Annotated in this window: 41 protein-coding genes and 3 pseudogenes; 39 read left to right on the plus strand and 5 right to left on the minus strand. The window is 70.2% G+C overall.

The features are described from left to right. Positions 1 to 96: 96 nt before the first annotated feature. On the minus strand, positions 97 to 1,575 hold the full coding sequence (locus tag ABZV34_RS28645) for a serine/threonine-protein kinase (RefSeq protein ID WP_356282644.1): 1,479 nt from the start codon (positions 1,573 to 1,575) through the stop codon (positions 97 to 99). Between the two features lie 224 nt (positions 1,576 to 1,799). Here ABZV34_RS28645 and ABZV34_RS28650 point away from each other — a divergent pair, with 224 nt between their 5' ends. From ABZV34_RS28650 to ABZV34_RS28665, 4 genes are all read left to right on the plus strand, one after another. Then, a complete protein-coding gene (locus tag ABZV34_RS28650) occupies positions 1,800 to 3,452 on the plus strand; it encodes a PD-(D/E)XK nuclease family protein (protein ID WP_356282647.1) in 1,653 nt (550 codons plus the stop codon). Beyond that, positions 3,449 to 4,672, plus strand: coding sequence for a hypothetical protein (locus ABZV34_RS28655; protein WP_356282650.1), 1,224 nt, complete (start codon positions 3,449 to 3,451; stop codon positions 4,670 to 4,672). Before ABZV34_RS28650 ends, ABZV34_RS28655 begins: the two co-directional genes overlap by 4 nt. Beyond that, entirely contained in the window at positions 4,665 to 8,339 is a 3,675-nt protein-coding gene (locus tag ABZV34_RS28660; RefSeq protein ID WP_356282653.1) for a hypothetical protein, read from the plus strand. Before ABZV34_RS28655 ends, ABZV34_RS28660 begins: the two co-directional genes overlap by 8 nt. Before the next feature lie 126 nt (positions 8,340 to 8,465). After that, positions 8,466 to 11,510: a DUF3962 domain-containing protein gene (locus ABZV34_RS28665; protein ID WP_356282656.1), complete on the plus strand. Its 3,045-nt coding sequence runs from the start codon at positions 8,466 to 8,468 to the stop codon at positions 11,508 to 11,510. Between the two features lie 78 nt (positions 11,511 to 11,588). On the opposite strand, the pseudogene ABZV34_RS28670 reads toward ABZV34_RS28665, so the two are convergent. Together ABZV34_RS28670 and ABZV34_RS28675 are read right to left on the minus strand one after the other, a co-directional pair. After that, positions 11,589 to 11,846 (minus strand): annotated as a pseudogene (locus tag ABZV34_RS28670) (transposase); the annotation flags it as partial. A gap of 324 nt (positions 11,847 to 12,170) precedes the next feature. Further along, positions 12,171 to 12,917, minus strand: coding sequence for a site-specific DNA-methyltransferase (locus tag ABZV34_RS28675; RefSeq protein WP_356282659.1), 747 nt, complete (start codon positions 12,915 to 12,917; stop codon positions 12,171 to 12,173). Positions 12,918 to 13,493: 576 nt separating this feature from the next. On the opposite strand from ABZV34_RS28675, the gene ABZV34_RS28680 reads away from it, so the two are divergent. From ABZV34_RS28680 to ABZV34_RS28750, 15 genes are all read left to right on the plus strand, one after another. Further along, positions 13,494 to 14,639, plus strand: coding sequence for a C40 family peptidase (locus ABZV34_RS28680; RefSeq protein WP_356282662.1), 1,146 nt, complete (start codon positions 13,494 to 13,496; stop codon positions 14,637 to 14,639). A gap of 88 nt (positions 14,640 to 14,727) precedes the next feature. Then, positions 14,728 to 15,036, plus strand: a complete 309-nt coding sequence (locus ABZV34_RS28685) for a DUF6112 family protein (protein WP_356282665.1) — start codon at positions 14,728 to 14,730, stop codon at positions 15,034 to 15,036. Further along, positions 15,036 to 15,725: a hypothetical protein gene (locus tag ABZV34_RS28690; RefSeq protein ID WP_356282668.1), complete on the plus strand. Its 690-nt coding sequence runs from the start codon at positions 15,036 to 15,038 to the stop codon at positions 15,723 to 15,725. The genes ABZV34_RS28685 and ABZV34_RS28690 overlap by 1 nt, the downstream gene beginning before the upstream one ends. A gap of 27 nt (positions 15,726 to 15,752) precedes the next feature. Further along, the gene (locus ABZV34_RS28695) at positions 15,753 to 17,147 is read left to right on the plus strand and encodes an ATP-binding protein (protein WP_356282671.1); all 1,395 of its coding nucleotides are present in this window, start codon (positions 15,753 to 15,755) and stop codon (positions 17,145 to 17,147) included. Between the two features lie 143 nt (positions 17,148 to 17,290). Further along, entirely contained in the window at positions 17,291 to 18,763 is a 1,473-nt protein-coding gene (locus ABZV34_RS28700) for an SCO6880 family protein (protein WP_356282674.1), read from the plus strand. Between the two features lie 34 nt (positions 18,764 to 18,797). Then, positions 18,798 to 19,250 (plus strand): DUF6238 family protein, encoded by a 453-nt coding sequence (locus ABZV34_RS28705; protein WP_356282677.1) that lies wholly within the window; start codon positions 18,798 to 18,800, stop codon positions 19,248 to 19,250. Between the two features lie 27 nt (positions 19,251 to 19,277). Next, positions 19,278 to 20,783, plus strand: a complete 1,506-nt coding sequence (locus tag ABZV34_RS28710) for an ATP-binding protein (RefSeq protein ID WP_356282680.1) — start codon at positions 19,278 to 19,280, stop codon at positions 20,781 to 20,783. 120 nt (positions 20,784 to 20,903) lie between these two features. Then, positions 20,904 to 21,287, plus strand: a complete 384-nt coding sequence (locus ABZV34_RS28715) for a hypothetical protein (protein ID WP_356282683.1) — start codon at positions 20,904 to 20,906, stop codon at positions 21,285 to 21,287. 27 nt (positions 21,288 to 21,314) lie between these two features. Beyond that, the gene (locus tag ABZV34_RS28720; protein WP_356282686.1) at positions 21,315 to 22,010 is read left to right on the plus strand and encodes a hypothetical protein; all 696 of its coding nucleotides are present in this window, start codon (positions 21,315 to 21,317) and stop codon (positions 22,008 to 22,010) included. 145 nt (positions 22,011 to 22,155) lie between these two features. Continuing rightward, positions 22,156 to 23,301 (plus strand): hypothetical protein, encoded by a 1,146-nt coding sequence (locus ABZV34_RS28725; protein WP_356282689.1) that lies wholly within the window; start codon positions 22,156 to 22,158, stop codon positions 23,299 to 23,301. Between the two features lie 97 nt (positions 23,302 to 23,398). After that, entirely contained in the window at positions 23,399 to 24,169 is a 771-nt protein-coding gene (locus ABZV34_RS28730; RefSeq protein WP_356282692.1) for a hypothetical protein, read from the plus strand. Between the two features lie 26 nt (positions 24,170 to 24,195). Further along, positions 24,196 to 24,543, plus strand: a complete 348-nt coding sequence (locus ABZV34_RS28735; RefSeq protein WP_356282695.1) for a hypothetical protein — start codon at positions 24,196 to 24,198, stop codon at positions 24,541 to 24,543. 50 nt (positions 24,544 to 24,593) lie between these two features. Beyond that, the gene (locus ABZV34_RS28740) at positions 24,594 to 24,812 is read left to right on the plus strand and encodes a hypothetical protein (protein ID WP_356282698.1); all 219 of its coding nucleotides are present in this window, start codon (positions 24,594 to 24,596) and stop codon (positions 24,810 to 24,812) included. Further along, positions 24,805 to 26,028 carry a helix-turn-helix transcriptional regulator gene (locus ABZV34_RS28745; RefSeq protein ID WP_356282700.1) on the plus strand — a complete coding sequence of 408 codons (1,224 nt, stop codon included), beginning with the start codon at positions 24,805 to 24,807 and terminating at the stop codon, positions 26,026 to 26,028. The genes ABZV34_RS28740 and ABZV34_RS28745 overlap by 8 nt, the downstream gene beginning before the upstream one ends. A gap of 86 nt (positions 26,029 to 26,114) precedes the next feature. Continuing rightward, a complete protein-coding gene (locus ABZV34_RS28750) occupies positions 26,115 to 27,395 on the plus strand; it encodes an IS701 family transposase (protein WP_356282703.1) in 1,281 nt (426 codons plus the stop codon). Between the two features lie 234 nt (positions 27,396 to 27,629). Here the strand turns inward: ABZV34_RS28750 and ABZV34_RS28755 are convergent, their stop codons facing one another. Further along, positions 27,630 to 28,613: a restriction endonuclease gene (locus tag ABZV34_RS28755; protein WP_356282706.1), complete on the minus strand. Its 984-nt coding sequence runs from the start codon at positions 28,611 to 28,613 to the stop codon at positions 27,630 to 27,632. 315 nt (positions 28,614 to 28,928) lie between these two features. Here ABZV34_RS28755 and ABZV34_RS28760 point away from each other — a divergent pair, with 315 nt between their 5' ends. The 19 genes and pseudogenes from ABZV34_RS28760 (at position 28,929) to ABZV34_RS28850 (ending at position 44,174) form a co-directional block, all read left to right on the plus strand. Next, positions 28,929 to 29,249, plus strand: coding sequence for a hypothetical protein (locus ABZV34_RS28760; protein WP_356282709.1), 321 nt, complete (start codon positions 28,929 to 28,931; stop codon positions 29,247 to 29,249). A 118-nt stretch (positions 29,250 to 29,367) separates the two neighbouring features. After that, a complete protein-coding gene (locus tag ABZV34_RS28765; protein ID WP_356282712.1) occupies positions 29,368 to 30,633 on the plus strand; it encodes a hypothetical protein in 1,266 nt (421 codons plus the stop codon). A gap of 531 nt (positions 30,634 to 31,164) precedes the next feature. Continuing rightward, the gene (locus tag ABZV34_RS28770; protein WP_356282715.1) at positions 31,165 to 31,479 is read left to right on the plus strand and encodes a hypothetical protein; all 315 of its coding nucleotides are present in this window, start codon (positions 31,165 to 31,167) and stop codon (positions 31,477 to 31,479) included. Between the two features lie 105 nt (positions 31,480 to 31,584). Beyond that, entirely contained in the window at positions 31,585 to 33,372 is a 1,788-nt protein-coding gene (locus ABZV34_RS28775) for a TraM recognition domain-containing protein (protein ID WP_356282718.1), read from the plus strand. Positions 33,373 to 33,614: 242 nt separating this feature from the next. Continuing rightward, positions 33,615 to 33,860, plus strand: a complete 246-nt coding sequence (locus ABZV34_RS28780; RefSeq protein WP_356282721.1) for a hypothetical protein — start codon at positions 33,615 to 33,617, stop codon at positions 33,858 to 33,860. After that, positions 33,857 to 35,029, plus strand: a complete 1,173-nt coding sequence (locus ABZV34_RS28785; protein ID WP_356282724.1) for a DnaB-like helicase N-terminal domain-containing protein — start codon at positions 33,857 to 33,859, stop codon at positions 35,027 to 35,029. The genes ABZV34_RS28780 and ABZV34_RS28785 overlap by 4 nt, the downstream gene beginning before the upstream one ends. Positions 35,030 to 35,085: 56 nt before the next feature. Beyond that, on the plus strand, positions 35,086 to 35,670 hold the full coding sequence (locus tag ABZV34_RS28790) for a hypothetical protein (protein ID WP_356282727.1): 585 nt from the start codon (positions 35,086 to 35,088) through the stop codon (positions 35,668 to 35,670). A gap of 1 nt (position 35,671) precedes the next feature. Then, positions 35,672 to 35,854 (plus strand): annotated as a pseudogene (locus ABZV34_RS28795) (DNA methyltransferase); the annotation flags it as partial. 121 nt (positions 35,855 to 35,975) lie between these two features. After that, a pseudogene (locus ABZV34_RS28800) lies at positions 35,976 to 36,248 on the plus strand (DNA cytosine methyltransferase); the annotation flags it as partial. Positions 36,249 to 36,707: 459 nt separating this feature from the next. Then, complete coding sequence (locus ABZV34_RS28805) at positions 36,708 to 36,869, plus strand: hypothetical protein (protein WP_356282730.1); 162 nt, start codon at positions 36,708 to 36,710, stop codon at positions 36,867 to 36,869. 153 nt (positions 36,870 to 37,022) lie between these two features. Beyond that, entirely contained in the window at positions 37,023 to 37,619 is a 597-nt protein-coding gene (locus tag ABZV34_RS28810) for a DUF4913 domain-containing protein (RefSeq protein ID WP_356282732.1), read from the plus strand. After that, entirely contained in the window at positions 37,616 to 38,383 is a 768-nt protein-coding gene (locus ABZV34_RS28815; RefSeq protein WP_356282734.1) for a glycosyl hydrolase, read from the plus strand. Before ABZV34_RS28810 ends, ABZV34_RS28815 begins: the two co-directional genes overlap by 4 nt. Continuing rightward, on the plus strand, positions 38,380 to 38,868 hold the full coding sequence (locus ABZV34_RS28820; protein ID WP_356282736.1) for a hypothetical protein: 489 nt from the start codon (positions 38,380 to 38,382) through the stop codon (positions 38,866 to 38,868). The genes ABZV34_RS28815 and ABZV34_RS28820 overlap by 4 nt, the downstream gene beginning before the upstream one ends. Next, positions 38,865 to 39,533 (plus strand): hypothetical protein, encoded by a 669-nt coding sequence (locus tag ABZV34_RS28825; RefSeq protein WP_356282739.1) that lies wholly within the window; start codon positions 38,865 to 38,867, stop codon positions 39,531 to 39,533. Before ABZV34_RS28820 ends, ABZV34_RS28825 begins: the two co-directional genes overlap by 4 nt. Beyond that, the gene (locus ABZV34_RS28830) at positions 39,530 to 40,360 is read left to right on the plus strand and encodes a large ATP-binding protein (protein WP_356282742.1); all 831 of its coding nucleotides are present in this window, start codon (positions 39,530 to 39,532) and stop codon (positions 40,358 to 40,360) included. Before ABZV34_RS28825 ends, ABZV34_RS28830 begins: the two co-directional genes overlap by 4 nt. A gap of 22 nt (positions 40,361 to 40,382) precedes the next feature. Next, the gene (locus ABZV34_RS28835) at positions 40,383 to 41,468 is read left to right on the plus strand and encodes a winged helix-turn-helix transcriptional regulator (protein WP_356282744.1); all 1,086 of its coding nucleotides are present in this window, start codon (positions 40,383 to 40,385) and stop codon (positions 41,466 to 41,468) included. 453 nt (positions 41,469 to 41,921) lie between these two features. Beyond that, positions 41,922 to 43,085 carry a DUF317 domain-containing protein gene (locus ABZV34_RS28840; RefSeq protein WP_356282746.1) on the plus strand — a complete coding sequence of 388 codons (1,164 nt, stop codon included), beginning with the start codon at positions 41,922 to 41,924 and terminating at the stop codon, positions 43,083 to 43,085. A gap of 17 nt (positions 43,086 to 43,102) precedes the next feature. Continuing rightward, the gene (locus ABZV34_RS28845) at positions 43,103 to 43,651 is read left to right on the plus strand and encodes a DUF317 domain-containing protein (protein WP_356282749.1); all 549 of its coding nucleotides are present in this window, start codon (positions 43,103 to 43,105) and stop codon (positions 43,649 to 43,651) included. A gap of 34 nt (positions 43,652 to 43,685) precedes the next feature. Then, on the plus strand, positions 43,686 to 44,174 hold the full coding sequence (locus ABZV34_RS28850) for a hypothetical protein (protein ID WP_356282752.1): 489 nt from the start codon (positions 43,686 to 43,688) through the stop codon (positions 44,172 to 44,174). A gap of 4 nt (positions 44,175 to 44,178) precedes the next feature. Here the strand turns inward: ABZV34_RS28850 and ABZV34_RS28855 are convergent, their stop codons facing one another. Beyond that, positions 44,179 to 44,445 carry a hypothetical protein gene (locus tag ABZV34_RS28855; RefSeq protein ID WP_356282755.1) on the minus strand — a complete coding sequence of 89 codons (267 nt, stop codon included), beginning with the start codon at positions 44,443 to 44,445 and terminating at the stop codon, positions 44,179 to 44,181. Between the two features lie 214 nt (positions 44,446 to 44,659). Here ABZV34_RS28855 and ABZV34_RS28860 point away from each other — a divergent pair, with 214 nt between their 5' ends. Beyond that, positions 44,660 to 45,001 carry a DUF317 domain-containing protein gene (locus ABZV34_RS28860; RefSeq protein WP_356282758.1) on the plus strand — a complete coding sequence of 114 codons (342 nt, stop codon included), beginning with the start codon at positions 44,660 to 44,662 and terminating at the stop codon, positions 44,999 to 45,001. The last annotated feature ends 270 nt before the right edge of the window (positions 45,002 to 45,271 follow it).

The raw sequence follows: 45,271 nt of genomic DNA on the forward strand, positions 1-45,271 counted from the left end.
CAGCGGATACTCCCTGCCCGAACCCGCAGATCAGCCGCCAGACCACTCGAATACACCCGAAGCGATCACTCCGAAATCAAGCCGGTGGATCCGGGCTCAGTCGTCACCGGCGCCCAGCAGGTCCGCCAGTACGGCGGCGGCCGTCGTCTGATGGTCGCAGTCGGAGTGGCCGCATTCGGCGATGTACTCGCCCACCTCGCAGACCAGGGTCGTCAGGTGGCGACGTCCCATCAGTGCGTCCACGGGAACATGCCGTACCTCCGCGGCGCACTCGGCCCAGTCGGAGAGCACGTCGTCGACGTGGTCTCCTCCGCCTGTCTCGGACAGGCGGCACTCCGCCAGCCCGATACGGGCCGCGAGAAACGCGGCGAACGTCGGTTCGCCAGGGCGAGCGATACCGGTCAAATCCCGAACGATGTCCCGGTACCGCTTGCGCGCGCCGACCCCGTGCTTGTAGAGCCTTTCCCGGTCGGCGACCAGAACGCGCGCGGTGAGCACGTCGCCGTCGAACGCGCCCCAGCGCCCCAGGGCAGCGGGAAGCAGTACCGCGAGACGGTCGGATGCGCTGCCCGGCCCCACGCCGGTGCGGTGGATCTCCTCGAACGCCGCGACGAGGGTGCGACGGAAGTCCTCCTGATCGACAGTGCACCCTCGGCGTCGGCCCCGGGAGCGGGGGCCGCGCCGTGAGGCGGGCGTCGGCCCGGGAGGAGTCCGGTCCACCGGGCGCCGGAAAGGCAGGGTCAGATCGGGGGCGATGGCGGGGTGCGGCGCAGGATCCTCGGGGCCCGGCAGGAATGGCCGGAGGATCCCTGCGACCTCACGTGCGGAGGGGCGCAGTCCGGGCTGCTTGGCAAGCATGCGGTCGGTCAGATCCGTGAGTGGGGACGGAAAGCCAGGCAGAATCTCATCGAGACGGGGCGGACGATCGTACAGATGGGCATGGCCCGTCTTGAGTTCGCCGCCCTGGCAGTCGAAAACGGGGCGGCCGGTCACCAGCTCGAAGAAGAGGCAGCCGACGGCGTAGATGTCTGCCGAGCTCGTGGGGTTCTCCTCGCCGTCCAGGACCTCGGGAGCCTTGTAACCCATGGTGCCCGGGGTTTGCCCCTCGGTGTATCTGGTCGCGTCGGGATCGGAGAGTAGGGCGATTCCGAAGTCACTCGTGTACGCCAGCCCCGTGGCGCTTTCGAGCAGGACGTTGTGAGGTTTGATGTCCCGGTGCACGATGCCGTCGTCGTGCACCAAGGCCAGGGTATCCAGGAGCTGAACGGCGAGCGAGACCGCTGCCGCGATGCTCGGCCGGTTCGTGTTCAGGAACGTCCGCAGGTTCGCTCCGTCGATGTACCGCATCGCGAAGTAAGGACGCCGCCGGAAGAGGCCGTGGTGGATCAGGGCGGGAATACCGCTGCCGCCCAGGCGCTCGTGCAGCCGGATCTCCTGTTCGAAGCGTCCCCGCTCAGCGGGGGTCGGTGAGACCTGCCAGCTGTCCAGTGCGGCCCGCACGGCGGCGGGGACGAGGAACTTGATGGCGACAACAGAGTTGTCGGTCAGGTCCACCGCGCGATACACCGCACCCATTCCACCCCCTATCCGGTCGCCGGCGATTCGGAAACGCTCTTCGATGGCCTCGCCTCGCTCCATACGGACGCCTCCCAGCTCTTCAGCGATCAGCCAAAGCACAGAGTAGCGGAAGCTGAGACACTTTCAGGAAGTCGCTTGACTTTGTTCACACCGCCACGTCATGGTTTCTGTCAGAGTCGACCGAGGGGAAGCCCGACACCCCACGCCGCGAGGAGGGCTGTATGGCCGCGTTCCGCAAGCCGCCGCACGCCATCGGGGACAGCAGCCTGCTGAGGATCGGATCCGCACTGGTGCGCCCCGACCCTGCCGGCTGCCCTCTGGGTCGTGCATTGCGGGCCCGTCCCCTGGTGAAGCCACCCGGACGCCCTCCGGCCAAGCCGGTCGAGGACTTCTCCTTCAAGCCCTTCTTCGCCGTGCTCGACTCCGTCGAGCACAAAAGCCGAAGTTTGGACGAGGCTGCAGCGGATCCGGCGAACTTCCGTAAATGCACCCCCGTCCATGCCGCTTGGGCCCGCGAGGCCGCTCGCCGCTACCTGGCCGTCCGGGCGGACATGGAGGCCGCCCGGAGTGCCGAAGGGCACGCCCCGCTCCGGGCCGTCGATTCCGCATGGGTGGCCGGAAGCAAGAAGCTGCCGCAGCCGGACGCGCGCGGGGCGACACAGTACGAACGCACCGTGTGGGGACGAGAGTACGTCTCGGAAGACGGACTCGTGCGCGAGATCTGGATTCCATCCCTAGGTCCCGTCAAGCGTGACCGGCCGCCGGTGGAGATCGCGGCGGTCGCCCATGTCCTGTTGAGCGGACTTCCCTCCCTGACCCCGTTCGGCGCCCCCTCCTCCCCCTTGCCCGGCCCGCACATCCGGCCGCAGCAGGTCAGGGTGATCGGTGTCGGCCTCTCTGACGGCAGCACGGAGACACTCGCCGACTGGACGGCGGACGAGACCGAGCGGCGCTACCGCGTCACGAAGGTCACGGCCGTCATGGCTGAACTTGCCGATGCCACCGAGGCCCGCCCCGGCGGTGACTGCGTGCGATGTGTGGCGCTGCCCGACTGTACGGCCGTTCCCCGGGTGCCGGGGCTGCTCGGCGTGGACTCCACGCCCCGCAAACGGCGCAGCCTCTCCGTCAGCGACCTGCGTGCCTACAAAGACTGCGCCGAGCGCTACCACGCCGTCCGGGTCCTCAAGCTCCGCGACGGTCGTACCGAGAACGCCGCCATCCGCCGGGGGCGGGCGGTGGACGCCTGGCTCAACGACAGGCACGCCGACCCTTCCCGCACCCCTTGTCGAGCTGTCCCCCTCCCCGAAGGGCTGCCCGGACTCGCCGACAGCGAACAGCCCGAAGCCCTCGCCATGCTCCGACTGCACCGAGCACACTGCCCGCTCGACGGGCTGGCGGACCACGAGGCCGTCCAGCCGCAACGGCGCGTCGTCGCCTACGACCCGCAGGCCGACGTGGTCCTGGTCGCGGACTGCGATCTGGTCCACACCGACCGGGGTGGCGTCGTGGTCCGCGAGACCAAGACAACCACGAGCGATTACACCGATCCCGGAGGTCTGATGCGGCAGTACCCGCAGCTGGCGCTCGCCGTTCTCCTTATGGAACGCGGAGTGCTCGGCGGTGACACCCTCCGCTCTCGTGTCGAACTGGAGGTGCTGCGCCCCGACGGCGTCCGCCTCGAACTGCTCGACCCCCACGACCCGCGCACCGCCGCCCGGGCCCGTGCCGAACTGCGCGAACTCGCCACCGACTGGGCCGCCGACGGCGTCTACCGCGCCGCGCCGGCCCCCAGAACCGATTGCGGTACCTGCGAGGTGTCCCGCTGGTGCGGCACGAACCGCGAGCGATCCGACACCCAGGGCGGTGCGGCGTGACCCACCGCCACGACAGTCTGAACGAGGACACCCTGCCGCTGCCCGCCGAGGAGTGGGTCGCCCACGACGGTGTGCCGCTGCTGAAGACCCTCGCTCGGGCGCTACTCGTCCTGGAAGACACCACCGGCCTGGACGCCTTCACCCTGCCCTACCCCGCCGAGGCTCAGCGTGCGCTGGACCGCGCCGTCCTGGCCTGTCTACTACACGGTGAGGAACCGCCCGCTTCTCTGGCCGAGTTGATCGAACGCTGTCGAACGCTGCCGCTCGCCGAATGGCCTCTTGATCTGCCCTCCGATGCAGTGGGCCCGCAGGACATGCTGCTCGACCCGGACTCAGGAAGGCCTGGCGACCTGTGTCACGAGTGGGCCGAACGCTGCCCCGACACCGCCGCCCGGTTCCGTGACCGCATGATCGTGCACACCGCGCTGCGGCTGTGCCGGGAGTACGGCGAAGAAGAGGCGTACACGGAGTTCAGAAGGCTGCTCGTGCGACGCCCTGTGCTGACCGTTGCCGAGCTGTCCGTCCTCGGCGGGGACCTGGTCCTCGAGCCCGTCCACGAACTCGTCACGAAGATCTATCAGGAGGTCCCGGACAGCTATCTCCGCGACGGTCACTACTCGACCTGTGGGCGCTGCCTCACCCTGCTGACCCCAGTCCGCGACGGTTCCTGGTGGTGCGAGCGGGACCGCTGCCGCCGGATCGGGCCGGCGCCGGTAGGGCGACGACTGGAACGGGCGGTGGTCGGGCGGCCGGTCCAACTCGAGAGACCACTGCGGCAGTTCGTCACCGGCCCCGGACGGGCCGAGGCAGATCTGGAACAGGACCTGCTCGCCCTCGGACTCGACGTGCGGATGTGGCCCGGATACGACGCCTACGATCTGCTGGTCACCTTCCCCGACGGACATCGATGGGCCATCGACGTCAAGGACTGGGCCCATCCCGTCTTTCTCGGCCGATCCGCCCGTCCGGTACCCGCAGACCCGCCGTACGACGACGGGTTCTGGGTGGTGCCCCGGCACAGGATCGCCGCCCGGCCCGGCTATCTGGCGGCCTTCGCCCGCGCCCGGCCCGCCCGCGCCCGCGCCCTTCCCCTGCTCACCGACCGTGCTCTGGTCTCGAGGGCCGCCGCCCGGCTCCGTGACCTGAAGACGCCGCGCACCCGCCCCCGCACGGCGGCAGGCCCGAACCGTACATCCCCCGACGGAGTTCCCCATGCGTGACCGCAACAGCTGGAACCGCGACGTCGTCCGCGACCTGAAGAGAGTGTGGTCAGGGGAGCCGGGCCTCGAAGGCCTCCAGCCTGCCCACCTTTGCCAGGTAGAACTGGCCCTGCGCCTCCTCGAACGGATCGCCCCGGACGAGCCCGCCGAGAGCGCGTACGTCCTCCTCGGCGGTTACCCCTACGCGGAAGCCAAAGGGCTCGTCGCCGGTGAGAACGCCCGGACCGCGCTCGCCGCCGCTCGGCACCTGCTGTGGACTCTTCGCCGCAGCCATGCCTGGCGGCACGCCCTGTCGCGGTACCGGCGCGTGCCGGACCGGTTGCGCGCCTACCACTTGCCGGAACCCGGGGTACGGACTCCGCCCCGTCCGATCGTCCCCACCGTGGCCGCCGGTCGTGTCGCCGTCTATGACGAAGCGCTCGCCAGGATTCCCGACTTCGTGCGACGTCCCCTGTCGCTCGCCCCGGCCGGACGCAGTGAGTTCCAAGAGGGCAACCGGGCGACGTCCGTACGCTTCCCGGCCGAACTGATCGAGGACGGGCCAGAGGGCCACGATCTTGCCGCGGGGCCCCCCGTTCGCTCGGGTCCGATCGAGATGACCCGCCAACAACTGCTTTCCACGGCCCGGTGGATGGACGCGGTGGAACGGGACGAGGACGTCGAGCGGCCTGGCCACTGGGAGGAGCGGCTCGCTGAACTACGCATTGCCCCGCGCGACGCCGACGGCAGAGGGTTCACAGAGAGCGACCGAATCGTCCTGGACGGCACGCTGCACCTAGCAGGCATGGTTGGAGCGGGCAAGAGCACCTTCATGGTTCTGGCCGCCGCCACAGCGGCCCGCCTCGGAATGCGCACCACCCTCGTAGTCGGCGACGCAGCCGAACAGCTCCGCCTGTGCGAATTGTTCGACACGCTCGGACTGCCTGCCGTTCCTGTACTCGGCGTCTCCACCCGCGAAACCCATGTGCAGCGCCTCCACCGCCGGCTCGCTTCCCGCGGCCACGACAACCTTCTCGACCACCACGCTCCCGCCTTCGACAACCTCAGCACCGTCTGCGTCGCCGACGCCCTACGCGGCACCGAGGCGATCGAGCCCCTCGCCTATGCCGACGCTCCCTGTACCCGCCTCCACCCGGAGAAGGAGAAGCAAGACCCCGAGGCGGGAGAAGAGCCGGAAACCACCCTGCCGGAGCCATGGCGCCCCTTACGGACACAGCCGGTCCGGCGACGCCGACCGGCGGGGCCGGACCGGGCCGGCGACGCCACTGCCACCCCACACGGCTGCCCCCTGTGGTCACGATGCCCCCGGCACCGGGCCGCCCGCCATCAGGTCGATGCCCTGATCTGGGTCGCCAACCCCTCAAGCCTGGTGCAGAGCCCGGTCGCCTCCCACCTCAACGACGAGCGGCTCCGCCAGCTGGAACTCGCCTGTCGGCGCAGCAACCTGGTCTTCGTCGACGAGGCCGACTCCGTACAGATGCGCTTCGACGAACTCTTCGCCCCCTCCGCCACTCTGGTGAAACCGGGCACCGAATCATGGCTCGACCAGCTGCACACCCACAAGATCGAGGAACTGAGCAGGCGCGGCAGGCTACTGCTCGCCGATCGGGACGTGGAGCAGTGGAACGCGGCCCTTTCCGTCGTCGCCATCGCCGCCGACCGGATCTTCCAGCGCCTCATCTCCGACACCGATCTGCGCGAGTGGGTAGACCAGGAGTACTTCAGCCCCTGGGCCCTTCAGGAGAAGCTGATCGCGGAATGGTTCGTGCTGACTCGTGAATCAGGTCGTCCTGAGTCGGCCGAGCCGTCTACCGAAGACGAGCGCAATCTGTATGAGGGGTACGAGGACGATCCCGACGGAGTGGAGGACATTGCGGCGACGACGACCGCTGTCGACCCTCGGCGAGCCGCGATCACCGCGGTACTGGACGAATTCCGGGACGATCCGCTGGGCGACGGGGACTTCGAGAATCCTCTCGCCACACGCCTGTCCGATGCCGCGAAGGACCTGATGCACACCCTGTCTCCGACGGCGGCCCGGGACCGGATCGACACCCTGCTCGATGAGCTTCTTCAGAGCACGCCCATCTTGACGGAGATGACCCCGGACCGGCGTGAGGAATGGCGGAACACCACCTGCGACCGACTGGAGTTCGTTCTCCTCCTCTCCGTACTCCACCAGCGACTGGACCGGCTCACCTTTCTCTGGCCCATGGTGGAGGCGGTCCTCCGCCTCGACCGGCAGGGGAAGGAGCTGGCCCGCCGCGCGCCTCTCGACTACGCACCGCTCATCCCCGAGGCCCCCATGGGCAACGTCCTGGGCTACCAGTACCAACCGCACGAGGACACGTACGATGAAGTGGGCCGTACCACCGGTACGCTGCGCTTTTTCCGCTGCGCGGGCGTCGGCCGTGAACTCCTGCTCTCTCTGACCAGCCTCGGCGAGGACTGCGAGACCGGGCGCCCTGGCCCCAACGTCGTGCTCATGTCGGGGACCAGCTGGGCAGGGGAGTCCACACGAGCCCACATCCTGGCCCCCGTCGGAGCGGTCCTCATGCCGTCGGAGGCATCCCTGGAGGGTGTCGGCCAGACCCGGTTCGCCACGCACTTCCTCTATGACGCTGCCGGAGAACCTATGCGGCTCTCCGGCACCGCCCTCGAAGCACGCATCCCTCAGGCCAGAGCCATGGCCGAGCGGTTGGCCAGGCCCGGAGCCGGCGGTGCGGGTAGCGTCCTCGATCAGGAACTCGCCCGCATTCCCGACGACCACCGTCGGCGTGTCCTGCTCCTGGTGGGCAGTTACCGTGAAGCGTACGCCGTGGCCGCGACCGTCGAAGGTCAGCGCTCGGAGCGGTGGAAGGGCCGGGTTCGTGTCCTCGTACCGGACGACGCCGACCTGGGGCACCTGCCCGGTGTGGATGGCCCAGACCTCTTGGCCAGCCTCCGCCGGGGCGACCTCGCCACCTTCGCCGAGGATCCCGAAGCTGAGATCCTCGTCGCCCCGCTGATGGCCGTGGAACGCGGCCACAACATCCTCAACTCGCAGGGCAGGGCGGCCTTCGGTACCGCCGTTTTCCTCGCCCGTCCGCACCCCCGCCCCGACGATCTCTCCCTCTCCGTCCACGCCCTCAACGACTGGATTAGCCGGTTCGTCCGAGACCAGTCGCGGGACGACGACCGAGACGGTCCCGCCACCTTCACCGACCTGGTGCGCAAGGCTGAGAGCCTTGACAGGGCGGGCCACGCATTGCGTCAGGAAGCCCGGAAGGAATGGCGCCGACTGCTCTCCCGCCGCTACGCCTACTCCGCACTCCGGCCCTGGGAGAAGCGCGCCTTTGCCTGGGACCAACTGGTCACAATGTGGCAGGTCATCGGCCGTCTCGTACGTGGCGGAGTGCCTGCCCGGGTGCTCTTCGTCGACGCTGCCTTCGCACCGGCAGCCGCCTGGGCCTCCGCCCCCGCTGCCCGGCCGACCGGGAGCCGGCGGCTTGACGCCGGGCTCCTGCACGCCCTGCGGGCCGTACTCGACCCCTACTTCGCTCCTGCGCATCTTCTGAACTCCGGCCCGGGCTTTGCAGATCCTGCCGACCCGGCGGTGGCCCGTCTCCTCTACAGCCCCCTGTACAGCGCACTCGGACGGATCGACCACCTCAACCCTGCTCCCTGAGGGTGCACGCGCTGGCCCTACGACGGCTTGCACGGCGCAGAGGCGCGGCACCCGGCCCGACATTCCGCTCCGGCATCTCTCCGATGCCATCCAGTACCGCTCAGACGCCGAGGGAAGACCCACGACATGCCCGTGAACTACCAGAACGTCTGTACCGCATCTTGGCTCCCGGGCGGCTGGGACGCCTCCGTCATCGGCCGCTACCGGGCTCTGGCCTTTCCCGAACAGTGGCGCGACTGCGTCCTCGAACTCTGCAACGCCGGCCGTGACGAGGACGCGGAGCCCTGGCGCACCGCACCCACCCGGGCCCTGGAGCAGGCGATCCAGGCTTACGCACCCGACGTCCTGGTCATGCCTCGCCCATTCGGAGCACGCACCGAGGGCGATCCCGCGCGCTGGCTGTACGCAGACGCCGACATCCCGGACCCGCTGCCGCCCGAGGTCCTCGCGACCCTCATCGCACACTGGTTGCGCGACCTCCGTCCCGAGCCGGAGCACCGCGGCCTGCTCCGTCAGACACGTGCCGAGCTCGCCGCACACACTCCGCAGTGGGAAGCGGTCGAGCGTGAACTCGTCGCATGCGACCGTACCGACGGAGGCACCGCCGCCCCCGGCGGACACCAGTTCACGCTCACTCCGGACTGGCTGGCCCGACGCATCCTCGACCTCGGCCCTTACCCATTCGAAGGAGGCTCCCTCCATTTCCGGGCCATGCCACGCGGCCCCCGTGACAAGGGCGCCGAACTCGTCTCGCAGCCGCTTCCGCACGATGCGGGCGGCTCCAAGGGCGTCTGGTGGTTCTCGATCATCCTCAACATCACCTTGCACACCGTGCCCTTCGACCCGCTTCCCCGCTACCACTTGCACTGGAGCATCCGTCGCTGGGCGACACGGGTGAGCCCTGCGGGCGGTCGCCTGAGGCTCCCCTACGGCAGCCGCACTTCCGTCCTGCTGCGCCCCAGGGTCCCGGTTCTGCCCGGCGTACCGCTCAGCGAAAGGTTCGCCGTCGCCCAGCTGGAGCGGTACCGCGACCGCGACACGGGAACCTTCAGCGACCGCTGGGCCCACGGCGGACCGGCCAGACTTCTCGGCGGAGTCGTCCTTGGCGAACAGCTGCCCGGAGCCGAAGACCTGCTCACAGACCCCGAGAAATGGCTCGCCGACGGGGCGCGCGCCGGCATCGTCTTCCGCACCGCGATGGGGCGCCATGAGGTCGGCCCCGGCCTGATGCCGGACCAGGTCTCCCGGCTCACCGAATGGGCCGGGCAGGCAGTGCCCGGAGAGCTACGCACCGCCCCGCCCCACCAGCGGGTCGGCCTGACGGGCAAGCGCCCCCTCAACGCCCCGCCGACGAACGTGAAGCCGGACGAGAAGGAGGCGGAGGAAGCACGCAGGACGTCCGAGCGGAGGCGTGCCACCGCTCTCGCGGTCTCCGCGTACGGCGGTCCCGTCGACGGTGGCCGGCCCATCCTCGAACTCCAGCTGGTGTGGCAGAACGCCGGGATGCGGCAGACTGCGATCACCGCACTTGTGGAACTGCTCGGTCTGCCCGGGCCCGTGGATGCGGACGCCGCCGCCATCGCGGCCGGAACTGACGAGACAGCCCATCGCGACGCCCGTGCCGACCGGCCCGTCGCCCTGAAGTGGAGCACACCCGAACTCGTTGTTCGGCTGAACTGTTTCCGCCCTGTCCACTGTCGTGCCGACGGAAGCACGGTGGCGCTCACCGACGGCCTGGAGCTCCCCGCGGAGGGCCGCCGAACGGAAGCCGTCGTGTCGGCGGCCCTGCATTCCCGCCGTAAGGAGACAGCCAGCTGGCTCCGGGCCAGCGAGGACCGTGAATCTGAGCGGAGCACCCCGCCGGCTCTCGCGCTGGTGGAGATCGACCGGCCTGGCGACTTCGCGAGTACCGACCACGACTCGAAGTTCGCTCTCCGGCTTGGATTCGCTGACGCGGGCCTCGTCTCCCAGTTCCTCGCTGTCCCCAAGAAGGTCAAGGGCTACAACACCGTCGGCAATCAGCATCACCGTGCCCGCATGGCCTGGGACGACGGACTGCGCCAGCTCGGCGCGCGGGTGTACCCCGAGCTCGGGATCGACAGCGGCCTACCTGACGGACTGCGCCATGCGGCCGTGTGGATGGTCCGCAGGAACCGCACCAGCCGGAACCGGTGGGCCACGGATGTTCCGGTAGGGGTCCTGGTCACTCCCGAGGGTGACGGTATGTCCAGGATTCAGGGGTGGGATCCGGACGCGGACGACGGTGTGGGCGCCTGGGTCCCGTACCCGACCATGCTGATCAGGCTCACCCGGCTCGCCGAGGTTCGACCCCCGCTGCCCGCGCCGCGTACGGGGGAAAAGATTCCCCGGCGCCGAAGCTGGCACTCAGACCGTGCGGAGCAACGTCGGCGCGCAGAGGAATGGCTGCACCGGATCCGTGCCTCGCTCCGGCATGAACCCACACTCCTCCTGGTCGAAGCCCAGAACGCCCGCTCTCACTGGACGTGGCTCCAGGACGGCCGTACCGAATCCGATCGCATGCGGGACGGTGAGGCGGATTCCCGGCGCCTCGATCCCGATCTGCGCCTGGTCCGGGTCCGTACCGGGCGAGGACGCGAAACCCCGCAGTGGTGGGGCGTAAATCCGGGCGACGGAGCGAATGGCATCGCGGCAGGTCTGTGGCGCCCCGCAGGAAGCGAACCCGATGGCAGGGTCTTTCACTCGGCCAACTCCAAGCCGGTGCAGTTCAAGTCCTCCGCCGTCGAAGCCGACAAACTTGCGCCCCGCCCTATCCGGATGGGTAAACGTAAAGGCGAACTCACCATCGACACCGGCATGGTCGGTTGGACCCCCGATCTTTTGGAGATCTCGGTTCTCGGCTGCCACCCGGAAGCTGGCGACGATCCACAGGCCCTCGCCTCCGCGGTCCACCTGCTGCGCCAGCCGCCGGACTACCCGGAAGCACTCTCACTGCCGCTCCCGCTACACCTTGCAGGTCTCGGTCAGGACTACGTACTGCCGCACCGGGCCGCAGCTGAAACTCCTTCGGACGCACCGGAGGTCATGGACCCGGTCGCGGATTCCGACCCCGTCAACAGCGTGGCAGCCGGCCTGGAGGAGGAGACCGACGCCGTCGAGACAGCCGACCAGCTGACATTGTTCGACTGCTGACCCTGTCTATCCATCAGTCGACGCGTGGCGATCCAGGACGAGGAGCGCGAGGGGCCCCGCTGCCTCGTCGCCGGGGCGGATGGGCAGCAGGTCTCGGCGCCTCCTGGCCTGGTCGGCGATCACGTACGCATCGACGGCGGCGGACTTGCCCTCGCCGCGGTAGCCGTCGGACGCCCGGTTCACCAGTCGGCCGGGCATGTTGAGGACCTTTTGGCCGTGGCTGACCAGCAAGGCCAGCAGCAGCTCGGGTTCCTAATTGGCGACCCGCCGCGACAGTAATGTCTTGCCGTCCACGTCCAGGGCAAGGCCGTGATGGTGGCCCTTGCCGACGTCGATCCCCGCCCATCTCCGGCTCGTCGCGCTCCTGACACGCGTGTTCGTACTCTTCGTGCCACGGACGACCTCGTCGGCATTGCTCTACACAGCGACGTGTTCGCACTTCCTAATCGGCGGCCGAGTCGTCGTGGGGCGCTGAGCGGCAGCGGCCTGAAAGCCACGCCCAGCGCCCCTGTGTGACCCAACCCTACGAATGGCTCGATCAGCCCGATCAAGAAGGTAGTGCGGCCCGACGAAACGAGAAGGGCGGCTGGCGTATCGTCGATGCTTCAGCCGCCCTTCGGCGTCTGCGGCCCGCCGGCCCCTGGCTCTTCGCTCTCATGATCACGCTCCCGGTCCGGCCAAGTCGAAGTCGCCCTTCGTCAGTTCGGCGCGCAGCCGCTGCTCGGCGACGTCGGCGTAGTGCGCGGACAGCTCGACGCCCACGAAGCGGCGTCCCTCGCGCAGGGCCGCGACCCCCGTGGAGCCGCTGCCGGTAAACGGGTCGAGCACGGTGCCGCCCTCGGGGCAGACCTGGACGAGCTGCTGCATGACCTCGACCGGCTTCTGGGTAATGTGGACCCGGCCCTTACGGGGCTGGGAGGCGATGTAGTGACCCGGCAGGTAGAGGTCGCGGGCGTTGTCGAGAGAGCCCTTGACGCCCCAGATGATGAACTCCGAGTCCTGCTTCGGCCCGCCCTTGCGGGGCCGGCTGGCGGGCTTGATCCAGGGGATCGTGCCGCTCCAGGTCCAGCCCGCCATCTGCAGGGCGTCGCTGGTGGTCGGCTCCTGGCGCCAGTCGGAGAACACCATGGCGACGGAGTGCTCGGTCGCGGCCCGGTACGCCTCGGTGAGCAGCGCGGTCAGCCAGCTTCGATAGCTTCGCTGGTCGCGGTTCTCTCCGGGGAAGTTCTGCAGGTCGTGCGCCGATCCGGCCGTGACGTACTTGGCGCGGGCGGTGCGGCCGGTGCGGTCCGAGCTGGTGCGTCCGCCGGAGTTGTACGGGGGGTCGGTGATGACGGCGTTGACGCTCTCGTCCGGGAGGGTCTTCAGCACGGTGAGGGCGTCGCCTCGGTGCAGCGTGTAGCTCATGTGCGGGGCCTCTTTCAGGACACGACGGGGCTGGGCCAGCTTCGGACGGCGGCCAACAGCGGCCGTTCGGAGTGGGGTTGCGCCGGAGGTTAGCCGCGATTTCCGGCCGCACCTAGCGAGCCTGCGCCGTGCTTCGGGCCCGGGTTCGGCAGTCGTTTGGTGCGGCCGGAATCCCGGTCTACTGTCTCGCCGTGTCACCGAGGCGGAGCCCGTCTCCACCCCAGCTGGCCTGTGCTGATCCGTGTTGCCGCGTCCAAAAGCGCGACCCGGAAGGCACGTTGCCCCCGTTCTCGAAGCCGTGAGGAGACCCGGTGCACCGCCTGAGATTACGAGCGCGGCCGACTGCCGCGCATGACCTGAGACCGGCGTCCGGGAGCTACCAACTCCCCTGACACGGGCCCGCCCTGAGAGGCGGATTCACATCGGCGCGGTGCCGACGGCTTTGCACGAGAAGTCGGCACCGCGCCTCCTACGAACCCGAGGAGCCGCTGCGATGCAGCACGCCCTGATACGCCCACGCCCTGACCCAACCCCGTTGCCCGGCCGGGCTGTCCGCCCCGGCGAACAGCGGCGGCGATGAAGAAGACCACCGGAGCCGTCGTCGGTCTCTTCGCCTCCGGTCCGCTGCTGCTGGCCGTTCCGATCCTCGCCATCGGGGCCGGGAGTGCCTCGGCCTCCTGCTCGACCGGCGGTACACAGGCTGTGGATACCTCAGCCGTTGCCGCTCAGGTGAAGGCGATCCTGGACGGCGGCGGCAAGGGGACGGTCTCCGTGCCGGGCCTGGACGACCCGGCCGAGCAGGTGCCCAACGCCAAGACCATCCAGGCCACCGGTGTCGCGATGAACATCCCGGTCCGGGGGCAGATCGTGGCCCTGGCGACAGCCCTGCAGGAGAGCGGCCTGCGAAACCTGAATTACGGCGACCGCGACAGCCTTGGGTTGTTCCAGCAGCGACCGTCGCAGGGATGGGGCACCGCGAACGAGATCCTCGACCCGGTGCACGCCTCGACGAGGTTCTACGAGGCGCTGGAGAAGGTCTCGGGCTGGCAGTCCCTGTCCGTCACCCAGGCCGCCCAGGCGGTGCAGAAGTCCGGCTTCCCCGAGGCTTACGCGAAGTGGGAGCCTTTGGCCACCGCCTTGCAGCAGGCGATCGAGCCGTTGCTGTCGAAGGCCGGGGGCACGTCGCCGAGCCCATCGGCGTCCGGCTCGGCCAGCACGGGCAGTTCTCCGACGAGTACCGCGGGCGGCTGTACGAGCGGCGGGGACGGAACCGACCTCGGAACCATCCCGCCCGGCGCATTGCCGGCCGGATACAAGATCCCGGCAGACGCTCCGCCCAAGGTCCAGACGGCAATCCGCTGGGCGCTCGGCCAGCTCGACACCCCGTACCAGTGGGGCGGGAGCTGTACCGACTCCCACGGGCCCGACCCCATGGGCCGCTGCGACTGCTCCTCGTTGATGCAGCAGTCGTACAAGGCAGCCGGGGTCACCCTCACGCGGACGACGTACACGCAGGTCAAGGAGGGCAAGCCGGTATCGGTTGACGCTCTCCAGCCTGGTGACCTCGTCTTCACCGACGGGACTGCCGAAGTCCCGGAACACGTCGGGATGGTCGTCGGCCAGGGCTTGATCGTGCACGCCCCGCACACCGGCGACGTGGTCCGCCTCGCGACCCTCGCGTCCTGGAAGCCGCAGATTCTCGCGGCCCGCCGAGTCGTCTGACCGGCGCTTCTCTCCCTCCCCCTTCCTGCACTGCCGCTTCGCCCCCTCGGGCTTTGGCATGCATTGAATCGAACTGGAGTTCACAAAAATGTACCTCGCCGACAAGGTCGTCCAGCTTGCCTACGACCCCGGAATCAAACCGAACGAGGGCGGGCTGCCGGGTCTCTCGGTTCTCAAGCAGGTGATGGGCTCGATCAACCTCTTCGGGATCATCGCCGTGGTCGGCGCGCTCGCCGTCAGCGCCGGCGTGTGGGCCTGGGGTCACCACTCCGGCGGTCACCAGGCCGAGGCCAGCGGCAAGAAGGGCGTGCTGGTCAGCGCCAGCGCGGCCCTCCTGCTGGGTGCCGCGAATGGTGTGGTGGCGTTCTTCAGCACGCTGGGGACGCAGGTCCACTGATGTCTCCTCGCTCCACGAACCCCGGCGGCGCATCGCGCGTGCGCCGCCGGGCGCTGCTCGGCACCGCTGTCCTGGTGGTGCTCGTCGCCCTCGCCGGCCTGGCCGCCTACCTCACCCGCGACGGCAGGACCCCCTCCAAGGCTCCTGCACCGCAGGCGAGTTCGGCTTCCCCCTCCTCCCCGACCGCTTCCGCTTCCGCCTCATCACCACCGCACGGGAGCCACAGCGCCCTGCCCGTTCCCCCGTCCACGCACGACCCGATCACCTTCGGGAAGGCGGCAGCCGCAGCGCTGTGGTCCTACGACACCCGCGCCTACTCCCAGCATGAGCTGCTGGCCGCCCTGCACAAGTGGCTGACCAGCAAGACCAAGTACGCCGACGCCGCCTCGGTCGACGCACTCGTCCCCTCGCCCGTGCTGTGGAAGGAAATGGCCGCCAACGGCCAGTTCGCCACCGCCACGGTGAACGAAGCCCACTTCCCCGACTCGTTCACCCAGGCCCTGCAGGCGGACCCCGGGGCGATCACTACCGCGTACGTCTACGCCGTGACGGTCTCCGGCAAACAGTCGATCGCCTGGAAAGGCTCGCCGCACGGCGGCGCCGAGAACCGCGTCACCACCCTCGCGGTCCAGTGCCGCCCCTCCCAGCCCTGCGCCCTGGCCGGCGTCCTGCCGGCCGTCGCGCCCTGACCCACACCCCAGAAAGGAGGTACCGCCATGGGAGTCTGCGACCTTCCGCTGATGGGCACTGTCTGCGACACCGTCGACTTCGCCACCAACCCCGCCGGGACCGTCACCGACGGCATCGGGGCGTGGATCGCGAAGTCAGCGGGTGAGCTGGCCGCCAGCGCAGCTGATCTCGCCGCCAAGGCCGTCAACGAAACCACCGCCATCGATCTCAACGCCGGTTGGTTCCGGGACAACTACGAGCTGCTGTTGCCCATCGGACTCGCCTTGACCGTCGGCACGTTCTGCATCCAGTTGATGTTCGCGGCCTGGCGACGGGACGAACGCGCCCTCGCCCAAGCCGCGATCGGCACCATGACCGGCGTCCTCTTCTCCTTCTGCGCCGTCGCCTTCACCTCCGTCGCCATCACCGTGGTCGACGCTCTGTCCGACGGCCTGTTCCAAGCAGCCAACAGCTCAGTGGACGACGCGATCCGCCGCGTCATCAAGGTCAACAACCTGGGGGCGATGTACGGCCTCGGCTGGACAGTCCCAGCCCTGGTCGCCTTCGGCTGCGCGATCGGCGCGTTCATGTACTGGGGCGTGATGGTCGCCCGCAAGGTCGGCGTCCTGATCATGGTCGCTCTCGCGGTCTTCGCCGGATCCGGCGGCGGCTGGGAGGTCGCCAAACGCTGGCGGCGGGGCTGGATCGAGGCCACCGCCACGCTCGTCGTGTCGAAACTGCTGATGACCGTGGTCTTCCTGATCGGCGTCTCGGCGATGGGCAAGTCGGATGCCAAGGATGGACTGGCCGCCCTGTCCGACGCGATGGCCGGCATCGTCGTGATGGTCCTGGTCCTGCTCTGCCCTTACGCCACCTACAAGTTCGTCCACTGGGCGAGTGACGGCGGCGGCCACGACGACCTGCACCGTACCGGCGTCGCCGGCATGGCGGTCGCTGCGGGGGCCGCGAAGACTGCGGGCAGCCTCGCGATGCAGGCCAGCACCGGCACTCCTGCTCCGCAGGGGCCGAGCGGGGTCCCCGGCGCGGGCAGCGACGGTGTCGCCTCCGGCATCAACCCCACCGGCGGCAACCTGAGCAAGGAGGGCATCGACGCCGGACCCCCGAAGCCTCAGACCCGCTTCCGGTACGGCGAGGACCCGAACGCCTCCGGTGACAAGGGCCACGCCCTGATCCAGCGCCCCGGCATCCCCGCGCTGATCACACGGCCTGCCGACACCGAAGCAGGGGGCTCCGAGGGCGGTTCTCCCTCCGCGGCCCAGCGCGCCGGCGCTTCGGCTCCAGGTGGCAGCTTGACCCGCGCAGGTGCCGTGTCGCCCAGCGGTCCCGCCGTACCGCCGCCGCCCTCCACCGGCCCGTCGGCGACCGGCTCCCCGACTCCGACGAGTTGGGTCCACCCCAACCAGCCGCCGTCCGGGTCCTGACCCACCCACCACCCCGGGGGCGGGCTGCATCCCGCCAGCCCGCCCCGTTCCCCCGACCACCCGAAACGGAGTCCCGCCATGACCTCCAGAAGAGCGTCGCGTCTTCCGCCTCTTCCCGCCCGCTCCCACTGTCTGGAACCGCCATGTCTGACAACCCCCAGGCCGCAGCCGCCACAGCCACCGTGAAGTTCCCGCACCGCAGCAGGCGCGGCATCCTGCTCGGCCTGACCGCCCCGCAACTGATCGTCGTGAGCCTCACTGGCCTGCTCCTGCTCGCCGTGATCCTCGCCCGCGGCGTGGTCGGCGCTCTCGAACTCATCCCGCTGTGGGCCGCCATCGCGGCGCTCGTCTTCGTCCGCCACCGAGGCCGGGCCCTGGCCGACTGGGCTCCGATCGTCACCCGGTACGTGCTCCGCCGGATGCGGGGCCAGCTGATCTGGCTCGCCCGGCCCTCCCGCCGCCCGGTCCGCGAAGGACTCCTCCACCTGCCCGGTACCGCAGCCAGCCTGCGCGTGGTCACCGCACCCGACCGCCGGTACGGCGCCGTCCACAACCCCCACACCGGCACGCTGACCGCCGTCGCCAAGGTGTCCTCCCGCGCATACGCGCTGCTCGACCCGGGCACCCAGAACGCCAACGTCAACGGCTGGGGGCGTGCCCTCGCCGCACTGGCCCGCACCGGTCAGGTCGCCCGGATCCAGGTGATCGAGCGCACCGTCCCGGACTCCGGCGACGCCCTGCGCCGGTACTGGGAGGAGCACGGCCAGCCCGACGCCCCGGTAGCCGGCGCGATCTACAGCGAGCTGATCCAGAGCGCGGGCCCGGCGGCGGCGCCGCACGAGGCGTACGTCGCGGTGTCGCTGGACGCCAAGGCCGCGCGACGTCTGATCAACCAGGCCGGAGGCGGCCTGACCGGGTCCTTCAGCGTCCTGGCGCAGCTGACCTCGACCTTCGACCAGGCCGCGCGCACCGCCGGGCTCAACCCCTCCGGCTGGCTCACCGCCCACGAGATCGCGGCAGTCGTGCGAACGGCGTACGACCCCAAGGCCCTTGCCGCACTGGACCGTTGGTCCTCCTCCGGGCGCCCCGAGGCTGACCCGGCCGCTGCCGGCCCCGTCGTGGTCGTCGAGAAGTCGGACCACATCGCGACCGACTCCGCCGTCCACTGCACGTACTGGGTGGAGAACTGGCCCCGCACCGAGACGTCGGCGGGCTTCCTGCACCAGCTCCTGTTTACCGCCGGGGTGCGGCGCACTCTGTCGCTGTCCTACGAGCCGAAGGGGCTGGACGCCGCACTGCGCGATGTCCAGCGCAAGAAGGCTTCGGTCATCGCAGACGCCTCTGAGCGCGCCAGGCGCGGCCAGGTCGACTCCGAAGCGGACTCAATCGAGTACCAGGACATCAAGTCCCGTGAGCGCCAGCTCATCGCGGGCCACGCGGATGTCGCCCTGACCGGCCTACTGACCGTCTCGGCCGACTCCGAGGAGGAGCTGCGGTCCGCGTGCGCGGTCGTGGAGACCGCGGCGGTCGGCGCCCAGCTCGACCTCCGGCCACTCACCTGGCAGCAGGCCGAAGCGTTCACCGCCGCCGCCATGCCGCTGGCCCTCGCCGCCTGATGCCGACCTTCCTCCCTTCCGAAAGAGCACCCCCATGTCCCGCACCGCCAGCCCGACCGCGCAGGACTTCGTGCCCTTCGCCACCGCCGCGCTCGACTTCCACCGTGCGCTCAACGTGCCAGGCGGTCCGCTCGTCACCACCCGCGCCGAGCTGGACGCCCTGCACGCCCACCTCGTCTCGCTGCACGGCCTGCTCGACGCCCACGCCGCCCGCACAGGCCGGCTCGTACCGATCGAGGGCGACCACCTCCGCGCCGCCCGCACCCGAATCTGGCAGGCCGCCGACCACGTCCACGCCGCTTACCACGCGGCACCTCGGACGGGCTCCGGCGAGGTTCCCGACCGTGAGACGTGTCAGGCCGGCCTGCCGGAAGGCTCACCGGAGCTGACCATCTGCCAGCGCCACCAGCGCACCGCGCACCTGGTCCGCCGCCGCACCACCCCGGCCGACCTCCACGCGCCGTTCACCGGCCTCGTCCGCCACTGACCCCACCGCTCGTCTGGAGAACCGTTCATGCCCCGCACCCGCGCCAGCGCCTCCCACCTGTTCGTCCCCCGCAAGGCATCGCGCACCGAGCAGCGAGCCGCCCGCGCCGGTTTCGCCGAGGCCCGCCACCAGGCCCGCCTCGCCGGAGCCCCGCCCAAGCGAAGTGACGAGGAGACCCTCGACCCGAAGCTGCGGCCGACCTATCCCCCGTCCGGACGCCCCGGCTCCTCCTCGGCACGCGGCGGCAAGCTCAGCCTGCCCGCCCACCGGATGACCACCGCCACCGTCAGCGGCGCCTACCCCTTCCTCGCGGAAGGCGGACTGGGCGCGGAGGGCATCTTCATCGGCCGCGATGTCCACGCGGAGGCCGCGTTCTGCGACGACCCGTTCTCGCTGTACAGCAGCGGCCGGATCGAAGGCTTCACCAACCCCAACGCGGTCCTGGCCGGCATCATCGGCATGGGCAAGTCAGCACTGGCCAAGTCCATCGCCACCAGGGCGATTGCCCACAGCTACCGGGTCTACGTGCCCTGCGACCCCAAAGGGGAGTGGACGGCCGTCGCGCAGGCTCTCGGCGGCTACAGCATCGCCCTGGGACCGGGGCTCCCGGGCAGGCTGAACCCGTTGGATGCTCCGGCCCGGCCCGCCTCGGTGAGCGAGGACGACTGGTCGACCGAGGTCCGCAAGCGCCGCCTCCTGCTCCTGGCCGGCCTCGCGCGCACCGTGCTGAAGCGCGATCTCCAGCCGATGGAGCACACAGCCCTCGATCTCGCGCTGGACCTGGTCGTCGCCGAAGCCAAGGCCGGCGGCACCGTGCCCCTGCTCGGCGAAATCGCGCACACCCTCGGCTCGCCCGAACGCCTCGACCGGGCACTCGGCGACCAGGCCGGGCACATGGGGCCCGCCGCGCAGGACCTCGCGCATGCCCTGCGCCGTCTGGTCCACGGCGACTTGAGCGGCATGTTCGACGCGCCCTCGACCGTGGCCTTCGACCCGACCACCCCGATGTTGTCGATCGACCTCTCCCGGCTCGGCGGCTCGGGCGACGACACCGCCCTGGTCCTCGCGATGACCTGCGCGAGCGCCTGGATGGAGTCCGCGCTCGCCGACCCGGACGGCGGCCGACGTTGGGTGATCTACGACGAGGCATGGCGTGTGATGAGGCACGTCGGCCTCCTGGAGCGCATGCAGAGCCAGTGGAAGCTCAGCCGCGGTCTCGGCATCGCGAACCTGATGGTCATCCACCGCCTCAGCGATCTGCTGAGCGCGGGCGACGCCGGCTCGCGCGGCCGGGTACTGGCCGAGGGCCTCCTCGCCGACTGCTCCACCCGCATCATCTACCGCCAGGAGCCCGACCAGCTCGCCGCCGCCGCGTCGCTGCTCGGCCTGACCGGTGTCGAAACCCAGGCCGTGTCCGCCCTGACCAAGGGCCGAGGCCTGTGGAAAGTCGCAGGCCGGAGCTTCATCACCCAGCACATCCTGCATCCGGCCGAGCGCGAGCTGTTCGACACCGACGCCCGCATGTCGGCTTAGCCCAACTTCTCTACCACTTACAGGCGTTGGGTCACGCCATCAACCGTACCTCGACCAGCACACCGGGTCCACGAGGGCGGCCAAGGCCCGGCCGCGAGTCCGGGCGGCGTCTCACCGACCGTGGACTGGAACGACCGCCTCGCCGCAGCCCGAACCGAGGAGTTCACCGACCTGTTCCACGAGGCCGTCACGAAGGACTTCGGCGCGGTGGCCCACCTGCACCAGATGCTCGAAACCGCCTCCGAGTGGTGTCGCGCCCACGGCGCCCGAAGCAGCGCGTCTGAATTGGGCGCCATCGCCTCCCGGCTGACCGACCTCGGCGAGGAGCTGCATCTCGTCACGGAGAACGTCGACCACGAGATCTGCTCCCGGTCGCACCGAGCCGCAGCAGCGGCCCGCCTCTCGCCGGCAGCGTCGGCCCGGGGAACTTCCCCCGGCCAGCAGAGCGACGCTCCGGCTCCCGTCTCACCACCCGCCGCGCGCTCGCTGCCGCGTTCGCGGTGAGGCACCGTACAGGAACGAGGAACAACCATGCCCACCTCTCCCGACTCCCCCACCTCCCCTGACAGCCAGCCGGACACCAGCGAACAGGCGGCATGGCGGGTGCGCGTCCAGGCCCTGGCCTCCGCCGCTGACGGCATCAGGCAGGCGTCGGACCGATGGGATGCCGTCTCGGACTCGCACTGCGCCGAAGACGGCTGGCCCGTCGACGAAACCGGGTACGCCGACGGCAAGGTGGCCCGGGACGCCGCCGCCTGGGAGCACGTCGAGACCTTTCTGGTCCACGGCCCCGAAGTCCTCGCCGGTGTACGGGCAACCGCACAACAGGCCGACTACCTTGACGGCCCGATCAGCACCGACCTGCTGCGTGTGCGGGGGATCGACTCCGTACTGGCGCGGGCGGGCGAGATCCACCGCGAGTGGGATCAGGTCATCGCGCTCATGGAGGGCTCCATGCCCGGGTCGCGGAAACTCTACGAGGAACGAGCCCGCGAGATCCGCAACTCCGAAGGCTGGCACTACGCCGACGAACTCAGCCACAGCGGAGCGGCGTTGGCCAGGGCTGCCGATCACCTGACCGACCGGATCGGCGTCGACCAGCCTGGGCACACCGGGCGTGTCCAGGCAGCCCTGGCCCGATCCGCCTCCGGCCAACGCGGTGCCTCTCCCCCTTCGCCGCCCGTCTCGGCGGCGTCGGATACCCCTGCCGCGCGCCGCTCGCGCTGACGCCTCTAGCACCGACTTCCGGCGAGGCCAAACCGCCCGATCACCGGATCCTCGACGAACCCCACTACCCCTACCAGCCCCCTGCCCGGCTGCGGCGGCTTCCCGCCGTCGACCGCTGGGGACGGCCGGCCACGGAGAAGCCCACATGCGCCCCGATCAGACCCTGGTCACCCTCCAACGCGAGGGCACACGCATCACAGCGCGCACCAGCGAACCCCTCATCAAGGAAGCCGCCGCTGGAACGTCGGAGCGTGAGCACCAGTACAGCCACTTGACCACGCCACTTCGGCAGCGCGGCCTGGCCTGCACCGTCGAGTACGGCCTCGGTGACTACATCGTCCACGCCGAACTCCCCGACGGCAGCGCCCTGATCATCTCTCCGCCCCAGGAACCGCCCACCGGCCACCCGCCCGGGTATCCGGAGAGCTGGCTGGTGACGCGCGGGCATCCCGACGACTCAACGCTCCACGAAGTGATTTACGACTCCGAGCCCGACGGCCCTCACGCCCGGTACGGCGGCAGCGTCCCCTGCCTGCTCGCCGCCATCGACGCGCGCCTGGACCAACTCGGCCTACCGCCCCGACCGGTATCGCGGCGACTCACCCAGGAGAGCGCTGCCGACGCGGTGCTCCACCGCGCGGGCTTCATCCCCGTCGTGCTGTTCCGCGAGCGCTTCCACCGACTGCCCTCCGCCATGACCGAACTGGTCAAGCAGCGACAGATGGTGACCCGGGCCTTCGACATGCTTCAGGCCGAGGGCTTCGACGTCTCGTGCGATCCCGACCTGCTCGACCCCAGTCTGCCGCCCCCTGGCGATCACGAGCGCAGCGTCGGCGACCGGCTCGGCCACTTGACCCAGTCCATCCAGTCGGCGGCACATACGAGCGAGGCAGTCGCCGCACTGAGCGAGCTGGCCGCGCCCGGTGACGGCGTTCTCCAACGCGTCGTCGAGTCCCTCAACACGACGGCCGACTGGTGGGAGGGCCTGGGCGAACCCGCCGATCCCCACTACGCGAACCGGCTGCGGTACATCGCCAAGAAGCTCGACTCCTACGCGCTCGAAATTCGGTCCATGCGCGGCGAGCTGGCCGACCGGCACACCCACCACCCCGACAGGGTCCAGGCCCGGGTGAACCGAGTGGCCCCGGAGGAACCGGTGGCACCCCGAGTCGCCGCCGCTCTCGCGGTCTCGCCGACCGCACGGCGCACGACCCCAGCCGCGCTGCCGTCAGCTTCAGCGCTAGGTCCCTCCCTGCCTCCCGCCCGCCCCTCGTCCGCACCCGGTCTCTGACCGCCGCTCAGCTTGGAGCCCGTCATGTCCCGCACCAGCAGAACCATCCCCGCCCTCGACCGCCCCTCTCCCCCTGCGCCCACCGGATGGATCCGCCATGCCCACCCCCGAGCACGACCCGCTTCCCGACCTCGCGGTCGGCCGCCACCCCGACTTCGGCATCGTCGCCTCTAACCCCAAGCAACTGGCCGCAAGTGCCTGGATGTTGAGGGGATTCGACTTCCACCCCGTCCCCGACCACCCCAACCTGTACGCGCTGGCCAACCAGCAGCGTGATGGGCAGGGCCGCGCCACACGGGCCGTCGCGCTGCTGCGCAAGGCCGGATACCGGGTTGATGTGGACGCCGCGCTCGGCCCCTCGCCGGCCTCCGGACCAGCGCCCGCCCGCGACCGGCCCCCGCGCGTTGAGCCGGACGTCGCGTTCGCCGAGCATCCGCAGCTCGGCGTGGTCGCCGCCACCGCCGACGGTTCCTCCGCTCTCGGCGGCCGACTCATCCTGGAAGAGCACGGCTGGCGGCATAACCCGAGCCTGGACATCTACACGCTGCCCATCACAACCGACCGCAGCGAGGCGCTCGACAAGGTCGCCGCCGCCACGCTGGCGATGCACCGGGCCGACCTCCAGGTCGCCGTGCAGCCCCTCCTCGCCCAGGACGTAGCCGCGCACCGCTCACCCACGCCTACGACGGCAGCACGCCACGAGCACAGCCAGGACTTCACCACTCACAAGTTCCCCATCAGCGCCGCCGCGCTCGCCGCCAGTCCGGCCCTCGCCGGCCTGCCGAGTAAGGCGCCGGTTGCCGCGCCCACCGCTGGCGCGGCGGCCCGCCCGGTGGACCCGCGCATCGCGTTCTCCCGCAACCGCTGACCCAACTTTCGTAAGGAGCAGTTCCCATGGCCGTGAAGACCATTTGGCAGATCACCCATTCCTGTGGGCACCAGGCCGCGCGAGACCTGTCCGACCGGGCAGCCGACCGTCGCGCGGGCTTCGCCGAGTGGCTCGCCAAGCAGGAGTGCACCGCCTGCTGGCGGGCCGCGAAGGGCGGCGACGAGGAGGACAAGGCCGCCTGGCTGGAGGCCAAGCGCGCCGAAGAGCAGGCCGAGTCCGATGCCTGGTCGGAGCAGTACCGGAACACCGTCGTCCTGCCGTACCTAGCCCCTGCGGCTCAGGCGGTCCGAGACGCTGAGTGTGTCGCCGTTGCAGTTGATGTCGCCATAGTGCGGACACCGAACACTAAGTGACGCTATGTTGCACACGCGCAGGCACCATCAGCGACGAAAGGTCCACTGCCATGTCTCGCCTGAACCTCGCCCACCTGGCCCTCGCTGCCGCCCAGAACATCCAGGTCGCCGACGAAGTCCGTAGCGACCCGGCCGTTGTCAAGGCGGCCAAGCAGTTCGCGGAAGACGGCGCCCAGGTCCTCCGCTCTGGTGATGCGCTAGTACGTGAGGTTCAGTCCTCCTGGCGTCGCCACAGCCCGCTGACCGAGGGAACCGGAACCGGTGAATGATTTCAGCGCAGAGGCGATGGGCATCGTGATCCGCGAGCACCGCCAGGCCCAGAGACCCTCGATGACCCAGGAAGAGCTGGCTGAGCGGGCCGATTACGGGAAGGGCGGCGCGGTCTCGATCTCCCGGATCGAGCACGGGCTCGTAAGCCCCGGAGAGCACCGTCTGGCCGCCATCGCCCTGGCGCTCCAACTGACACCCGGGCAACTCAAGCAGGAGGCGGAGGACCGAACCAGGTCACTCGCCCGTCAGCGGGACCAGCGGCCGGTGAAGCTGCGGGACCAAGTCGCGGAGACGAAGAGACGTCACGCGGAGATCAACGAGAAGGCGGCCCATCGGTCGAAGATCACCCAAGAACACGGGGAAGCCTTCAACCGTGTCCATGATGACGTCCGCGACGAGTTCTTCCTGAGGTTCGTGGACCTGGCCAAGAGCATCAGCGGGGCGCCCGAGCCGGAGAGGCCGAGTGAGGAGGAGATCGAGAGCACGGCCGAGATCCCCACCGCAATACGTATCGAGGCCATGTCCGCCGGGATCGCCAACGCGATCCGTGGTGCCGCCGTTGTAGGTGCGGCCGGGGCGGCAGCCGGCGGCGCCGCGGCCTACGGAGCCTTCACCGCCGCCGCGTTGTTCGGGACCGCCTCCACCGGAGCGGCTATCTCGACGCTGTACGGGGTTGCCGCGACCAACGCGACTCTGGCCGTCCTGGGAGGAGGCACGCTGGCCGCGGGCGGTGCGGGCATGGCGGGTGGAGTTCTCCTGCTCACCGGCATGGTCGCCGCCCCGGCGGCAGCGCTGGCGGCTGCTGGCTTCTACGTCTTGAGGCAGCGTCGGAACAAGAAGGAGGAGGAGCGTCTCCGAACCGAGGTCAAGGCTGCGGAGGCGGCTCTGGACCAGTCGCAGCAAGGCTTCGACGCGATGGTCGACGTACTTCATCGCGCCACGGCCATCATGGAATACGTCAGAGTCCACGGCACCCACGCCCTTGAGAAGTGGAGGGTAAGTCTGCCGCCGGAGCCCCGGGACTGGGAATCGCTCGGGCACGAGGGGCAGGAGCGGTACAAGGAGTTCCTCACCGTGGCGGGATGCTTCCTCGCCGTGGACGTCATCAACGTCCCCGCTCTCCTCACGGCAGAGCCCGACGCTTTGCGCGAGATGGACAAGGCCATCGACGAGACGCTGCGGTACGCGGACAAGACCATCAAGTCGATCGTCTGAGTCCCGAAGTCGTTGGCACGCGCAGACGTAGTAGTAGGACTCCGTTAGGTCTTCCTGTTCGCGCTGATCAGGAGCATGTTGGATGCGTGGACTTACATGAAGTGAGGCGTGTCCGGGCGACGTTGGCGTTGTTCGTGGCCGATGTGTTCGCCTCGGTGCGGCGGAAGGACCAGCGGGCCAAGGGTGACTGCTATCTGCGGGGACTCATGCTGGACGGTCGCCGCAAGTCGATTCAGGCGATGGCTGAGCGGCTGCCGGATGGCAATGAGCAGAACCTGCAGCAGTTCGTGAACCAGTCGACCTGGGATCCGGTGCCCGTGCAGCGGCGGATCAACGAACGTCTGCTGCCGCTGGTCGATCCGGTGGCGTGGGTGATCGACGACGTGTCGATGCCCAAGGACGGGCGGATGTCGGTCGGTGTGGCTCCGCAGTACTGCGGAGCTCTGGGAAAGCGTGCGAACTGCCAGGTCGCCGTCAGTGTCCACGCTGCCAGTGACACCGCCTCGTGCCCGCTGCAGTGGAGATTGTTCCTGCCCCAGGACTGGGCCACGGACAGTCACCGCCGCACCAGGACCCTGATTCCGCCCGAGGTCACACACCGGGAGAAATGGCGGCTGGCCCTGGACATGCTCGACAGCCTCGCGGACTGGGGGATGACACCGCCGGTGGTGGTGGCCGACGCCGCCTACGGCACCAACGCCCATCTGCGGGCCGCACTGTCGAAGCGAGGGCTCGCCTATGTCCTTTCCATCCGATCGGACGTGAGCGTCTACCCATTCGACGCGGAACCCGAGGCCCCGGACCGCAAGGGAGATGTCGGCTGCTGGCCCCAGCCCCGCTATCGCCGCAAGGCCCTGTCGGTAGCAGCCCTTGCCACAAGCCTCGGACAGGAAGCATTCGTTCCTCTCACGTGGCGGCAAGGATCGAAAGCGGAACTACGATCCTGCTTCGCGGCCGTGCGGGTGCGTCCGGCCGGCAAAGCCGTCGAACGCCCGATCAAAGCAGCGGCCTCGGCTGAACAGGGCTGGTGGGACGGCATCCTGCCCGACTGCTGGCTCCTTGCCGAATGGCCCGCCGGTGCCGAAGCGCCGAGCGAGTACTGGCTGTCCAACCTCCCGCCCGACACCCCGATCGCCGACCTGGTCCGCCTGGCCAAGGTCCGCTGGCGCATCGAGCACGACTACCGCGAACTCAAGCACGGCCTCGGCCTGGACCACTTCGAAGGCCGTTCCTGGCCCGGCTGGCATCACCACGTCACCCTCGCGACCGCCGCCCACGCCTTCCTCACCGAACAACGCCTGGCCCCAAAAGCACCGCAACCAGGCCCACCCTCTACCAGATCCTCGACGCCCTCCAGAACACTCTGAGGTGCTGGACCGGAATCTGTACCAGTTGCCAGCAACCCCTCCCCACCAGAGCCCACACGAGGACAAGACCAAGAACGACCTAACGGAGTCCTAGTAGGGCCTGGGTCAGTAATGGACAAGCAGCCTGGCGGCTGGATTGGCGCTGCAGGGTACCACCAAACCCGCGGTCCGGAGCGCCAGTGGATAGGGCAGCTGGCTGAATCGCCGCGCCTCGCGAGGTGCGAGCCTGTTCCGTCAGGTACGCATCCGCAGTTTGAGGGCAGCTTCGCGGGCCTCCTCGTCGGCCATGGCTATGAGCCGTTTCCGTGTGCCGTGGGCCTGGAAGTCCGCCTGCGACTTGGCCAGGAGAGAGCCCGCCCGCTCTGCCCCCTTGCGTGCCGCTTTCAGTGCCTTGATGAGGTCCCTGGTATGCCGGTTGGACGGCAGCCCATCGAGCTCATTTGTGTGCGCGCGGACGCGGGTGATCAGTCGAAGCACAGTCTGCCGCTGGGCTTCCAGCTCGGCGGCGCGCCTGCTCGCGCGTGAGTTAGGCACCTGGCGGCGCCTCGAAGCTGCAGCCGGGGCCCAGCGAGAAGACAGGTGAGCGGCTGCTGTGTTCAACGGAGTGATGTGGCCGAGTTCCAAGATGGAGAAGAGCGCGACCCTTCTCTCGTCGGCAAATTGCTGAGCGCTTTTCGTATAGCCGCCGGACGCGTAGAACAGCAGGTGCTGATGGGAGTCCGCCACTCCCCGCAGTTCTCGGACGAAGCCGACACCGATCGGCTGACTGTAGTGCTTCACCTGGGCTATGGCGTCGCGGGCGATCACGTCGATGCCCCCGTCCGCACCAGCACCTGTCACCCGCGCATCAGTGAAGCCAAGACTGATCATGTGGTCGACGGCGGCAAGCTCGGCGTCCTGCCATGTCCGGATGGTTCTTTCGGGGAACATCCTCTCCTGTGAGCCAGCGCTTTCTTCCGTATGCGGAGGTATGAATGCCTGGCTGGCCACCGCCCCTTGTGCTCCGGGTGTCCCAGAGGCGTCGCGGTCCTCCTGCGCGACATGCAGAGGAGTAGCTGGGGCGTTGACATCGCCTTGCTGGCCAGCGTTGACCAAAGCACGGGCCACAGCCACGGATAGAAGCTTGAGCTCTATCACCCCTTCGGGGCCGGCCAGCACGACTGCTCCATGAACCGGGAATGACTCCTTCAGGACGGTAAGGGGGCGGCGAAGTTCCATGTACGTCACCTTGAAGGTGCCCCGCCATAGGAGGAGACGCTGACCGGTTATTGCGCCCTGAAACCGGAGAGCGGAGAACAGAAGGCCGACCTGTTCATCGGGCGCCAACTGCATCAACAATTGGTCAGCCTGTGGTGAGCTGGCCACCCAGCCGCTGCCGCGGACAGCAGCGGACGTGCGCGGATCGTGGCGGAGACTTGACACCACGCCATCTTGCATCAACTCTCGGCGCGGGACATAGGTCCCGACTCGGGTTATCCGATTGCTTGTTACTGTCCCACGCCCCTGGCGTCGCTGTTCGACGAGCCCCTGGCTTTGCGGAAACCGCGAACCGGCCACACCGCGTGCCAACGGCTCACCTGGCACTGCACGATCCCCAACACCACCGATGTGGAACTCGACGACGACTGGCTCGAGTTGACGCGCGAGGTCCTCGATGCCACCGGCATCGAGCCGGACGACGCCCCGGACGCCTGCCGGTGGGCCGCCCTGCGCAACCAGGCCAACGGACTCGACATCGTCGCCACCGTCATCCGCCAGGACGGCCGCTGGGCCTGGCTGCACAACGACGCGTACTTCGCACGCTCCGCCTGCGCGGACTTCGCCTCCGACCACGGCCTCGACGAGCCGCGGTGACCGCAGGCGCCTATCACCCATCTCCGGCCGGGCCAAATCGCGGATTCTGCGGATCCTCTCTCCCTGACGGCCCGGCCACCCGGGCTCCCGTTCCCCACTCCCCGTCGAGGTAGACGCCGTGATCGCCCACCTGCAGCGCGCCAGCCACACCGCCGGTCTGCTCACGTATCTGTACGGGCCGGGCGAGCGCGGCAACCACACCAACCCCCGCCTGATCGCCGGGGACGGCCACGGCGCCCCGATCGAGATGCTCGCCCAGCCCGACTCGCTGCCGTACCTCGCCCACGCCCTCGACGCACCCGTCGAGCGCCTCGGGGCCCGAGCGCCCGAGCGGCCGGTGTGGGTCTGCTCGGTCCGCTCCGACCCCCGGCACCCCGACCTGACCGACTCGCAATGGGCCGAGGTTGCCCGCCGGGTGGTGGCGGCCACCGGCATCGCCCCGGACGGCGACCCGGACGCCTGCCGGTGGATCGCCCTGCGCAACCAGGCACGGCAAGTGCACATCGTGGCCACCCTCGCCCGCGAGGACGGCAGCCTCCACAACGCCTACCGCGACGCCTTCCGCCTGCAAACCGAGTGCCACCGCATCGCCACCGAACTCGGCCACCTGCCCACAGCCCCAAGCCCGACACCCCACGCCCAGGAGACCCACGTGCCTGCCCCCTACATCACCATCACCACCGAGCCCAGCGGCAGCATCTCGGCGAAGGGCGCCAGCGACAACCTTTCCGCCACGCTCCTCAAGCACGCCGGCTTCCAGCAGATCGAGGACTGGTACGGCCGACGCCACCGCCTGCCGACCACCACCCCGCAGGCCGACCGCGCCGCCATCGCCACCCACGCAGCCGAGATGCTCCGCGCCGCCCGGTACAGCGTCGACCTCGACACCAGCCGGTTGACCACCCCGGCCAACCCTCTTGGGCTCTACACCGCCGGAGCCGAGGTCCTGCGGCTCACCGACCAGATCAGGGCCGCCGAGAACGGCGCCGACCTTGCGCAGGCGGTCGATCATCTCCTTCATCCCGAGCACGGCGTCCTGGAACGCGTCCGGGAAGCGCTGGAGACGGCGGGCGAGCAGATCACCGACCTCGACGACGAGGCGTACGCACTCGCCGACCGGTTCGGCTTCGCTGCGGAGTTCGTCAGCGCAGCACAATCAGAACTCGTCGGAGCGGGACGCGAATTGCACCGTGTCGGCGACTCGCAGCAGGACCACGCCGAGGCGCAGACGCGGTCCCCCGCGCTGCCTGACTCCCGAAGCGCGGCTCTCGCCACGTCGCCCGCAGCGGACAAGGCCAAGGCGTCCTCAACACTCGGCGCCGCCGCACCGGAAGTCGGCACAGCCGTACGTCCGCCGCAGGTCCCCGGTCCTCGGACCCGGTGATCCCGATGCTCTCCTCCCGTACTCCCTCCGTCGGGCTGGCGCGCACCTACCTCATGCGGGCCACCGACGCTCTGGCCAGCGTGTCCGCCATCAGACCGGCCAGGTGCCGAGGGGCCTATCCATCCGGGTGGGGAGCGCGCACTGCGCGTGCTTCTCCCCTGCCCGGCACAGTCCAGCACGACGACCGAGGAGGAACAGTGCCCGAGTTCTACCCGAGCATCGGCGAGGCCATCGGCGCCGCGATGCAGCACAACATCCGGCTTGCCCACGGCGGCGAGGCGTCCGGCTCCGACACGCCTCTGCAGGTCCGATACCTGCCCCACCTGTCGGCCGACCCGTACTCCGTCCCAGGGATGATCACCCGGCTCACCGAGACAGCAACTCCCCATGAGGTCGCCGGAATCATCGAGGAGGTCAACGGAGCCCTGGTCGGGGCCCTCCCTCAGCTGACCGAACTCGTGGCTGCGGCAGCCGACTGGACCCGCCCGCCTGACCTTCGAGACGTGGACACGGCTGGCCGCCGCCACCCACATGCTGCGGGACGTCCAGGAGGAGCTGGAGGCTGCCGAGGACATGATCGCCGCGTGCCCTGCGGAACTCAGCGACCCCAAGTACCGCGACGAGGTGCCTTCCCTGCGCACCGGGGAACTGCTCAGCGACGTCCTCGGCAGCGAGGCGGCCGCGGACACCAAGCCGCCCTCCGCCCAGAACCCGGAAGCGGACCGGCAGCGAGCCGCCCGCGTCTCCTCCCCGCGCGCCGCCACCCAGCAGACCCCGCCGTCCGCCGGCGCGACGTCCGAACCGCCTGCCAGCGCCCCGCCACCCCGGCCGCCGCGCACCCTATGACCTCCGCCACTGGCCCCTTCCCGGAACAGGAACTGCCCCGATGACCAGCAGAAGAGCGCCGCGCGCCCCGCCCCGCCTTGTCCGCTCTCCCTCCTTGGAACCGCCATGCCCGCCCCGCGTACCAGCGCGCCCTCGACCACCACCGGGTCCGACGCGCTCCTCTACCTCCTGTTCGGCGTCCTCGGCGCCGCCCTCGCCTTCGGCTCCCTCGCCTGGCTGACCGGCAACCTCACCAACTCTCTCGTCGGCACCGGCCCCTGGGCGCCGCTCAAGGCCACCGACGCGCTGCTGCACCCCGACCTGCTGTGGCCGCACCTGAGCCCCACCGCCCTGCTGGTCGGCGCGCGGCTCGTCCCCGGCCTGCTCTCCGTCTTCCTCACCGTCACCGGCCTGGTCCTGTGGCTGCGGCTGCGCGGCGACGCGAAGAACGGCCTTGCCCGCAAGGCCGACCTCGCCCCGCTGCTGGACAAGGAGATCACCGCCAAGGCCAAGAGCCTGCGGCCGAGCCTGTCCGACCTCAAACAGAAAGAGGTCGCTCCCGCCGACCGCGGGATCCTCCTCGGCACGCTCTCCCCAGGCCGAGCCGAGGTCCGCGCCTCCTGGGAGGACGTGATCGTCGCGATCATGGCCCCGCGCTCCGGCAAGACCAGCGGGCTTGCGATCCCCGCGATCCTCGCCGCTCCCGGCCCCGTGCTGCTGACCTCGAACAAGGCGGCGAACGACGCCTTCACCGCGACGGTGGACGCCCGCGCCAAGGTCGGCACGATCTGGACGCTCGACCCGCAGCAGATCGCCCACCACCCGCGCGAGATGTGGTGGGACATCCTGGCCGACGCCCGCGACCTGGCCGGGGCGAAACGTTTGGCCGGGCACTTCGTCGCCGCCAGCGTCGACGAATCCAGCGGCGCCGACTTCTGGTCCACCGCCGCGAGCAACACGCTGGGTGCGCTGTTCCTGGCCGCCGCCAGCCATCGGCGCCCGATCACCGATGTCCTGGCCTGGCTCGCCTCCCCTGCTGACCGCACGCCGGTGGACCTGCTCACCGATGCCGGCCACGAGGCGGTCGCCGCACAACTCCAGGGCACCGTCAGTGGCGCCACGGAAACGCGGGACGGCATCTACGAGACCGCGCGGCAGTACGCGAGCTGCCTGCTCGACCCGGACGTCGCCGCCTGGGTCACCCCCAGCAAGCACCTTCCCGAGTTCAAGCCCTCCGCGTTCGCCACCTCCCGCGACACGTTGTACCTGCTCAGCAAGGACGGCGGCGGCTCAGCATCGGCGATCATCGCCGCGGCGGCCGATGCTGTGATGCGCGCGGCCGTGGTCGTCGCCGAGCGCTCCGGCGGGCGGCTCGACCCGCCTGCCCTGTGCGTCCTCGACGAGGCCGCCAACGTGTGCAAGATCTCCGATCTCCCGGACCTGTACAGCCACTTGGGCTCACGGGGCGTGATCCCGATGACGATCCTGCAGTCCTACCGGCAGGGCCAGCGGTGCTGGGGCGAGGCAGGCATGGACGCACTCTGGTCCGCCGCCACGATCAAGATCATCGGAAGTGGCATTGACGACGCCGACTTCGCCGACCGTCTGAGCAGGCAGGTTGGTGACCACGACGTGCAGACCACGTCTGTGTCGGCCAGCGACGGCGGCAAGTCCACCTCGGTGAGCATGCGCACCCAGCGGATCCTGCCCCCGGACGCGATCCGCGCGCTCCCGAAGGGCAAGGCGCTGCTGCTCGCCACTGGTATCCGGGTGGCGATGCTCGACCTGCAGCCCTGGTACAAGGAGCCCGCCGCCAAGGTGGTCGGTCCGGCCTCGGCCCGCGCGACGAAGGCCATCACGGAGCGGGCCATCGCCAAGTCCGTGGGTCGCGACGACTTCGGGCTGTCGGCATGAGCGCCCCGCCGCGTATCGGCACCGCAGCCGCTGGCCTCTGGATCAAGCACCGATCGACCGGGTCACCGCCCACGAATGGTCCGGACACCAGGGCGACACCTTCGACGCGCTCGCGGACGCCGAACTGGAGAACGGCGAGCCGGACGGCTGCTCGCCCTGGTCCTGCCGCTCCGGCGCCCCCGCCCAGGCCGATGTCGACCTCACGGCCTGACCCTCCCCCCTACCTGTTCAGGAGTCCCCTCATGTCCTCGCGCACTCCATCCTCCCCTCTGGCGCGCGCCGAACGCCTCGCCCGGTCACCGGCCTTCCGGCGCGGCGGCCAGTGGTGGCTGGTCACCGGTTCCGGCTCGGTCCTCGCCACCGATCCGACGTTCACCGGCAAGCTGAATCGCTTCGCCGCCGCGATGGCCGCCGCCGACCAGGCCATCGCCAATATCCGCTCCCAGCAGGACGATCCGCCGACTCCCCACCCCGGGCGGCAGCGATGAACCCGTTGCTGAGTGCCGAGCGGGCGGTGCTCGGCTCGGTGCTGCTCGACCCCGACCAGCTCGCGCACCTCGACTGGCTCGCACCGGATCACTTCTACCGGCCGATCCACCAAGCGCTGTTCGCCGCCCTGCGCAAGCTCCGGACCGAGGGGCACCCAGCCCTGGCGACCAAGGAACCAGTGCCGCTGTCCTGGGTGACCGGCGCGGTCGACGAGGCCAGCCACCACGTCCGGGGACTGACCGCTGTATACGCCCACACCCTGATCTCGGCCTGCCCGCGCCCCGAGCACGCCCCGGTGTACGGCCGGATGGTGCTGGAGGGAGCGATCCACCGCACCGTGACCGAGCACGCGATCCGCCTCCACCAGGCAGCCCGTGCCGACGCCCTCCAGGGCGAGGTGGAGGGAGCGCTCCACTATGCGGACGTCCTGGCCGGGGTACTCGGCGACCTCGCACGCCGCTGGGGGTCCGAACCGCGCCCAGTCGCCCCGGCCACGCCGCCCCCCACAGCACCCGTCGCTCCGCCGCCGGTACGGGCGGACCAGGTCGCCGAGGACGAGCAGTTCCTGCTGGCGGTCCTGGTCGAGCGGCCGAAGGCGATGGACGAGGTCGTCGGCTGGCTGCGCCCGGGCGACTTCGCCGACCCCGCCCACGGCCAGCTCTACCGCTGCCTCGGGGCACTGCACCACCGCGGCGAGCCCATCGACCAGCTCACCCTCCTGTGGGAAGCCCAGCGGCGCGGCCTGCTGGCCGACGGCATGCTGACCATCGAACAGCTCACCGCCATCTGCGACGGCGTCGGCCCCGGCAGCGCCGAGTGGCTCGGCGAGCAGATCATGCGCTCCTCCGTCGCCCGCACGGCAGCCACCTCCGCCCGCGCCATCCGCGCCCTGGCTGAGAACGAGACCCTGGCCCCCGGGAGGCTCATCAACCACGCCCTGCACGCGCTCGGGCCGCTCGACGACGTGCGCGCCCGCTGGCAGACCGCGAACGGCCACCCCGCTCCAGCACCGCCGCCCCCCGCGCCGCTGACCGAGGGGCCCCCGACGGCGCAGGTCCACGCCGCCCTCGCCCGCAGCACACCGCGACCGGCCGCACGGCCCTCGGAACGCCCAGGCCCTGCCTCCACGCCATCAGCCGCGCGACCGCCCTCGCGCACCCACGGCTGAACCGTCCTCACCCACCACCCCAGCCCATCCGACTGTCCCTACCTCTGGAACGCACCGTGGACAACACCCCCATCTCCGACGCCCTGGCCCTGCGTGCCACGGCCTCCGCCTTCGATGCCCAGCGCGGCAAACTGCCGGTGCCGGGAGACCCCCACCGCTCACCCGATGCCGTCGCCGTCGCACGCCAGATCTCCGAACTCGGCAAGCTGATCACCGACCTGGGAGACGAGGTCCTCTTCCGTGCCGCCGGCCAGGACCAGGCGCCCCACACCGCTCGGGTGATCACCAACTTCGCCGCCGCCGTCGAGCCCGCGGGCGAAGCGGCTTCCGCCCTGGGAGGGGTGGCCCACCAGCTCGCCTTCCTGAACCAGACCGAGAGGCTGCGCGACCAGCCCGACGCCAGGGATGCCCGGGAGGCAGCCGAACGGGTGATGGAGAAAGCACTCGCCACCGCCGACTCGGCCCTGCACGACGCGGCCAACTCCCTGCACTCCGCATCATCAACGGTCCCTGCCCCGTCCGTGCGGCTCCAGGCCGCCCGCAGCCGGTCCACGACCGCCATGCCCGCTCCGGGGCCACCTCCTCCCAGCGTCACCACGGCGGTGGCGTCCTCCTCCGACCGATTCGCTCGGGGCCGGTGACATGGCGACCACCGCCGCGCGAGGGCCGTTGATCGGCTCGCTCTGCTCGGGGTACGGCGGTCTGGACCTCGGGGTCCAGACCGCCCTCGGCGGCATCCTGGCCTGGCACGCCGAGATCAACCCCGACGCCGCGCGCATCCTGGCCCGACACTGGCCCGGCGTGCCCAATCTGCAGGAAATCACCGCCGTCAACTGGGCCGATGTGCCCCGGGTGTGCGTCCTGACGGCCGGTTTCCCTTGTCAAAGACGTCTCCGTTGCCGGCCGCCGGGCCGGACTCAACCCCCACACCCGCTCGGGGCTGTGGCTGCACGTCGCCCGAGCGGTCGAAGCCCTCCGCCCCTGCTTGGTGGTGATCGAGAATGTCCGAGGTCTCCTCACCTCGCCCGCCGGTTCCCCTGGCGACGTGGAATTCTGCCCGTGGTGTCTGGGAGACGACCCAACCCAGCCTCCTGTGCGGGCACTTGGTGCCGTACTCGGCTCCCTGGCCGATCTCCGGTACGACGCAAGGTGGCTCGTGCTTCGCGCCTCCGACGTCGGAGCCCCCCATCGTCGCGAGCGCACCTTCCTCACCGCCTGGCCCGCCGAGCACCCTGTTCAAGACACCGACGAGCAACATCGGCAAGAACGGCGGCTCCCAGCACCCGGACAAGCGAAAGAGCGGCGGCCACGGCCCGAACCTGGCCGACGAGGTGGAGTGGCTGCTGCCCACGCCGAAGGCGTCGGACGGAATCAAGGGCTCGCCGAACCAGCGGCACGGCAACGGGGACATGACGCTGCCGAGCGCGGCAGCATCGCTGCTGCCCACCCCGAGGGCGAGCGACACCGGCACCCCGGGCCGCCGTCCGGGCAAGGGCTGGCGCCCACCCCTGTCGGCGGCAGTCCTGCCGCTGTGGGCGGAGGCGGCCCCGGAAGCGGAGGAACCGACGGGCGATGGGGAGCGTACGCCTCCGCCATCGCCCGATGGGAGAACCTCACCCGCCCAGCGCCGCCGCCCACCGACGCTGCCGGACGACTCCGGGCCGACTTCGTGGAGTGGATGCAAGGCCTGGCCCCCGGCTGGGTGACCGTCACTCCGGGACTCGGCCGACCGGCTCAGCTCACCGCGCTCGGCAACGGCGTGGTCCCCCAACAGGCCGCCCGCGCCGTGCAGTTGCTGGCACCGCCCCTCCCGCGCTGCCCCCGCTGCACCGCGCCGTAGCGCCCCACTATCCGGTTTCCCCGGCCGCACCAAATCGCGGAATCTCCGCATCCTCTTGCTCATGCCGACCTGCGAACGGAGCACCGCCGTGACCTCCAGAAGAGCGAGCCGTACTTCGCCCCCGCCCTGCTCGCTCACTCCCTTGGATCCGCTATGTCCGACCCCAGCAAGGCCACCCCCGAGCCCGAGCCGTTCCGCGTTCCCGACGGCGATCTCGACGATCTCGCCAGCACCCTCGCCAAGACCATGGCGGAGGTACGCCAGCACGGTGTCATCCTCGACCGCCTCGGCTCCGAGCCCGTCTCCGCCCCTCAGCCCACCGACGACACCGCCACCGCAGACACGGCCGACGCCGACAAGGCCGATGCCCCGGCCTCGGTGTTCATCCTCGCCTTGGGCGGCGAGGCGTACGCCGTCGAGCTGGCCGCGCTCAGCGACTGGGTGAACTACCTGTTCCTGCCCGTCTACGGACGGGAGATCAGCACTACCCGGCCATGGTGCGCCCAGTGGCACGAGCACCCCGAGGCCATTGCCCGGCTGCACGCGCTCTGGCTCGCGTGGCAGCAGCTCACCGACGCCGAGGCCGGCCTGTCCGGTCCCTCGACGTGGCATCGCGACCACCTTGACCAGGCTCTGGTTCATCTCCGTGCTCCCGACGGCCCCTTCGCCGCGTGCACGACGAGCCCGACCCGGCGCAACCACCGTGTGCTGGCCACCCCGGCGCCCGAGCTGACGGGAGCCACCCGGTGACCGCCGAACTCGACTTCCGCCTTGACGATTTCGAGCCTGCCGACGCCGCCTCCGAACTCGCCGAGAGCAGTCTCTGGGCCGGAGACCTGACCGTGCGGGCCGAGCACCACACCACCCCGGAGGGGTCGCACAGCTACCTCGTCGCCCACGACGGGTCGATGACCTGGGGCGTCCCCGGTGAACCACAGCTCGTTGCCATCAAGATCACCCGGGACCTACGCCAGCGCACGTTCACCTTCGAGACCGCGAACCACGCCACTCTGGCCTTCGCCCAGAACTGGCTGATCGAGCATGGCTGCCCGCCCGAGCGGATCGCCCAGGCCGGCAGGAGCTCCATGAGGCCTGCCGACGATCTCACCCTCTGGGTCGAGCAGCAGATCCAGGAGTCAGGCTCTCGCTACAAGGTTCTCGACAGCTGGACCTCGGACTTCGCCCCGTGCGAGACGTGGACGTTGACCCGTGACTCCAGCGCCGGTCAGGCACCGATTCGTGTCTTTCTCGAAGAGGGGAACCACGACGCCCACACGTACACGATGCGCGAGGGCGCCTTCGCCGATGAGGCCGCAGCCCGGCACTGGTTGGAAGACCGCAGCAGTCCGCTGCCGCAGCCGCCGGATTACCGCGGTGAGGCCGCCGCCCGGCTGACCCGCGCCGCCCTCACTCGGTCAGTGGGTGCCTCCGCACTCCCGAAAGCCGGCCTTGACACGGGCAACGCGCCGTCGGCAGGAACGGCCCGGCGCCCGAGCCCTGGGAGGCCGATGTGAGCCACGCCCGCTTCGCCTTCGCCGCCCACCCGGACGCCATCGCGGACCTGCGCGAACTCCCCGCTGAAATCCGCGACCTGGCGCTGCTGGAACTGCAGAACCTGGTCCACGGCAGCGACGACTGCCTGCCGCTGACCGGCCGCCTCGCGCGCTTCCACAAGGTCTACGTCGACCCGGCCGTCTCCTACCGGATGGTCATCCAGTTCCGCCCGGCCCCGCCCACCTCGACCCACAAGCGCGAGATCTACCTCGTCGCCGCCGGTGCCCGGGAGGACTACGCGGTCTACCGCACGGCCCAGCTCCGCGCCAACCGCACCGGTCTCAACCGGCCCGCCGACACCGACGCGGCAGCCGAGGCCCGAGTCCAGGCGGCCCGATCCCGATCCCCCCACGCGTTCGACGCGACCGCGTCCGTCCCGGCCACCGCACCGGCGGCAACCGGCCCCACCGCGCCCGCCGCCTCCCGAAAGGCCCCCAGGCGATGACCGCCGACCGTACGCCCCTGGCCCGCACCGAACTGGCCGGGCTGCTCACCGACGCCGCGCAGAAGGTCTCAGGGGTCCTGACGGCCGAGTACCCCACCTCCGCCAGCCGCTCCTACCTGCATCCCGTCCTCGGCGCACTGTCCGCCGGCCCTCGGGCGGTCTGCGAGCTGAACGACCGGCTCGAAGGGTTCGTCATCGAGGAGCCGCTTCCCTCCACCCCCGCCGGTCTGTTCACCCTGGCCTCCTACGCTTCCGCACTCGGCTGGCTTACCGAGTCTCTCGCCGAACTGACCGCATCCGTGGACCAGATCTGCACGCGCGTCGGTATCCCCGCCGACCCGCCGGACCCTGCCTTCACCGCGCCCTCACCGGCGGAGCAGGACGACGAGTTCGACTTCGCGTTCAGCGCGCTGGAACTGGCCGCCATCCACACAGCCGCTGAGGCTGCCGGCCTCAGCCCCGGCGACTACGTCGAGGTGCTCTCGCAGTCCCTCCTCGCCGCCTCACGAATCACCGACGCCTGCATGGAGATCTCCAGCGGCCTGCTCGAAGACGCCGCGTACGTCCTCGGCGAGGCGACCGACCACGTCTGGATCGGCGAGGGCCCTGACAGCCTGCCCACCCTGGTGCGCTCCCTGCTCGCCCGGATGGAGGCAGCCGAATGAACCCCCATGACATGGCGAAGCGGCCCGGCGCGCACTTGGTCGCCGAGGAGTTCGGTGCCGAGGACCCCTGGGCGCTGAGCAACGACCATCCACCCCGCGACCCGCTTTACCTCGTCGGCAGGACGGTCGCCGAGGCCGCCCGCGATGTCGACGAGTTGCACGGCGAGCTGACCCGCGCCGCCCAGTCCGCGATCGAGCTTCTTGAGCCCGTCGGACGGGGCGACCACGCCAGCATGCGCGGCTGGCACGGCGTCCTGCGCACCCCGGGTCCGCAGATCGAACTGCTCGCCGCCCGCCGTGGCGCGGCTTACGAGCAACTGACGCGGGCCGTGTCCACGTACCACCGCCTTCTGCCCGAGTCCGACGCCGAGCCGGCCTCGAAAGCGCCCTTCCAGAGCCTGGGCCTGGCCCCGGAGCAAGCGCCGGGGCGGGACGACGAGTGGGCCATCGCGGATGGTCGCCAACTCGCGGCCCTTGAGGCAGTCGCGGCGGGCGGCCTGCGCTTCCACCAGAGCGCGGTCTACGGCCACACCTGGCTCTCCGACGGGGACGGCAACCGGCCGAAGGTGCTGGCCGAGACCGCCGAGCGGCTGCTCGCGGACGGGCTGCTGGAGAAGGACACCAGCACGTCGCTATATCGGCCGGGACAGCTCCTGTCGCTCACACCGCAGGGCGAGGAGGCGCTCCAGGTCTCCCGGACGACAACGCCGCGTGTATCCGCTGCCCTCAGCCGCAGCAGCCTTGCCTCAGCTCCTGGCAGTGCGGTCACCGACCCCACGCCCGCTTCCCCCGCCGGCACGACCACCAAGCCCTCCCGCTCCCGCTGAAACCCCCGGAAGGAAGACCCCCATGTCCACCGCGATCTACACCCGCCACCTGGTCGAGCACCGGTACGGCCGCCCTCTGGAGGACCTCCAGCTCGACGGCGCGCATGGCGGTTCGGGCGATCCCGTTCTGCCGATCGTGCTGCGGCGGCTCGGCGGCCTGGCCGAGACGAACGCCCGCGCCCGTGCCGCCCACCGCCACCTCGACGCGGCCTGGCAGCGCTGCCGCTCCGGCGAGCACGCCCTCGACGACCTCGTGCTGCGGTACGCGGCCGAAGTCGTGGACCTCGAACGCCAGGAGCAGTCGGAAGCCGAGGCGGTCTGGGACCTGCTGGACGTCCGCCTCCTGCTGGACCAGCCCGCCGGCCTTCACCTCGGCCAACCGGACCCGCGCCGGGCGATGAGGACCTCATGGCCATCGCCCGCCAAGTCGCCGCACGTCTGCCCCGACTCAACCGCGAAGCCCTGCGCCAAGGCCTGCGCGACCGAGGCATCCACGTCAGCAACCGCCGCCTCGGCACGGTGCTCCAGCGTCTACGCGCCGAGCGCGACCCTCACTGATCCGCGCCCCGCCGCCCGATTCACCCTTCGCCATAACGGAGTTACCACCATGTCCACCCTTGAACAGCCCGCACCCTCCCAGATCGGCTCCGTCGACGCGCAGCGCGTCGAGGACGCGCTTTCTCTGATAGCGCCGAAGTGGACCACCTGGTCGGCACAGACCCTGGCCCAGCAGGGCGGCCCCATGCGTGTGCGTGACGTCGCCGCCCGCCTCCCCTTCCTCAGCGAGCAGCTCGTCGGCAAGCGGCTGGCCCAGATGCACGCTGACGGACTGGTGACACGAGCCGGTGATCGCCGCGGTGCCCCGTACCAGCTCAGCGGGTTCGGCAACTCGCTGTCCTCGGTGCACCGGGCGCTGTCCGACTGGTCCCAGGCGAACCTGCCGCTCGGCAACGTGGCCGGTGCCGAGCGCGTCGAGGACGCCGTGCGCCGTCTGCACCTTCGCCACTCGACCGCCGTGATCCAGGTCCTCGGCGCGGGCGGGCCCATGCGGTTCGTCCACATCGCCGAGGAGGCCGGGCTGGACAACGGCTTCACCGGAAGCGGCTGAACCGGCTTCAGCTCGACGGCCTGGTCACTCGCACCGGACCGCGCCACGGCGACCCGTACGTCCTGACCGACGCCGGGCGAGCGCTGGGCCCCGTCTACGCAGCCGTCGAGCACTGGAGCGATCCCGTCGCCGCACCGCGTCCCGCCGCTGCCCCGGTCGCGGCGTCCACCCGCACCCACACCGGCATACCGCTGGGGTCGAACGGCATCCGTACCGCAGCGGCCCTGCGTCGGAGCACCGCCGCGCCGAGCTCCCTGTTCAGCCACGCTCCGCAGCCACGACCGCGGGTGCCGGCCGTCGTCACTTCCCGGTCCGCCCCCTCTCGTGGCAGGTGATCCGCATGGCGTCCAGCACCAGATCCGCGTCACCTCCGCCGTCGTGCCCGCGTGCAGCCGAGCAGTCCGCTCCCGGCCGCGTGCGGGCCCGTTCCCCGCCTCCTCCAGGAGCCGCTCCGTGATTACGACTTCTCCTCCGGGCGACCTCGCGCCCGACACCGATCTGCTGGTCCGACCCGTCTATCTCGCCGGGCGAGGCGACACCGCCACCGTCTACGACGCCCTGTGCGACGCCCGGGGTTGGGGCAAGGCGATCACCGCCACCGGCCTGATGTTCACCAGCCCGCGCCAGGACGCGCAGGTGGCCTACCTGCCCGAGAGCCGGTACGGCGGATGGAAGGCCATCCAGTACCGCGAGCCGCTCGGCACACCTCTCTGGTGGGCCAGCTTCAGCAGGAACACCCCGGCAGAGATCACCTCTGCTTTCACCACCGCGCTCGCCGAGTGCCTGCCCAGCAACCACCGCGACTTCCTGCACGGCGGCCCCCGCCACCGGCCCAGCAGCCCCGCCGGGGCGTTGGCCGACCGCGGGTGGCAGACCGACGACACCGCCATGTACCTCTACCAGCGCTCCCCGGACGGGCACGCCTATTTCAGTCTGCGCAAGGGCCACCTCGACGACTACATGGAGTTGGAGGGCGAAGGGCCGGCGCAGTGGACGATGTACGGCTGCGTGGACCAGGTCAACGGCGAACGCTGGCACGCCGACTTCGCCAGCGCCACCCCTCTCTACCTGGTGCGGAGGCCGCGCTCGCGCTCAGCAGCACCGAGCCCGTCGAGCGTTCACTGTCGGGTATCCCCGAGCGGAACCTGCCGTACGTCACCGTATCGCCCGTCGCCGCGGGCTCCGACCCGCGCCAGTCGGCCGCGCTCGCCCGCACACCCAAAACATCCCAGGCCGGAGCGACTCCGCCCAGTGCCTCGACCGCCGCCAGCCCGCCTTCGTCTGGCCCCTCGCATCGCCGCTGACCACGCCCTTGGAGAAGTTGTGTTGTACGACCTGAACGATGAGCGGTGGCGCGAATACCACGTCGCCCCGCGATACCTGGCCGGATCGACCTTTACCGGCGATCCCGCCCTCCGGCCCCTCCTGGACGCGGGCTGGAAACTGAATCATGACGGTATGGGCAACGTGTACGTCAACGCCCCGGACCAGACGGTCCGCCTGGGCTATCTGCCCGAAGGCGACGACGACGCGCTGTGGAAGGTCACGGCGTACTCCGACCCCTTCGCGATGCCCCGCTGGCTGGTCACGTTCCAGGAAAGCACCCCACCGAGATAGTCCAGGACTTCACCACCGTGCTCGCCGCTGCCTACACCGAGGGCCCCGACTCCTACCTCTACTACGGCAACAACGACTTGGCGGCACTCGACGTCGGCACGCCGCTGGCGGCAGCAGGTTGGAGCCACCGCTACGGCGCGGCCGACGTCTCCTTCGAGTCCCCGGACGGCCTGGCCGAGGTCCACCTGCGCCGCAACCGCCTCGACCACGCCGCCGAGATGACGGGCCATCAAGAGCGCTGGCTCATGTTGGCCGGACCGCCTGGAAACCAGTGGTACGCGACCGCCTCGTCCTTCACCCCAGAGGGCTTGGTGGCCGCGATGAACACCGCGCTCACTGATCCGGCACCGGTCATCCGCTACGGCGGCGACTTGCGCCGCCTGCCGCCGCAGGCAACAGCAACCCCGGTCAAGCCCCCGGTGCCGACACCTCTGGATGTCCGCCGTGCCCAGGTCGCCAACTCGCGTTCCACCGTGGCGTCTTCGCCCGCCGGCGCACGGCCGTTCATCCCGGCACCGCGCCCGCCGTCGGCTACGCAGGTCCCGCGCCCAGGGCACAGCCGCTGACCACCGTTCCCCTTCTCACCCTCCGGAGCCACCCGTGTCCGACGCCACTGCCCTCAACCAGGCCGACGCGATGATCGAGAAAGCCTGGGGCCGCTCCATCGACACGCTGGAAGCCCTCGCGGTCCGCCACCCCGTCGAGGAGCCGCTCCTGCGTTCGGCGATGCATATCCGATCGAGCCTCGTCGTCTCGAACAATGCGGTCGCCGTCCACCAAGACCGTCTGCACGCCCTCACCCGGTCCGGCCATGTGCCGGCCTTCTACGACCTGGAGCGGATCACCAACTCGGCGGTGGACCTGCGGGTCGCGCAGGCCGAGAGCCGCACGGCCCTACAGGCGATCAGCCGCGTTATCGAGGCCCGCGAAGCCGCCGTGACCGCGGACCGGGCACCGGGTCTCCGCCTGGCCCAGGCCGCTGTCGCCCGCTCCGCGCAGGCGCCGCGCGCCCTGGGCCAACCACCGGACCAGCCCGACCCGTCGGCCGCTGTCGGCCCCACTGTGGCCATGACCGGGCCCCGACGGTAACCGGTCAGCCCGCTTCTTCGTCGCGATGGGCTACGCCGAACCGGAAGCCCATCGCGCGGGCCAGCTCCGCCAACGTCAGCTCGACGCGCCGCCCGTCCGCGATCCGGCGCTCAACCACGGCTTCCCCGTCACGCTGCTTCCCGGCCTGGATACCCACCGCCCACTGGCCGTCGGCCACCATCGCGATGTCGCCCACCGTCCACGGCCGCCCGGCGCCGCGGATCTTCCGCTCCAGCCCGGCACCGTCCCAGTGTCTGCTCGAGTCCGCCACGCCTGTCCCTTCTGCTCTGTACGGCTCTGCGCCGCAACCGAGTTACGACAACCGGCCGCGCCGATCCATTCCCCGGCTCGCCGGCCTCTCCCTCGGCCGCCAGTTCGCCCACGGCAGACCTCACCTTCCCGGAAACGGCTACGTACTTCGGCACACAGCATGTCAACGTACGGACGTCGAGAAAACCGCAGGTCAACGAAGGGAACGTCCACTCGTGAACGCCTCCAGCACCCTCCTGCCCGCCGTCGTCCGCCCCGCCGTGGAGGATCGTGCCTGGCTCTCCAGCGACCACTGCGCGGGCCCAGTGCTCGAACTGCTCGGCGTACTCGGATGGGCGATCGTCGACACCTCGGAGGCCAACGTGCACTGCACCAGCCCGGACGGCCGCGTCTACGTCGGCTGGCTCCCCGAGGACACCACCGCCTGGAAGCGCGGCATCGTCTGGCAGGTCCGGGTCCTCCCCTCCGACGCCGAGCCCTGGATCCAGGAGTTCGGCCTCGATACCCCCTCCGAGGCCGTAGCCGGTTTCCTTGCCGCGCTCATCGCCGGCCGCTGAACCACCCGGAAGCCGGTCTTTCGCCACCGGCTCCGCCTCGAAGCCTGCTGACGCTCCATCACCACGCTGCTTCACCCGCCCGTCTCGCTTCCGGAGGTTCCCCGTGCCCCACTACCTGACCGTCGGCCACCTGCTCCGCCAACTTCAGAACCTGGACCCCGACCTGCCGATCCGCTTCGCCACCGGCTCCGCCTCGAAGCCTGCTGACGCTCCATCACCACGCTGCTTCACCCGCCCGTCTCGCTTCCGGAGGTTCCCCGTGCCCCACTA

Origin of the sequence: Streptomyces sp. NPDC005195, from assembly GCF_040608315.1 — a bacterium.
In the GTDB taxonomy this organism is placed as follows: domain Bacteria; phylum Actinomycetota; class Actinomycetes; order Streptomycetales; family Streptomycetaceae; genus Streptomyces; species Streptomyces kaempferi.

What these genes read in the sequence shown, in the direction of transcription:
- ABZV34_RS28645 (WP_356282644.1), bottom strand. Translation starts at nt 1,575, where the DNA reads ATGGGTGCGGTGTATCGCGCGGTGGACCTGACCGACAACTCTGTTGTC.
- ABZV34_RS28650 (WP_356282647.1), top strand. Translation starts at nt 1,800, where the DNA reads ATGGCCGCGTTCCGCAAGCCGCCGCACGCCATCGGGGACAGCAGCCTG.
- ABZV34_RS28660 (WP_356282653.1), top strand. Translation starts at nt 4,665, where the DNA reads ATGCGTGACCGCAACAGCTGGAACCGCGACGTCGTCCGCGACCTGAAG.
- ABZV34_RS28665 (WP_356282656.1), top strand. Translation starts at nt 8,466, where the DNA reads ATGCCCGTGAACTACCAGAACGTCTGTACCGCATCTTGGCTCCCGGGC.
- ABZV34_RS28675 (WP_356282659.1), bottom strand. Translation starts at nt 12,917, where the DNA reads ATGAGCTACACGCTGCACCGAGGCGACGCCCTCACCGTGCTGAAGACC.
- ABZV34_RS28680 (WP_356282662.1), top strand. Translation starts at nt 13,494, where the DNA reads ATGAAGAAGACCACCGGAGCCGTCGTCGGTCTCTTCGCCTCCGGTCCG.
- ABZV34_RS28685 (WP_356282665.1), top strand. Translation starts at nt 14,728, where the DNA reads ATGTACCTCGCCGACAAGGTCGTCCAGCTTGCCTACGACCCCGGAATC.
- ABZV34_RS28690 (WP_356282668.1), top strand. Translation starts at nt 15,036, where the DNA reads ATGTCTCCTCGCTCCACGAACCCCGGCGGCGCATCGCGCGTGCGCCGC.
- ABZV34_RS28695 (WP_356282671.1), top strand. Translation starts at nt 15,753, where the DNA reads ATGGGAGTCTGCGACCTTCCGCTGATGGGCACTGTCTGCGACACCGTC.
- ABZV34_RS28700 (WP_356282674.1), top strand. Translation starts at nt 17,291, where the DNA reads ATGTCTGACAACCCCCAGGCCGCAGCCGCCACAGCCACCGTGAAGTTC.
- ABZV34_RS28705 (WP_356282677.1), top strand. Translation starts at nt 18,798, where the DNA reads ATGTCCCGCACCGCCAGCCCGACCGCGCAGGACTTCGTGCCCTTCGCC.
- ABZV34_RS28710 (WP_356282680.1), top strand. Translation starts at nt 19,278, where the DNA reads ATGCCCCGCACCCGCGCCAGCGCCTCCCACCTGTTCGTCCCCCGCAAG.
- ABZV34_RS28720 (WP_356282686.1), top strand. Translation starts at nt 21,315, where the DNA reads ATGCCCACCTCTCCCGACTCCCCCACCTCCCCTGACAGCCAGCCGGAC.
- ABZV34_RS28725 (WP_356282689.1), top strand. Translation starts at nt 22,156, where the DNA reads ATGCGCCCCGATCAGACCCTGGTCACCCTCCAACGCGAGGGCACACGC.
- ABZV34_RS28730 (WP_356282692.1), top strand. Translation starts at nt 23,399, where the DNA reads ATGCCCACCCCCGAGCACGACCCGCTTCCCGACCTCGCGGTCGGCCGC.
- ABZV34_RS28735 (WP_356282695.1), top strand. Translation starts at nt 24,196, where the DNA reads ATGGCCGTGAAGACCATTTGGCAGATCACCCATTCCTGTGGGCACCAG.
- ABZV34_RS28740 (WP_356282698.1), top strand. Translation starts at nt 24,594, where the DNA reads ATGTCTCGCCTGAACCTCGCCCACCTGGCCCTCGCTGCCGCCCAGAAC.
- ABZV34_RS28755 (WP_356282706.1), bottom strand. Translation starts at nt 28,613, where the DNA reads ATGGAACTTCGCCGCCCCCTTACCGTCCTGAAGGAGTCATTCCCGGTT.
- ABZV34_RS28770 (WP_356282715.1), top strand. Translation starts at nt 31,165, where the DNA reads ATGCTGCGGGACGTCCAGGAGGAGCTGGAGGCTGCCGAGGACATGATC.
- ABZV34_RS28775 (WP_356282718.1), top strand. Translation starts at nt 31,585, where the DNA reads ATGCCCGCCCCGCGTACCAGCGCGCCCTCGACCACCACCGGGTCCGAC.
- ABZV34_RS28780 (WP_356282721.1), top strand. Translation starts at nt 33,615, where the DNA reads ATGTCCTCGCGCACTCCATCCTCCCCTCTGGCGCGCGCCGAACGCCTC.
- ABZV34_RS28785 (WP_356282724.1), top strand. Translation starts at nt 33,857, where the DNA reads ATGAACCCGTTGCTGAGTGCCGAGCGGGCGGTGCTCGGCTCGGTGCTG.
- ABZV34_RS28805 (WP_356282730.1), top strand. Translation starts at nt 36,708, where the DNA reads ATGCAAGGCCTGGCCCCCGGCTGGGTGACCGTCACTCCGGGACTCGGC.
- ABZV34_RS28810 (WP_356282732.1), top strand. Translation starts at nt 37,023, where the DNA reads ATGTCCGACCCCAGCAAGGCCACCCCCGAGCCCGAGCCGTTCCGCGTT.
- ABZV34_RS28825 (WP_356282739.1), top strand. Translation starts at nt 38,865, where the DNA reads ATGACCGCCGACCGTACGCCCCTGGCCCGCACCGAACTGGCCGGGCTG.
- ABZV34_RS28830 (WP_356282742.1), top strand. Translation starts at nt 39,530, where the DNA reads ATGAACCCCCATGACATGGCGAAGCGGCCCGGCGCGCACTTGGTCGCC.
- ABZV34_RS28835 (WP_356282744.1), top strand. Translation starts at nt 40,383, where the DNA reads ATGTCCACCGCGATCTACACCCGCCACCTGGTCGAGCACCGGTACGGC.